This window comes from Ruegeria sp. CDSB117 (assembly GCF_059611005.1).
Genome location: NZ_JBXWOS010000001.1, coordinates 226,481 through 282,234, shown reverse-complemented (window position 1 = coordinate 282,234; position 55,754 = coordinate 226,481). Strand labels below are relative to the sequence as shown.

The following is a 55,754-nucleotide window of genomic DNA, read 5'->3' as shown; positions in this document are numbered from 1 at the left end:
AGCGGTTCTACGACCCGGATGCAGGTCATGTCAGTCTGGACGGCGTTGACCTGCGTGACCTCGACCGATCCGATTTCCGGCAGCACATGGCATTGGTGCCCCAGGACCCGATCATCTTTGCAGCCTCGGCCCGCGAGAATATTCGGTTCGGGCGTCTGAACGCCTCGGATGCCGAGGTTGAGGCCGCCGCGCGTGCAGCTGCGGCACATGAGTTCATCTCGAAACTACCCGAAGGCTATGACAGCTTTGTCGGGGAACGCGGCGTAATGCTGTCGGGCGGTCAGAAACAACGCATAGCGATTGCCCGCGCCATCTTGCGTGATGCTCCGGTTCTGCTGCTGGACGAGGCGACTTCGGCCTTGGATGCCGAAAGCGAACGCGCGGTTCAGGGCGCGGTTGACCAGATGCGCGCCGGGCGCACCACACTGATCGTGGCCCACCGTCTGGCGACGGTCAAAAAGGCGGATCGGATCGTTGTGATGGAAGCCGGTCAGATCGTGGCCCAAGGCACGCACGAGGATCTGGTCGTTCAGGATGGCTTGTATGCTCGCCTGGCGCGCCTGCAATTCACCGACGGAGTTGCGGCAGAATAGCCTGACGTCGGGGAAGTCAGTTTTACGCCGCTGCGTAATTCTACAAATTTGGGCGTGGCCCCTCTAACCCGTCGCTTGCACCTGCGGGGTTTTGCTTCCATCTTGTTTTGGAAAAAACCGCGCAAGACGCGGGAGAAAAACAGGGAGGAGTCACATGGCCTTTGTGGGTTTGGAAGACAAGGCGAGAATGGAGCAGGAAATGTCGTGGGAGGATCGGGATGTTCCGGTCACTTTCCACCAGTTGCTGTCACGCACAGCAGGCAAATTTCCGAACAGTGATGCGGTCAGCTTTCAGCTCATGTCTGGTCCGACAGACAAGGCCGAGACTCTGACGTGGTCGCAACTGTTGGGCAAAGTCAATCAGGCAGCGAACCTGTTCCGGTCTTTGGGCGTCGGTGAGAAAGACGTGGTGGCCTATGTGCTGCCCAACTGTAACGAAACGCTGGTCACCCTGATGGGTGGCGCGGTCGCAGGGATCGTGAACCCGATCAACCCGTTACTTGAGCCCGAGCAGATCGCAGCAATTCTTCGCGAAACCGGCGCCAAAGTGGTTGTGACGTTGAAGTCCTTCCCCAAAACGGATGTGGCGCAAAAGGTCGAAGAGGCGGTGCGCCATGCACCCAACGTCAAAACCATTCTCGAGATTGACCTCAACCGTTATCTGACGCCGCCGAAATCCTGGCTGGTACCCTTCCTGCGCCCCAAAATGGGCGACAAGGAAAAACTGGCGCATGCGGACTATAAGAACTTCAACAAGGAACTGTCCAAGCAACCGACGACACTGACTTTTGAAGACAGCAAGGAAGATCGCGTCGCCTGTTATTTCCACACCGGCGGCACGACCGGTATGCCGAAGGTGGCGCAGCACAAATACTCGGGCCTGATCTATAACGGCTGGCTTGGGAGCACGCTGCTGTTTTCCGAAGAAGACGTGATCATGTGCCCGCTGCCCATGTTCCACGTTTTTGCCGTGCACGTGATCATGATGGCCGCTGTGTCGTCAGGCGCACATGTGGTCTTCCCAACGCCTGCGGGATATCGCGGCGACGGTGTTTTCGACAATTTCTGGAAATTGATTGAGCGCTGGAAAGTAACGTTCATAATCACCGTACCTACAGCGATTGCTGCCAAGATGCAGCGACCCGTGGATGCGGACATCTCAAGCGTGAAGACGGCGTTCTCAGGTTCAGCACCTTTGCCCGTCGAACTGTTCCGCCGGTTCGAAGAAGCGACCGGTGTGACCATCGTCGAAGGCTATGGGCTAACCGAGGCCACCTGTCTGGTGTCATGCAACCCAGTGGATGGGGAAAAGAAGATCGGCTCGATCGGTATTCCGTTCCCCTATACGGATGTGAAAATCCTGCAGGATGGTCCGGATGGGCCAAAGGAATGCGCCGCAGATGAAATCGGTGAGATTTGTATCTCGAACCCAGGGGTCTTCGCGGGCAATACCTATACCGAGGCGGACAAGAACGTAGGTCTGTACCACTTCGACAAATACCTGCGCACAGGCGATCTGGGACGCTTTGACGGGGATGGCTACCTTTGGATCACAGGTCGTGCCAAGGACCTGATCATTCGCGGCGGTCACAACATTGACCCGGCCGAGATCGAAGAAGCCCTGTTGGGGCACGATGCTGTCGCCTTTGCCGGTGCCATCGGGCAGCCTGACGCCTATTCGGGCGAGGTGCCTTGCGCGTTTGTCGAACTGGTTGATGGGGCTTCGGTCACCGAGAAAGAGCTGATGGAGTATTGCAACGTGCATGTCCATGAACGCGCGGCACAACCCAAGCACATGACCATTCTGGACGAACTGCCCAAAACTGCGGTCGGTAAGGTCTTTAAGCCTGAGCTCCGCAAACAGGCGATCACGCGTATCTATAACGGCGCGTTGGAAGAGGCTGGTCTTGAGGCACGGGTCATTTCGGTCATCGACGATAAGAAACGTGGACTCGTTGCGCAGCTTGACGCGAAGGGTTCCGCAGAGGACGATGTCAGCAAAGTGCTGGGATCGTTCACCCGGCCGTGGGAGTGGGCTGCCTGACCGGGAGGAAACATGGATTATGAACGTCTGATTGATGAAGAGACTTGGGCGTTCATAAAACGAACGGCTGAAAGCTATCCGGATGATGCGGTCGACCTTACGATCGAGGATCAGCGCCGGGTCTACGACACGATGTGTCGCGACTTTCGCCAACCCCGCCCACAAGGGGTCGAAACACAGGACAGGCAGGCATTTGGCGTGCCTGTCCGGGTCTACAACGCGGGTCAGCCGACGCGAACTGTCACTTATTTTCATGGTGGCGGATTTGTTGTTGGAGGTCTGGACAGCCACGATGATGTTTGCGCCGAGATCTGCGCGCAGACCGGATATCGGGTTGTGGCCGTGGACTACCGTCTGTGCCCCGAACATGTCCACCCGGCGCAGTTTCAAGACAGCTGGAATGCGACAAACTGGGTGGCGCAGGAATTCGGCGACCCGATTGTCCTTGCGGGTGACAGTGCCGGTGGCAACCTGGCGGCCGCAGTCGCCCAATACGGACGAGGTAAGTTGGACCATGTGCTGGGTCAGGTCCTGATCTACCCCGGTTTGGGTGGTGACAGCACGAAAGGGTCGTATATAGAGCACGCCCACGCGCCGCTTTTGACGCTGGATGAGATTCAGTTCTACGAAAAAGTGCGTTGTGGTGGTGATATCCCGCAAGATGATCCGACCTTCGCGCCGCTTCACGACACAGATTTCTCGGGTCTTCCGCCGACCGTGGTGGTGACTGCAGATTGTGATCCGCTGCGGGATGATGGTGGCGCTTATTGCGACAAGATTTCCGCCGCCGGAGGGCATGCGCATTGGATCAACGAGCCGGGCCTCGTTCACGGTTATCTGCGCGCGCGTACCAGTGTTAAGCGCGCGGCAGACAGTTTTGAGAGGATTTCGGTCGCGATCGAGGCGCTGGGCCAGCAGATCTGGCCCTACGACTGATCTCTCACTTCAGGAACTGTTTCGCCTTCATCGTTTCGGCAATGGGCGCACCCATCCGGTTCAGGATCGTGGGCGCTAGTTGCAGCTGGTCGATCACCGTGTCGACCTCGGGGCCTTCGGCGTCGCCAAAATAATACAGCGCGGTTTCCTGTTGCAGCGGGCTGCGCCCGCCGTGGTGTCCCCGCTCATCCTGTCCGTGATCAGCGGTCACAATCACGTCGTACCCCAGTTGTCGCCAACGCGGGATGAAAGGGGCCAGCATCTCGTCAGCTACGAAGCAAGCGTGGTCCATCTCTTCGCAATCGTGGTAAAAACGGTGCCCCATACTGTCCAATGTGCAGGCATGCAGCAGGCCGTAGTCCAACCCATGACGCAGGCAGAGGTTGGTCAGAGTGGCATAGAGATCCACGTCGGATGGCGTCATCTGATTGGCTTTGCCATAGCCTGTCATGGTATGAAAGCGACCGTGGTTGATCGTTTTGCTCTCAGGCTCATCATATTCAATGTCACGGACGTAATCGAACGGGTGGCGGTTGAAGAACTGCGACCAATAGCTGTGGGTGACAGCGCCGGTTACGCCACCAGCCTCTCGTACCTGGCTGAAAACGTCCTTGTGGCTCAGGCGGAATACATTGCCGTTGCCGGTACAGCCGTGTTCCTGCGGTGTCACACCAGTATGGATCGAGGCATAGCAGCTGGCCGACGTGGACGGCAGAACAGCGCGTAGCTTCCAGACCCGCGCCTCACCGCTGTCGACCCAACCTTCAAGGTTACCGAACAACCGTCGGAAATTGCGCCACGGAACACCGTCCAGGATGATGAGGAGTAGTTTGCGGTCCATGTCATTGGCCTTTTGACTAGATATTTCCGGCGACCCTAGGGGATTCGCGATCATGGGTCTGCCCGTTCGCGCCCCCAATAGCAAAATCCCGACACCTGTCATCGAACAAGGCGCCGGGATTTCAATTTTTCACTTGTCTGTCACGGAAAGGGCAGGGGTCAGTTTCCGGCGCTTTCCATTTTGCGGTGGGCGACAACCTCTTCCAGCCAACCCAGATGCATTTCGGGGACGGAACTGAGCAGCAGATCGGTATAGTCGTCAAACGGCGGGCTCAGCACCTCGCTTTTTGACCCATAGCGAACCACGCGGCCCTGATACATCACCGCGATGCTATCGCTGATCGCGCGCACCGTCGCCAGATCGTGGGTGATGAACAGGTACGCCACATCCTCGATCTTCTGAAGGTCCAACAGCAGTTTCAGGATGCCGTCCGCAACCAGTGGATCGAGCGCCGAGGTGACCTCGTCACAGATGATCATCTTGGGCTTGGCCGCCAGTGACCGCGCGATACAGACACGCTGTTTCTGACCACCTGACAGTTCCGCCGGATAGCGGTCCATGTACTTTTCGCCCAGTTCGATCTCATCCAACAGTTCGACGATCCGCTTGCGTTTTTCGGCACCGCGCATGTTGAAGTAGAACTCCAGCGGGCGCCCAATGATCGTACCAACCGTCTGGCGTGGGTTCATTGCCACGTCAGCCATCTGGTAGATCATCTGCAGCTCGCGCAGGTCTTCACGGCTGCGGCCCTTCAGATCGCCACTAAGCTTGCGGCCAGCAAAGGTGATTTCACCATCGCGCGGCGGCAGCAAGCCTGTGATCACCCGCGCCAGTGTCGACTTGCCCGAGCCGGATTCGCCGACAACCGCCAGTGTCTGCCCCGGATGAAGCTCGACATTGACGTTGTGTAGCACGTCAAAATTCAAACCCTTGTAGCGCGCGGTAATACCTTCGACGCTCAATACCGATTCCGGTGTGGGTTTTTTCTCTTCGTGCTCGATCGAGCGGACCGAAACCAGCGCCTTGGTGTACTCTTCCTGCGGGTTGTTGATGATCTGGTCGGTATTGCCATACTCGACCGTATTGCCCATTCGCAGAACCATGATGTCATCACTGACCTGAGCAACAACGGCGAGGTCATGCGTGATGTAGAGCGCAGCAACGCCAGTATCACGAATGGCCTCCTTGATCGCCATCAGAACGTCGATCTGAGTGGTCACATCCAGTGCCGTGGTCGGTTCATCAAACACCACAAGATCAGGCTCGGGACATAGCGCCAGCGCCGTCATGCAACGCTGTAGCTGACCGCCCGAGACCTGGTGAGGATAACGATCACCGATATTGTCCGGATCGGGCAGCCCTAGCTTGGCGAACAGTTCCCGCGCACGGCCTTCAGCCTCTTTTCGCGAAAACTTCTTATGTTCGACCGCAGCTTCGACAACCTGATCCATGATCTTCTTGGCCGGGTTGAACGATGCGGCGGCGGATTGCGAGACATAGGCAACCTCGCCCCCACGCAGATTGCGGATATCGCTATGCGGGGTTTTTAGAATGTCGCGCCCGTTGACCCAGACTTCTCCGCCGGTCAGTTCGACGCCACCGCGGCCATAAGCCATGGACGCCAGACCGATGGTCGATTTACCGGCACCGGATTCGCCGATCAGCCCCAACACCTTTCCGCGTTCGAGGTCAAAGCTGACCCCGTGCACGATTTCGATGTCATGGGGCTTTTCGCCGGGCGGATAGACGGTCGCGCCGATCTTGAGGTTGCGGACCTTGAGAAGGGTATCACTCATCCCCGGCCTCCTTTCAGCGATGTGGTACGGTTCAGAACCCAGTCAGCCACAAGGTTGACCGAGATGGCGAGCGTCGCAATGGCCACAGCGGGGTACAATGCCGCGCCGATACCATAGACGATCCCGTCCTTGTTTTCCTTCACGATGCCACCCCAGTCCGCCAGCGGCGGCTGGACGCCCAGACCCAGGAACGACAGGGTCGAGATAAACAGAACCATAAAGATAAACCGCAGCCCGAATTCAGCCACCAGAGGTGACAGAGCATTTGGCAGGATTTCCCGGAAGATGATCCAGCGACGACCTTCACCGCGCAGCTTTGCGGCTTCGACATAGTCCATCACGTTGATGTCTACGGCGACCGATCGAGACAGTCGGTAAGGACGTGTGGCGTCCAACAGCCCCATCACAAGGATCAGGATCGGAACGGTCACCGGAACAATCGCCAGGATAACCAGTGCCAGGATCAGCGTTGGGATCGACATGATCAGGTCAACCGTCCGGCTCAGCGCCTGGTCAGCCCAACCACCCAGAACCGCAGCCAAAAGGCCCAGCGAGGTGCCAGTGATAAAGCTGAGGATCGTAGCCATCGCAGCGATAAAGATGGTCGTGCGACCACCATAGATCATACGTGTCAGCAGATCGCGCCCGATATTGTCCGTGCCCAGCAGATGCTCGGCGCTTGACGGTTCCCACACATCACCGACCACTTCGGCCATTCCGTAAGGGGCGATCAGTGGGGCTGCGATCGCTATGAAAAAGTACAGTCCGGTGAAAAACAGACCGACGGCGGCCGAAATAGGAATGTTCTTCATCATTTCGGATGCCTCAGTCTTGGGTTGGCAAGGATAGACACAATATCGGCAACCATGTTGAGCCCGATATAGACCGCGGCAAAGACGACGCCGCAGGCCAGAACGACTGGCACGTCACGCTTGGTCACCGAATCCACCAGATATTGCCCCATGCCGGGATATACGAACACCACTTCGACAACGACGACGCCCACAACCAGATAGGCCAGGTTCAGCATCACAACGTTGACAATAGGGGAAATCGCGTTGGGAAACGCGTGGCGCGCAATGACCTGAAAATTCGAGAGGCCTTTCAGTTCAGCCGTTTCGATATAGGCCGACTGCATCAGGTTCAGGATCGCAGCGCGGGTCATTCGCATCATCTGCGCCAGAACCACCAGTGTCAGAACGAAGGCAGGCAAGGCGATGGCATTGAGCTTTTGCCCGAAGGACATTGTATCGTTGATCATTGCGAGTGAGGAGAACCAGCCCAGTTTCACCGAGACGAAGTAGATCACCACGTAACCGATCAGGAATTCCGGGATCGAAACCGTTGTCAGGGTGATTGCAGAAATCAGTTTGTCAGGCCAGCGGTTGCGGTACCGAACGGCCAGAAGGCCTAGAAAGATAGCAAGCGGCACGGAAACGACGGCTGCAGCACATGCCAGGAACAGGGTGTTCCCTAAGCGCTTTCCGATGCTTTCTGCGATGTCGAGTTTGTTGGTCAAAGACTGACCCAGATCGCCCTGCAGGATGCCGCCCAGCCATTCGAAATATCGGGTTAGAGCGGGACGGTTGAGGCCCATTTCCTCGCGCAGGTTTGCCAGCGCCTCGGGGGTTGCGGATTGGCCAAGGACCGCTTGCGCAGCGTCCCCAGGCAGGGCTTCGGTGAGGCCGAAAATCAGAGCCGATGCACCGAAGAGAAGCAGGAGTCCCAGCGCAAGGCGCTGGGAAACCAGTTTGATGATAGGATGCATTATCCGTGGGCCCTATCAGGCGAACCACATCTTGCGTGACATGTTGCCATTCATCATCTCTTGGGTTGGGTCGCTTTCCCAACCTTCGAGCTGATTGGTGACGCCTTCGACAAAATCGTTAAACATCGGGCAGATCAGACCGCCCTGGTCGCGGACCATCATGCCCATTTTGCTGTAGATGTCCTTGCGTTTGTCGTTGTCCAGTTCGGCCCGTGCTGCAAACAGCATTTCGTCGAACTCTGGCACCTTGAAGCGGGTGTCGTTCCAGTCGGCAGTCGACAGATACGCTGTCGCGTACATCTGATCCTGCACCGGGCGGCCACCCCAATAGGATGCGCAGAACGGCTGAACGTTCCAGACCTCCGACCAGTAGCCATCGTTGGGCTCGCGCTTGATTTCCAGCGGGATACCGGCCTGAGCCGCACTTTGCTGGAACAGGGCCGCTGCGTCAACGGCACCCGGGAAGGCGCCATCTGCAACACGCAGGATGATCGGCGAACCGTCATGGCCCGACTTCGCATAGTGCTCTGCCGCCTTTTCAAGGCTGTAGTCGCGTTGCGGGATAGAGCCGTCAAACAGCGGGTATGCCGCATTGATCGGCATGTCGTTGCCAATTGTGCCGTAGCCGCGCAGAACCTTGTCGACCAAGTCCTGGCGGTTGATTGCGTGTTTTAGCGCCAGCCGCAGTTCGTTGTTGTCGAACGGCGCGGTGTCGCAATGCATGATGAACACATAATGTCCACGGCCGGCGGTCGAGTGCACCGTCAAGTTCGGGGCGCGGCCCAGCAGATCGGCAACCTTTGGTTCAACGCGGTTGATCGCATGAACCTGACCGGACTGCAGAGCAGCCGTACGGGCAGTCGCATCGTTGATGACAATCACTTCGACGCTGTCGAAATTGCCGAAATCGGGGTTCCAGTGGTTGGCAAATTTCTTGAACACGTGGCGTACGCCCGGCTCATCGACTTCCAACTGGTATGGTCCGGTACCAATGCCCGCACCTGGGTTTTCCATTCCGCCATCAGGCTGAATTATCAGGTGATAGTCGGCCATCAGATACGGCAAGTCGGCATTTGGCTCAGTCAGTGTGACCTGGAAATTGTCGCCATCGGCCTTCATTGACTCGATGCCCTTCATGATACCCAGGGCACCGGACTTGGAGTCTTCGTTCGAGTGGCGCTCCATGGTTTTCAGCACGTCTTCGCTGGTCATGGTCTTGCCGTTGTGGAATTCGACGCCCTGACGCAGTTTGAACGTCCAAACTTTGGCGTCCGCGCTGCCTTCGACGGCTTCAGCCAGGCGCGGCTCGATCGACCCGTCGGGCGCAACTTCCACAAGCTGGTCACCGAATTGTTTGCCGTTCTGGAACGGCACCGAGCTGGCATAGGTCGCCGGATCCAGCGAATTGGTGGATTCGCCGCCTTGCAGGCCAAATTTCAGGTCGCCGCCCTTCTTCGGTCCTGCCGCGCGCGCAGCGTCAGCGAACATGGTGCTGGCCATCGCCGCCGACACACCCAGAGCCGCCGCTTTCCCCATGAATTCGCGGCGGGTGAGTTTGCCCGCAGTGACCTGACCGGCCATGTGAGTGAGTTGTTCGTTCATTTAGTGGTCTCCCAGTTGAATGGATTTCAGCCCTTGATGGGCTTTTTATTGACGCATGAGTCAAGTTAGGCGCATTTCGGTCTACCGAGCAAGGACAAATGTCTGCCCTTTGGTCGCCAAAATATCACATCTGGTTGCGTGGAACGGCGTCCTCCGTTTGTTTCGAAAATACCAAAGTTTCGTTTTCAAAGGCACTTATCTGCGCCTTGAGAAAAAAGCTCTCGCGATCCGACCACATTTCGCAGGATGTTTCGGTGCGCAGGTTTATCCCGTCCCGACTGATCTCTTGTGTCCAGCGGCACTGCCCGTGCGCGGATAGGGGGTCATCGGGATGGATAGTCCAGCGTTCATCGGCTGTGCCACCATATGTTAGCCCGTGGTGATTGTCGGTCACACGACCAAAATCATCTTCGATAATCAGGCTGGTTACACCTGAATTAATGTCAGTTTCCACCCGACGAGAATTGCTGCTGTCCCGCAGGGACGTCACGTCAATCGGGGTTTCAGAGTCGGGTTGTTGAAACACATGTTCATCATCACCTGCGGTCGGCCGGATCGGGATCGTAATCGTGCCACCTGTCAGGTGCAGTTCGACGGGTTCGGGTGAGGGCCAGATCAGCGGCCAATACGCGCTGGACACAGCCACCCGCACGCGATGCCCTTTGGGAACGCGATAGGCGATATGATCCAGGTCCAATGAGATTTCGTAGGGTTTTCCAGGTGTCAACGGAGTTGGTTGCGCGTGGCTGTCTCGGTGCGACAGGTTTAGAACGCCATAGGTGATCCGGGTTGAGGCTCCGTCCGGATGGACATGATTTAGCCGCACCGCAATCTGTGCCTGCGGTCGGTCGGCGCTGACATTCAGGCAAATGCGCGGAGCGCCGACAATATCCAGATCTTCCGACAAAGGTGGGCCATCGAAACAGGCGGACACCGCATCATCGGCGCGCTGATCGCCGGGCATGTCCGGGCCCAGCCAAATGGCGCAATACTCACCGCCGTCCATGCCACAGGTTTGGGGTGACCGGACCCGCCAATCCAACTGCTCATGTTGACCGAGTCCACCGTTCGACAGGTTCAAGGTCAGGTTGGACAAATGCGAGGTCGCGCCGGCTTGTTCGCTGATCCAGCGTCCGGGTCTGTTGCTGTACCACCGCTTTGGACGGACCCCGTCCATCAGGTACGCTCGATAGTCGGGGTCGGTTTCAACTCCGCTTTCCAGACCCTTCAACCAATGATCCCACCAGCGCAGCGCCTCTTGCAGAAAACCGATCCTCGGTTCGGGCACTGCGAAATGCGGGTATTTGTGCACCCATGGCCCCACGATTCCCTTGACCGAAGCGCTAAGCTGTTCGACCAGCAGCGGCACGGTATTCTTGTACGCGTCACCCCAGCCTCCAATGGCCAGTGTCGCCGCGCGGATCGCGCTGAAATCTTCGCAGACAGAGCCATGCTGCCAATAGGCGTCGCGCGTCTGGTGGCGCAGCCAGGTCGAGGGCAGGAACGTTTGATTTTCCAAACGCTTAAGCCACAGCTCGCGCCAGTTGGGGCGCAGCGCAGGATCCGGTGCGCGGGATGAGTACGACCACATGGTCGCGCCCCAACCCAGGTTTTCATTTAGCAAACATCCGCCCTTGTAATGGATGTCGTCTGCGTAACGATCTGCGGTTGAACACAGGGAGATAATTGCTTTCAGCGGCGCGGGTTGAAGGGCGGCAACCTGAAGCGCGTTGAACCCGCCCCAGCTGATTCCCATCATCCCAACAGTGCCCGAACACCACGGCTGATCCGCCAGCCATTGGATTGTCGAAACGGCATCATCCAGCTCTTGCTGGGTATACTCGTCTTCCATCAACCCTTCGCTGTCGCCATTGCCGCGGATGTCCACACGAATGCAGGCATAGCCGCGTTTGGCAAACCAAGGATGGGTCAGGGCATCACGCGTCGCCGTACCGTCACGCTTGCGATAGGGAAGATACTCCAAAATGGCCGGAACGGGGTTGCTGTCTGCATCTACCGGACGCCAGACGCGTGCTGACAGGCGACACCCGTCGGGCATCACTATGCCGACATCCGGTAAGTCTTCGATATCGCATAGCGAATTGAGCGAGCGCGTCATTGTGGAAGTGTCACGGTCTTTTGCGTTTTCCGGTGTTTGAAAATCGTCAATTCATCGCCTGATTGCGACAACAAGGTCCATCACGTTTGTTCCGGTCGGACCCGTCACCAGCAATGCGCCGGCGGCGTCCAGAAAACTCCCGCTATCTGCATTCTGCAGGGCATGCTCAGCACCGTCGCCCCAGGTCGTGCCGTCAACCACCGCTCCGGCGGCATTGGTCGGGCCATCGGTTCCATCTGTTCCGCCAACGACCAGCGTCAGACCCGAGGTCCCGGTTATTTCACGGGCCAGCGCCAGAGCCAGCGCCTGATTACGCCCGCCGCGGCCCGGCTGATCTGGTAAAACAACCGTAGGCTCACCGCCGAACACCATGACGCCCGGGGGCATATCCCGCAGGCGTTGTCCCAGTTGGGAAGCGACATGCAAGAAGTCGTCGTGCAGGCATTCTTCATTGTCCAATACTTGCAGGCCTTCACGACGCGCCAAATCTGCTGCCGCAGAACGCGCATGAGCGTTCGACGCAACAATCTGGGTCACGGCGTCAAATTCGTAAGTGTTGGGCAAGGCGCCAATCCCCGATCCGATGACATTCAGATCATCCCCGGGAACGTCCGAGATTGCCAGAACGGTGGCTTTTGCCCCTTTGAAATGGGCCAACAGCCCACCGCCCTTGATCCGGGACAGCTTGCGACGCTCGGCATTCATTGTGGTGATATCCATCCCTTCGGCCAGCAGCCTGCCGTTCAGCTGCTCCAGATCACTCAGAGTGTTCCCCGGCAGCAAATCCTCAGCCAGGGATGAGGCTCCGCCCGAAACCAAAAGCAGCAAATGGGAATTGGGTGCCATAGCCTCGATCGCGGCCCGCAGGGCGCGACCGCCCTCAAGGCTGCGCGCGTCCGGAACGGGGTGTGAGGCCTCGATCAGCTGAACATGTTCCGGCAGACCGCGTCCGTGATCATCCTTGGTGACAACCAGCGTCGGACGCGGGCCGAAATGTTCCAATGCCGCGCTGGCCATTGCTGCGGCTGCCTTGCCGACTGCCAAGATCTGGTCGGGCGTTGGAACCCCATCCAGAACAGCTTTGGTGGCCCTTTTTCCGTCAACCGCATCAACGCCAGCCTGCCAAATGCGAATTGCCTGTTGCCTCTGATCCATCAGCTTTCCATCCAAATCGTGACCGGTCCGTCATTAACCAGCTCTACCGCCATGTCGGCACCGAATTGCCCGGTTTCGACGGCCACACCATGCGCCTGCAACCGCCGCGCAAACTCTTCATACAGGTGCTGCCCCTCATCCGGGGCCGCAGCCTCGGAAAACCCTGGCCTGTTCCCGCGCGACGTGTCGGCGGCCAGCGTAAACTGGCTGATCACCAGAGCCGAGCCACCCACATCAACGACAGAGCGGTTCATCTTGCCGTTTTCATCTTTGAAAATGCGCAACTTTGATACTTTGGCCGCAAGCTGCCCGGCCTTTTGTTCATCATCGCCTTTCATCGCACAGACCAGGATCATCAACCCAGGGCCAGACTGTCCGATCGTTTGTCCATCAACCGAGACCTTGGCCCGGGAAACCCTTTGTAGCAGTGCGCGCAAATCCGTTCTCCGTTTGGTGACGTGGTTATTCAACCCAGCGTGCGATCTCGTCCAGACCGGCACGGCTGGTTCGAAACCCGTTTGCAGGGTGGTCTGTATCGGAATAGCCGAAAGAGATTGCGCACAAGATCAAGCGGTCATCGGGGATGTCGAAATACCGGTGCAGAAACTTGCCATAGCTGGCCACCGCGGCCTGGGGGATTGTAGCCACCCCCAGCGCTTGGGCGGCGAGGGTGAAGGCCATGACAAAACCACCGCAGTCCATCGCTCCGTAAGGACCAATGTCCGCAGGGCTTGAGATGATCGCGCAATGCGGCGCGCCGAAAAGTGCAAAGTTTTCCATCATTTGCTGGGCTGAACCTACACGGTCCCCGCGCTGTACGCCGACGGCTTCGTACAATGCCCAGCCGCATTCACGGCGGCGTTCCTGATATATACCGGTATACGCCGTCGGGAACGGCAGGTCGGGTTCCGGTGCACCGATTGTGACTTCGTTTTGCAGCGCTTCTCGAAAAGCGTCAGTGTCGGCGCCACTGGTGATCACGACGTTCCAGGGTTGCGCATTGCACCAACTGGGGGCGCGTGACGCACAGGTCAGAATCTGTTCGATCTGGTCCTTCGGAACGGGTTCAGGTCGGAACGCCCGGCAAGAGTGCCGCTCGGCCAGTAATTTATCCAGATCGGATAGCGTCACACTGCTCTCCCCTTCGTGCAGACGAGGCGCAGGATGGCGGCAGGATCAGCGATGTTCAAGCGGCTAAACCGCCAAAATTGCACGTGAACGCGACGCGGTTCTATTGCTGACCCGTTGCCACCATGTACCCGACACCCGCCGCGACCAGAAGGCCTAGGACAACAGCGATCGTGATCTTGATGGCTGACCACGGGCGTTCACCCTGAACGCGCCCCGTTCTGCCATTCACAACGAAACGATAGGTCTGCCCCCGGTATTTGTACGCGGCCAGCCAGACGGGCAGTAATATGTGCTTGAAGGTCACATTCCGCACGTCAGTGTCGATTGCGTGAATGCGCTGTCGGTCGCCACCGATATCGAACCGAACATCCCGTTCGATCACGCGGGCCATATGCGCGCGGGCTTCAGTGTAACCATCCTGCAGTTCGACAGTATATGCTTCTGCCCGGAAACCGGCCAGATACTCGGGCTGATAAGGTTCAAGCGCCGGTAGATCCCAAGGCTCAAGCGCGTCAGTATACGCTTTGGGCAAGGACCGGGACGCCAGCACCAGAACATCGTCAAAGAACCGCGCAACCAGACCGGATTTTGGGGACCACCGCACCTTTGCCACCTGCTGTTGCACGCGCTTGCCGTCACGCATGACGGTCCGGGTCTCGTAATACACCGTGCCCCGCTCGCCGCGATAAGCTGACTTGGTATCCGCGTCGAAGGTCCAGTAGGGGACGTAAATCCCCTGCATCTTGCGACCTTTGCGGGCGTAATCCTTCAACCCGTTGGGCGCGAACCACAACTTGCCAAGCCAGCTCGACATCGCCTTATGAGCCGACCGTTCATCCAGAGCAAAGGGCAACACGCCTTTTGGCTTGATATGCCGGTTAACTCCCGTCTCCGTGACTACCGGAGTGGCACAGAACGGGCATTCGGCCGCATGGGTGTTCGGGTCAAACTCGACCTCAGCTGCGCAGTTCGGGCAGGACAGAACCCGCGTTTCTTCGATCTCTGCTTCCGGCAGCTTGTTCGCCAGCGCTGCGTTGAAATTCAGTTCTTTCAGGCTGGCACCGCCCCACGGTCCGGCGCCTATGGATTCCGAATGCCCGCAATGATCGCAGGTCAGGGTCCCGTTGCCCGGATTGAACCGATAGTCCGAGCCGCATTGCTCGCAGGGAAAGCGGTGTTCGTCTGTCATTGCTTTGCCTCGATTGGAGGGGCGATTTTTCCGGGGCCGATAATCAGGCGCACGATTATTGCCGCGACGATGCAGATCAGGATGAAATGGAAGGAGTTCTGAGCAAACCGCCACCAATCGTAATCAGTCAATAGACCGCTTACTTCTAACGTACCAATGCCGTCGCCATAGCCGGACGTGGTCTTTGGATCATGTGCCTGACGCCAGCCCCTGTAACGGCTAAAAGCAACTGAAACAGTCACGAGAACGAACCCGATTCCTGCGCCCCAACAGGCTGCTCGGACATAACCAACCTTGCGCCGCATCATGACGCGCAAAAACGGCTTGACGAACAGCCAGCAAATGAAAAGAGAAATAGGCAACCCAAATAACGCATACCAAAAAACAAGGGACAGCGAGTTCAGGTCAAGGCCGCTTCGATATTCGTTTGAGAAAACTGGTACGCCAATAACGCCGACCCACCCCAAAAGCGCAGACAGCTTGACCGCGCACGCGATATCGCGTTGGGAATATGGAGCCATTTGATCGGCGTTAGCCACAGGGTTAGGCCCCAGGAGGCGGCGGGGGCAGGATGGTAAACAGCTGCGCCAGCTCCTGCACGTCGCCCGCTTTTTTCCAGCCGTCCTGACCGGCAGTCCAGACGTGGGTATCGCGGGTGATTTCACCATCGGTTGCCATGCGGCCCATCTTGGCCTTAGAAAACGGCCCGCTGGTCTGCCCATCCACCGCAATGTGCCAGACATGCTCAACAGGCGGAGGAGGGGGCGGTGCCGCGTGTGTCGCCGACTGCGGGGCAGCGGGGGCGGAACCGCCCCACGGGCCGCTTGGTTGACCCGATGCCATGTTCGACATCTGCTGTGCCATCGCCATGCCCATTCCCATGCCAAGACCGGCACCCATTCCGCCGCCCTGACCGGGGTTGGTAGCTGCTGCGGTCATTGCTTCAGCGGCCGAATACTGGGTGAACTTGCCCAGATCGCCCGCCAATCCCATCGACGTCCGCTTGTCCAACGCAGCCTCGACCGCAGGCGGTAGCGAGATGTTTTCGATGTAGAACTCGGGCATCTCAAGCCCGTACCCTTCCAGCACGGGCGACACCTCGGCGGCGATAAGTTTACCCAGATCGGCGGTGTTGGCGGCCATGTCCAGCACCGGAATGCCCGATCCTGCGATTACGCGGCTGAACTCCTGCACGATAATGTTACGGATCTGAAAGCTGATCTCATCCATGGTGAATTCACCATCGGTGCCGACGATTTCAATCAGGAACTTCGCGGGGTCCTTGACCCGGACCGTGTATGTGCCAAAGGCGCGGATACGGGTCGGTCCGAACTCCGGATCGCGCAGCATGATCGGGTTCTTGGTGCCCCATTTCAGATCATTGAAACGCGTCGTGTTGACGAAATAGATCTCGGATTTGAAGGGCGACTGAAATCCGTGATCCCAATGCTGTAGCGTCGTCAGGATCGGCATGTTGTTGGTCTCAAGCATATAAAGACCGGGCGTAAACACGTCTGCCAGTTGTCCCTCGTGCACGAATACCGCTGCCTGTCCTTCGCGCACCGTCAGTTTGGCGCCGTACTTGATCGCATGCCCTTCACGCTCGAAACGCCAGACCATTGTGTCACGGGTGTCGTCGACCCAGTGAATGACGTCGATAAATTCTCCGGTCAGAAAATCGAAAATACCCATTGGGGTCTCCTTTCCTTGGGCTCAGAGCTGCTGGCCCATCAATTCGCGAGCAATAATCCGGACCACCGGGCGGGCGTCTTCAGCCGTAACACCGGGTTCAAGGCGCGGGTCATAAAGCATTGTCAGAAGTTTCTCGTCATGGCTGGTCAACAGCGCAAACTCGTCATTGTCGTTGAAAATCGAAGGCCGTGCCGCCGGGCTGTCATTGGACAATCCAAGCCCCTGCGCAATTTCCTCGTGGATGCAGCTGCGTCGGGTGAGGTCTGGCAGTTCAGCCCGGATGAGCGTGACAGCCCGCACAAATTTATACGGTGAGGTATTGGTCGGAGACGCAAAAACAAGACAGTCAATATTGGCACGCGGGTTTGCTACCAAATCTAGCGAGGGCGTGCTGATACCGGGAATCAGCTGTTTCAGGCGTTTCACCACATAGGCACTGTCATCTTTGCCTGCAAAGAAGACATGGAAATTGGCCTTGCGATTGACGACCGAGATTGGATGATCCGTCAATCTGCTCAGCCGTTCCGCAAATGCCTCGACGTCGGCGGAGTCTTTTGCGCGTATCTCGGGTGCCACGGACGGGGCGAATTCGGTCTGAATCCGCACAGGTCCTGCCCACCGGCTAAGTTGCCCGTCCGTTCGCCGAATGCGCGTGGTTACAGCGTGATCGGGGTATTCGCTGTAAAAGGCAATAGCCTCGAAATTGCGGGCCAGATCATCGGCATCATACGGTGTGTCGGGACCACCTCCATCCACGCGCAACATGTCGCGGGTGAGCAGGTCACGTTCGACCCGCTGATAGAACCGGGCCAGATCCTGACTTGCCGCAGACGGGGGAACATAAGCATTAGGTGCCGGTGCAGGTGCAACCGGGCGCGGTTGCGGCACGACGGACGACGTCAGCGCCTCATCGCAATTGGCCAGCGCCAACAGCGCCACCATACCCAACAGAGGTTTCAGATATCCAGGCACTTGCACGTCCAGCCTGCCTTTAGCTCGAAACCGCAGTTCCAGCGTTGTCGCCGACGCCGTCTTTGCGCGCCTTCGCAGAGGCAAGGGTGTCGCGCAGCTCGGTTTCCATTTTCTGCAGTTCCTGCTCGGCTGCGGCGCGCTTGGCCTTGCCTTCGTCAGCAATTGCAAGACTTTCGTTGATCGTACCGATCAGGTCAGCATTGGCTTGCTTGACCGCCTCGATATCAAACACACCGCGTTCCATTTCCTCGCGGATCATCTTGTTCGACTCACGCAGGTTCGCCGCGTTCGAGGTCAGCAGCTCATTCGTCAGGTCATTCGCATCGCGCACGGCCGCGGCCGCCTCGGCGCTACGCTGGATGGTGACGGCCTGCGCCAGTTGCGTTTCCCACAGCGGCACGGTGTTGACGAGGGTCGAGTTGATCTTGGTCACCAGCGACTTGTCATTTTCCTGAACCAACCGGATCGAGGGCAGCGATTGCATCGTCACCTGTCGCGTCAGCTTCAGGTCGTGAACACGCCGTTCCAGATCATCCCGCGCTGCGCGCAGGTCACGCAGCTCTTGCGCCTTCATGACTTGTTGGTCTTCGGGCACGGCCTGAACTTCGGCTTCTTTTTCGGGGATGTTCTGGCTGTCCAGCTCGGTCAGTTTTTCTTCGCCTGCTGCGATATACAGCGCAAGCTCGTCATAAAAGCCCAGCGTCTTTTCATACAACAGGTCCAGTGACTTGATGTCTTTCAGCAGCGTATGTTCGTGGCCCAGCAAGTCGTCGGTGATCCTGTCGATCTGCCCCTGAACATCTTCAAACTTGGCGGTAAACTGGGCGAAAGGCGCAGCCTTGCCCAACAGCTTTTCCCACCAGCTGCGTTCGCGCCGGACGTCCAGCTCACTGACTGAAAACCCGCGGATCGTCGTGACGATATTGCGCAGGCTATCCCCGGCGGGCCCGACATCCTTGTTGCGGACATCCGCCAGCATGGCCTGGCTGATTTCCTGCAATTCCGCCTGGGCAGACGACCCGAACGCGACGATGGAATTGGTGTTATCCATGTCGATCTCATCCATGCGCTTGCGGATTTCGGCGCTGACAGGTTCGTCGGCCTCCTCAAGCAAGACGATTTCGGCGGTCGGGTCGGGCAGGGTGACAGCGGTCACTTCCTGCACCAGCGTTTCAGCCTCGACCGCCTTGTTCTTGATGTCATCGGACATGGGGTAATCCTCTCTCAAATTGTGGCCGGTCAGTCCAACCGGACGCCTTCGCGTTGCAGCCTTTCGCGCAACACATCAATTTCAACCGTCAGATCACTGCGGTCGTCCAAAAGCAACTTGCGGGTACGCGCCGCGAAATTTTGTTCAAGATCATCCAGGAGGGACGAATAATCCTCCAGCGCCTGCGCATCGCGGGTGCGGGCATAAACGTCAGCAAATTTGACCGTCGCGTCACGCGCGCCCTTTAAGTAAACGGTCAGGTATTTTCGCGCACCGGCCAGATCGCGAGGGTCTTCCTCGACCGTGCGGAACAGGTCGCGGGCGGTATCCTGAAAACGTTCAACCCGGGCTTCGATCCTGCGGTCGCCTGCGCGTTTGATGGCGTCGGTCATCTCGGACAGATGTGTTTCAGCACCTTCCACGACGCGGGCAACGCGGTCTTGCTGGAAAGTGTCGATGCCTTCCATCCCTTTGTCAGTCATCGGATCAATTCCGAAAGAGACAGAGTGTAGGACGCTGGCCATCAAACCGAACAGAATCGGGGCGATCAGGCTGGCCTCAGACGCTGCGGCTGCATCCAGATATTCGGTGCGATAAGCAGCCAATCCGACGCCAAGTCCGGTCAGCAGGCTGGAGAATACCTTTCTGGGAAACGCCGGGCGACGGGCTGTGCGGCGAGCGTTGTAGGCGGATTCGGCCCGCAACCCTTCGCGCAGCAGAAATGCTGCAGCTGTCAAAAGACCCGCTGCGATCAGGCCGATCGTCAATCCGACGGCCCCATCGTTCAGCGACAGAAAAACCAAGGGAACAGCCGGAAGAAACAACAGGTTAGCGCGCGCCCCGGCCGGTTCGACCCGAGCGACGTCAAACTGTCCGCGCCGAGGTTGATTCGGAGACGAGGAGTCGTCCTGTGGGCTGAATTTCCCGCCATACCGTTTGGCCATGTGCTTACAAGCCTCCCAACACGCCGGTGCAGACGCCGAACATCAGCATCAACAACACGACATAGGCCAGTTTTTGCACTCCGGTCCCGGACATGGCGCCCCCCAAAAATGTCCCTTGGGGAAATCTAGGCCATGAGAGACCGTGGCGCTAGGGGGAAGGTTGCCTAACCTGCGTCACTTGCGAGGTTTCTTGCCGATCGGGGGCCGATTTCGCTGTGGGCGAGCGGGTCGTTTGGCCGGTGCTTCGGGCTCGGCTTCCAACCCCAGTTGATCGCGCATGACCCGTCGGCGGATCTCTTCGACTTCGCCGGGTTTCAGGCTTCCCAGCTGGAAGGGGCCGTAGGACACTCGCAGCAGCCGGTTCACCGCAAAACCGATATCTTCTATCGCACGCCGAATTTCACGGTTCTTGCCTTCGCGCAGACCGATTGTCAGCCAGGCATTCGCGCCTTGTTGACGGTCCAGCGTGACGTCCATCGGCAAAAAGCGTTCCCCGTCGATCACAAGCCCCTTACGAAGCGGTGCAAAATCCTCGTCCTTGGGGCGGCCATTCACCCGCACGCGGTATTTGCGTAGCCATCCGGTCGAGGGCAGTTCCAGCTTGCGCTTGATGCCGCCATCATTGGTCAACAGCAGCAACCCTTCCGAGTTCAGGTCCAACCGCCCGACACTCATGACCCGGGGCATATCCTCGGGCAGTTTGTCAAAAATGGTCGCGCGTCCTTTTTCGTCACGTGTCGTTGTCACCAGACCCGAAGGTTTGTGGTACAGCCACAGGCGCGAAGGTTCCGGTTCCGACACCGGTTTGCCATCGACGTTGATCTTGTCTTTGGCTGTGACGTTCAGCGCGGGGCTGTCGATTGTCTTGCCGTTTACACTCACACGACCCGCTTCGATCATGCGTTCGGCTTCACGGCGCGAGGCAACGCCTGCGCGGGCAAGGACTTTGGCGATCCGGTCGCCTGGAGGAGGGGTTTTGGTCATCTGCAGCCCATAGCGCATCCCGGCCGCTTGCGAAAGACAGGTTTCTGTTGCAGTCAGAGGCATGGTGTTCAGATCGCACATGGATAAGGCGCTGGTTGAAGCGCGCGCTGCGGCGGATCGCGGCGAGGTGCCCGTGGGCGCTGTTATTGCCGGCCCCGATGGCGTGATCGTGGCCTCTGCGGGCAACCGAACACGAGAGCTGAACGATCCCACCGCCCATGCCGAGATACTGGCCCTGCGTGCTGCATGCGCCGCAGCCGGATCCGAACGTCTGCCCGATCACGATCTCTATGTGACGCTAGAGCCTTGCGCGATGTGTGCGGCTGCATTGGCCGCGGCGCGTATCCGGCGCATCTATTACGGGGCCGCCGATCCGAAATCAGGCGGCGTTGCTCATGGCGCGCGGGTTTTCACCCATACACAAGCACACCACGTGCCAGAGGTTTACGACGGCATCCGAGGGCAGGAGGCCGCCGAGCTTTTGAAAGAGTTCTTCGCCGCGCGGCGTTAACCTCAAAGAGTAATGGCCTTCATCACCTCGGGTTCGATGACATCGACCCCTGCCAACCCATCGACCAGCGCCTGAGCTGATTGCTCGAGGATCGGGAAGGTCTTGTAATGGCAGGGAATCACGGTCTTAAAATTGAAATACCGCTTGGCCGCATACGCCGCGCCCTTCATGTCCATCGTAAAATGACCACCCGCCGAAAGGATGCCTATATCGGGTTTGTAGTAATCCCCCATCCAATCCATATCGGCCATGATATCTGTATCGCCAGAGACATACAGCATGCGCCCTTCCGAGGCGATCATGAACCCAACCTCGCTGCCGCCGGTACGCAGCCCGTCAGGCGTGGAAAAGGTCGAGCTGTGCGAGGCTGGCACCATCGACACTTTGACGCCGTTCAGGTTCACGGTGCCGCCCTTGTTGTAGCCAATAGTTTCCAGCCCCTCAGACTCGTTCCAATACCCCATCAGGTCGTATTGTCCGACCACGGGGACGTTCAGGTGCTTGGCCAGCGATACGACATCGGCGACGTGATCGAAATGTGTATGCGTCAGAAGGATATGAGTCGCCCCGTTTAGAGCGTCATCATGCTGTTCCTCGGACAAGACCGGGTTGCCAGTCAGCCAGGGGTCGATCAGCAGAACCTGCCCGCCGGTTTCGAAGCGGAAACTGCCGTGTCCCAGCCAAATGATGTTCATGAATTCATCCTCCCAAAACAAACTGTTGGCATTAACTTAGCATCGGCTATGTAAAAGTTCATGGACTGGTTTCAGGTAATTGATGGCTATTGCGAGCGCTTGTCGCCCACCTATTGGGCCGAGCCGATAAACGCGGTGACAAACGCGGCGTTTCTGATTGCGGCTTTTGTCATGTGGCGGCGCGTGCGCGGGCAAGGGATGCCGCTGGCGATGCTGTTGGTGGCCATTCTGACTGCCATCGGGCTTGGCAGCTACCTGTTCCATACGCACGCGCAGGTCTGGGCCGCCATGGCGGATGTTCTGCCGATCCTGCTATACATCCTGGTCTACATCTTTGCGATCAACCGGGACGTCTGGCACATGCGGCCGCTTACGGCCGGGATCGTGACGGCGCTGTTCTTTCCCTATGCCGCAGCGACGGTGCCGTTGTTCCAGCTTGTGCCGGGACTGGGTGGGTCAGCAGCCTATGCCCCGGTGCCGCTGCTGATCTTGATCTATGCGTTTCTTTTGCGCCACCGGGTGCCGTACACCGCCCGTGGTCTGGCCATTGGGGCGATGATCCTGATCGCCTCGATCACCTTTCGTGCGCTGGACGAACCCATATGTGGGCAGATCCCGTTTGGCACGCATTTCATGTGGCACATCCTAAATGCCCTCATGCTGGGCTGGATGATCGAGGTGTATCGTAGGCACCTGACCCGCGCGGCTCAGGCCTGAAACGCTGCGGCCAGCTCCGCGGGTAAGTCAAATTCGGACAGCACGCGTGCACGGCCTTGATCCGACATCTTGCGCGCGGTTTTCTTGACAATGCTTTGGATTTTCTCGGCTGAGTGCTTTTTGGCGAATGGAGCGAAGTACCACTTGAGGAAGACAAAGCAGATGACATCCTCCAGCGCCTGCACCTCGTCGTCACGCTTGATACCCTGTTTGCGCAGCATCCGGCCAGCAGATTCGATATCCTCGGCAGAGTAGCCGTTCTGTTCCATAAGCCCCATCACGACCTCGGCGTGGTGGACGCCCTGCGCCTTGCGCCAAGCCAGATATCCGGCACGACCTTCGGGGTATTCACTGCGCGCGAGCTTCCACCGTTCCACATGCTGACCCCGCGCTGCAATCTGCAGCGAGTCAGAGGCGTCGGGGAACAACCTGTCCAACTCGGCGCTCATGCGCTGACCATAAAGCAGTTCAGCGGGCTGGCCGTCTTCGAGGTTGGGGTCGTGTGAGTTGGCCGCATCAATTGCGTCCAGAACAGCTTGCTTTCGCGCGTTCATCTTCCGCTCCGTTGGCTTGCCGGGTCTGCAGGGCAGGCCGGCGGGTTACTTGTGGACCACCGTAGCGATACGCCGCGCGGTACGCAGCAGGCAATTGCCGGGCCGGGGCATTTGGACCCGACCCGGTTTTGCGGGCTAAATTACTTGCCCGGTTTGTTCTGATCCTGGGTGACAGGTTCCGACACCTGATCGGGGAAAATCAGGCTGCGGGTCAGGGTGTCCATGCTTGGGCCAAAAGCGCCCGCCTGAGCTTGCGCAGCAAGAACCGTAGTGGCCAGAACAAAGGCAGTCATGAACGTTTTCATCGTTTTTCTCCATATAAGGCTGTGCCGTGCTATATGAAATGAACAGTTCAGTTCAGTATTTCAAGATGTGAAGTGAACTAATCGGTTCATTTTTTACTTCGGGGTATTCAGAAATGAATGATCGGACAGGATTTATGGACCTTTGCCATGCGCTCAAGGATGGATCAGCGCCTTGCCGGTCTTGCGACCCGGCGACCAGACAGGTAAATGCCCCCTAACGCATATGAGGATATCCGATGTCGATTGACCAAAGCAACGCCGCCAAGGTGGCCAAACTGGCCCGGATCAAGGTCGAGGATGACGCGCTGCCTGCGCTGGCATCCGAATTCAACACCATCCTTGGCTTCATCGAACAACTCAATGAAGTGGATGTTGAAGGTGTCGAGCCGATGGTTTCGGTCGAGCCGATGCGCCTGAAACGTCGCGAGGACGTGGTCACCGACGGGAACCAGCAGGACAAGGTTCTGGCCAATGCCCCCGATGCGCGCGAAGGGTTCTTCGCTGTTCCCAAAGTTGTGGAGTAAGACATGAGCGATCTGAACAAACTGGGCCTGGCCGAAGCTCGTGACGCATTGCGTGCCGGTGACGTAACCTCGGTTGAGTTGACCGAGTCCTGCCTGAAAGCGATCGATGACGCCGACGCGCTGAACGCTTTTGTCCACAAGACGCCTGAGATCGCGCTGGAGCGCGCCAAGGCTGCGGATGAGCGGATCAAAGCCGGCGACGCACCCTCAATGTGCGGCCTGCCAATTGGCATCAAGGATCTGTTCTGCACCAAAGGCGTGCCCTCGCAGGCGGCATCTAAAATCCTCGAAGGCTTCAAGCCTGAATACGAATCCACAGTATCGCAGCAGTTGGCTGATTCCGGTGCAGTCATGCTGGGCAAACTGAACATGGACGAATTCGCCATGGGCTCGTCCAACGAAACCTCCGTTTACGGCAATGCGGTCAGCCCGTGGCGCCGCGGCAATGACGATGCGCAACTGACACCCGGTGGATCGTCCGGTGGGTCGGCCTCGGCCGTCGCGGCAGATCTTTGTCTGGCCGCCACTGGAACCGATACTGGTGGTTCGATCCGCCAGCCTGCTGCATTTGTTGGCATCACTGGCATCAAGCCGACCTATGGTCGTTGCTCACGCTGGGGTATTGTGGCGTTTGCTTCGTCGTTGGATCAGGCCGGGCCGATGACCAAGAACGTGCGTGACGCCGCGATTATGCTCGAGACCATGTGTGGTCATGACCCCAAGGATTCGACCAGCACTGAACTGGCCGTGCCGAATTTTGAGGCGATGCTGACCGGCGACATCAAAGGTAAGAAAATCGGTATCCCCAAGGAATACCGCATGGACGGCATGCCCGCCGAGATCGAAAAGCTGTGGGCCGAAGGCGCTGAAATGCTGAAAGCTGCGGGTGCCGAGATCGTCGACATTTCGTTACCGCACACCAAATACGCGCTGCCGGCGTACTACGTGATTGCACCGGCCGAGGCGTCCTCGAACCTCGCGCGTTATGACGGTGTCCGTTATGGTCGCCGCGCGCAGCTGGCACAGGGCGACGGTATCACCGAGATGTACGAAAAGACCCGCGCCGAAGGCTTTGGCCACGAAGTGCAGCGTCGAGTGATGATCGGGACCTATGTGCTGTCGGCAGGGTTCTACGACGCTTACTATAATCGTGCCCGCAAGGTGCGAACCCTGATCAAGAAAGACTTCGAGGATGTGTTTGCCGCGGGGATCGATGCGATCCTTACACCGGCAACCCCTTCGGCGTCGTTTGGATTGGGCGAGATGACCGAGGCGGACCCGGTACAGATGTACCTCAACGACGTCTTTACCGTGACGGTGAACCTAGCTGGCTTGCCCGGGATCTCGGTTCCCGCAGGTCTGGACCAGCAGGGCCTGCCATTGGGTCTGCAGCTAATCGGCCGCCCGTGGGACGAAGGCGATTTGCTAAACACAGCCTACGCGCTGGAAAGTGCCGCCGGGTTTGTGGCCAAGCCGAGCAAATGGTGGTAATCCTCGGATCAGGCAAGACCAGCTAAGACGGAGCAGCTGAATGCGCTTTACGCTTCTGATCCCCGCAATCGGGCTTGTGGCCGCCTGTAACACGGTGGCCCCGGTCCAGGGTACAGGATTCAACACGCCTCAATATCAGGCGCAGCGCGAGGCGGCGCTAGCCGGACAGGGCTATACCGGCAACCCATTGACTGGCCCTGCTGAGGTTTCAGAACAACAATTGGGCGCACCCGGCAGCACTCCGACAGGGGATAACGCTGATATCGCGTCGGCAACGGCGGCTGCATTGGCCAACACTTCGGGGCAAAGCACGTTGACGCAAGCCCCGCTGTCCGCCGCCAGTAACAATGCGATCTCCGACGAACAGGATTTCGCGGCTGTATCAGGCCGTCGCACGATCGAAAACGACGCGGCCCTGATTCAACAGAACCGCCAGACCTACGAAGTCGTCACACCAACTGCTGTTCCGCAGCGCGGATCGGACGGCCAGCCCAATATCGTGCAGTATGCTCTAAGCACTTCGAATCCAGTTGGTACACAGCTTTACAGCCGCGCTGGTTTCAACCTTGAGGCCAAGGCGCAGCGGAATTGCGCCAAGTTCCCGTCGCCTGACCAAGCTCAGATCGAGTTTCTGGCCAACGGCGGCCCTCAGCGTGATCGCAACGGTCTGGACCCGGATGGGGATGGGTATGCCTGTGGCTGGGATCCAAGTGCATTCCGCAGTGCCGTCAACAACTAATCCACAAGCGCCAATCTGGCACGCTTCGCCTAACTACGGACCACGCAGGAACGGGCTAAAGCCGTCCCTGATCGTTTTGCACTATACGGCGATGAACAGCGCGCAAGAGGCGCTGGACAGGTTATGCGACCCTGTCCACGAAGTTTCGGCGCATTACCTGATTGGGGGCGACGGGACGCTCTGGCAGATGGTGCGAGAAGAGGATCGCGCGTGGCATGCCGGGGCCGGAGAATGGTGCGGACAGAAGGATATCAACTCCCGTTCGATTGGTATCGAATTGGATAACACCGGCAAACGCCCGTTTTCAGACTTGCAAATGCGCGGGCTGGAACAGTTGTTGCCTCAGATCATGCATCGCTGGGGCATTCGACCACACGGTGTGATCGGTCATTCCGACATGGCACCCGGACGCAAATTTGATCCCGGACCGCGATTTGACTGGCTGCGGCTCGAGCGCAACAAACTGGCCGCACCGCGCGGACAAAACGATGGCCCGCTAGATGCGCCGATGGATCGGTTTCGAATTCTGGCACAATCCGCCGGCTTCAGCGCTGACGTAGACGACGAAACTTTGCTGTCCGCCGTTCGTCTGCGATTTCGTCCTTGGGCTACGGGCCCCTTGCAGGGTGCTGATCTCGCACCTCTGACCGCCCGATCCTGATCCGCTCTCCACTCTTGACGCGGCTTGGCACAAGGCATACCCACCGCTTGCGCGGAGGGCCGGATGGCCGCTGGGGTCGCAAGGCCCGAGAGGAAAGTCCGGACTCCACAAGACAACGGTGCCGGGTAACGCCCGGGCGGGGCAACCCGACGGAAAGCGCCACAGAAATCAAACCGCCCCGGACTTAGGTCCGAGGTAAGGGTGAAACGGTGGGGTAAGAGCCCACCGCGCCGCTGGCAACAGTGGCGGCACGGCAAGCCCCACCGGGAGCAATGCCAAATAGGGTCCCCGCGCGGGCAGGTCGGCGTCAGTCGATACCGCCGCTAGGCACGTCCTGGCCAAGAGGGACCGGGTTGGCAGCTTGAGCCGCGCAGCAATGCGCGGCCTAGAGGAATGGTCATCGAAGGGGGCAACCCCGGAACAAGATCCGGCTTACAGGCCCTCCGCGCATAACTCTGTTCACTTACCGGGCGGCGTGTAAGCCCCGGTCAGCTTGGCAGCCTTCTTGGTAATGGCGGCAAAATCCTTCGCCTTCCAAGCGCGTACTGTTTCAACGTTTGATACTGCACCCGAGGCCGCAACGGCCATTCCAATGGCTACTGCGTCAGTGCCATCCGGAACTTCACTTACGACCACCACGTCATTTTCGCCGGTCGTCATGTAAAAAGCCAAAAGCTTGCCGCCGACTTTTTTCAGCAACGCCCGGACGGCCGCCGTGCGGTCTGCAGGCTTCTTCAGCATTCCTTTGACGCCATCCTGCGAGTAGGTCGCGTAAGTTATGAAAATAGGCATAAGTCTTCTCCTTGTTTCAATGGTTTGGAACGCTGAAATTGGCCGGTTCCGCGGCCTGAAAACGGGACTTAAAAAATGTTCATAAGGGCGTCCAGAACGATCCAGAAACCCACTGCGATCAGCCCAAGACCGATCAGGGTGGGCAACCATCGTGCACCCGGCAGCAGCTTTTCCAATGCGACGTAGACCGCAATTCCGGCAATCCAGTACAGGTTCATGATCCCGCCGACGAACAGCAGCGCCATCAAGGCCCAGCAACAGCCCAGACAGTACAGCCCATGCAAAGCACCAATTCGGAACGCACCATATGCGCCGGGTTTGTGATGATCGGCGATGAATCGGGCAGGGCTTTGACAATGCCGCAGACAGGCGGACTTGAGGTCCGACAACTGATACGCGCCTGCCGTAATCAGGACGCAGCCAGCAAATGTTTTGGACCGGATTGTCATCATTGGACCATCGGACAGCCCGATGCTTTCCAGCCCCCATTGCAACCCCGTCGCGGCAAGGCTGAATATAGCCCAGGCGATCAGGTAGCCTGCGAGAAAGCAAAAGCTGAACTGCGCGGCCTTGTCACGTTCGGGTCCCGCACGCTTTATCGCCGAATACAGCAAGACTGCAGGTGCAGCGCTGGGGGTCATCATCGCGATCATCATGACCCACCACATCAGAAAAATCAGGATTACGTATTGCACGCCCCAACTGGGCGCTTCGCCCATGTGCATGGGTTCTCCGATCGGACCCGCCATATTGGTCATTTCGCTGGCCGTCATGTTCATGCCAATCCCGGCGATGGTGTACCAGGCTGTAAACAGAACAATCAGCGACACACCGAACAGCACGATGACCCGCTCACGCCGCATAAGCCGCTCTACCGCCCCAGTGCGGGGCGGTGTGGGATGGGATGTCATGATGACCCCCGGATCAGGCGCCCAGGACACCGTGGCCCGAAATGTTCAGGTGGGCCAGATGAGCGTGCGTCGCGTCAAAGGTCAGGCTAATTTCGCCGCCATGAGTCTTGGCAGAGCCCGAGGCAGCTTCGGCGTGTCGGTATTCAAACCCGTTTGGCAGCTGAATTGACGCCCGGTGCGCCGCACCCGAAACGATATGCGGAATCGGGCTGACTTCGACATCGAAGACGCCGTTCACCTTTGCAAACCCGGTGCGCTCGTCGCGGTCCCAGTTCAGCTCGATCGGAACGAAGAGCGTTTCATGTTTGGTCGGAGCCATGGCGCTGTAGACATACCAGAAGGTTGCCATTTCATCGGTATCTTCACCGGTCATTATGGCTTGCAGGGCCGCACGCTGATCAGCGCTGGCGCTGGCATCTATGATCAGTTGCATCTGACCGTTGCCCTCATGGATCGGGCCAGGCCAATAGTACACCCCAGCCGCCCTTACGCCCGCCAGATCTGTGTCCCCGTAGTGACCGCTTTCGATGTCGAATACGACGACGGCCTCGCAATTGCCATGTGTCGGAAGTACGCTGAACTGGCAAGGACAACCGAAGTTGCAGTTACAGTTGGCCAGCTCTTCGCCCTTAATGGTCCATTCAGTCATGATGCCCCCTAAACAAAATCAATCGTGCAAACCCTGCTTGCACGGTTGCTTGCCTGTTCATGGAGCCTCGAAGATCGAGCCGAAAATTGGCTTCTTTGGATTGTTGATGGCGCGGTAAGTATCACATATTCGAATTTCTGACAAATTAGACATGCGCTTGTGCGGGAATACGCCTGTTACATGTTTACTTGATGAAACGAAGCCACCATTGGTCAGCTTTGCGCTAGCGTTAGGGCATCTGCTTAATCCGCGGATTTTGAGTCGCAGTTATCTGCTATATTGCAAAAACGCATTTTGAATATTGGGAGGATTGTTATGAGTTTCATGAAGGCACTTGCTTCGGTCGCAGTTGGATTTGCTGCAGCAAAAGGCATGGAAAAGTACAAGCAAATGGGCGGGATGGCCGGTCTGCAAGATATGATGCAGGGCGCCGGGGGCGGCTTTGGCATGGATCAACTGGGCAAGATGGCAGAACAGTTCGGGATGCCGGGGGGTGCCGGTGGGCTGCAAGAGATGATTGGAAAGCTTGGCATGGCCAATCCGGCAGGGGCCGTTGGTCTTGGTGGGTTGATGAATGCCATGCAGGGGGCAGCAAAGTCAGGCAGCCAGCAGACCGCCGACATGATGGATACGGTATTCAAAGGCACACCCGGGGGCGCGGCGATGGAGGAGCAGGCCAAGCTGATGCTGCGCGCGATGATCCAGGCAGCCAAGGCGGACGGAGAGCTGGATGAGCAAGAGAAGGAAACCATTCTGGGCGAATTGGGTGATGACATCAGCGATGAAGAACGCGCCTTTGTCCAGGATCAGTTGAATGGCCCGATTGATGTTATCGGCCTGGCTGCTGATTCCGGTGCGCCATTAAAAGCGCAGGTCTATGCCACGTCTCTGGCGGCGATTCGTCTGGATAACCAGCGCGAGGCATCTTACCTTGTTCAACTGGCCACCGCGTTGGGTCTATCTGATGCCGAACGCGACCAGATTCACACGTATATGGGCGCGCCGACCCTTTCCACCTAGGCCTGATCCCTGATCAGCCGATCATGTGCCCAATTGCCCTTGACACGAGCCGTGCAAGGCGTAAAAGCGCACGCTCATAGGAATTCAACCGAAAGGCCCCTGCCTTTTCGGACGCAGGAGATAACCATGGCGAAGCCGACGACAATCAAGATCCGTCTGAACTCGACCGCGGGCACGGGCCACTTCTACGTGACCAAAAAGAACGCTCGCACCATGACCGAGAAAATGACCGTTCGTAAATACGACCCGGTTGTTCGGAAACATGTCGAGTACAAGGAAGGCAAGATTAAGTAATCTGCCGTCCAACTTGGACAGAATGGAAAAGGGTTTCGCTGATGCGGAACCCTTTTTCTTTGTGCATGCGGCTGGGTGAAATGTCCTGGATCGGGAATTGGCCGTTGCAGTGACGCATCAGCGTAACGGCCATTCGGTTGGGCGCCGGGTTGCTTTTTGGAACCCCTTGGCCATACGCTTCAGCAAATCGTTCCAAAATGTTGGTCGCCATGAAAAAAATCTTGTTATCCACAATTGCCGTATTCGCCCTTGCGGCTTGTGAAGACCCCTATAACCGCTCGGGTGTTGGCTTCACGGGCATCGATGGTGAGCCGCGGACCCTCTCGGATGTTCCGGGTGCGGTCTCGTTCCTTCCCGACGCCACGAATATTCCGGCGGAATTGGCTTTGTTGCCATCCATCCCGGTCGTAACGGATCAGACCGAGGCGGAAAAAGTAGCCCGCGTCGCGATCGACAATGGCGGACGCAGCGACTCAAACTCAGTTGTTCTGACCGGTTCGGACATGAACATGTACTTAAGCACAGTCAGCGTGAACGGCACTTTGTTCGGAGTGCTTCGGACCGCAAACAACAGCACCCGCGTGGACAACAACGTCGGCGCAGCCTTTGGCCAAAATGCCGAACAGTTTACCGGGTGCCTGCCTGCGGGTGACGTGTTCCGCAAGGGGTCGTCGTCGCGCAGCTCGGGTTTTGCGGTTGCTCTGAACTGCAGCTGATCCAGTTCGAACTTTTTTCACGAGGCCCCGCCGATCAGGCGGGGCCTTTTCTGTTGCGGCCATTGGTTTCGCTATGGCGCGAGCGGGTGGCGTTAAACAAAATAAAAAGGGCGGGTCAGACAATGACCCGCCCTTCTTTTGTTTGCCTTGTTGGCTTAGCTTATTCTTGCTGACCCATGAACATCAGCAGGAACTGGAACATGTTCAGGAACGAGATGTACAGGCTCAGCGCGCCGTCGATGGCCGCTTTGTCCAGCCATTCCTGATCACCGTGCATGGCGTGTGCAACATAGGTGTTCTTGATGTCCTGAGTGTAGAAGGCGGTCAGACCGGCAAAGATCAGAACACCGATCGCCGAGATCGCCATCATCATCGGACCCGACTGCAGGAACAGATTGATCACCATCGCCACCAGCAGACCGATTACACCCATCATCAGGAAGGTGCCCATGCCGCTTAGATCACGCTTGGTGGTGTAGCCATAAAGGCTCAGACCGGCAAAGGCGATCGCGGTGACAATGAATGTCTGGGTGATCGAATAGGGGGTGTAGATCATGAAGATCGAGCTCATCGACAAGCCCATGGCCGCCGCGAAGACGAAAAAGCCCAGCTGAACCGCAGAGGCAGAACCACGACGCATCAGTGCACCCCAGCCAAATAGCAGGAAGCCAAGCGGGGCGAACATTACAACCCACTTCAGAGGTGACAGGAACAGCGTTCCACCCAAGCTGGTCAGATAGCGGTCTGCACCGATCTGAGCCACCGCGTTGGTTGGATCAGAGGTTACAGCAAGACCGGCAATCGCCCAGGCAGCCAGCGCCGTGATCAGCATGCCCACGGACATTGTGCCGTAGACTTTGTTCATATGGGCGCGCAGGCCCTCGTCAATCTGGGCAGCGCGCGCACCGGTCGCCGTCCGGATCGTGTCAAATTGTGCCATTAAGGGTCTCCCTTTGCATATTTCTTGTCGGACCAATGGAATTGGCCCCGTTCCCCGCAAATATCGGCAAGTGCGGGCTGTGTTTCAAGGGTTTAACGCCCGAAACTGGCTAAAACACGCAACAAAAATGGCAGCCCGACGGTTCGCGCTGCCATTCACCGAGAAAAGGTGCAGTGTCGAATCACTTTTGCCAGAACTCCGGTGCATCCCAAATGGATCGTGACGCCTCGGCTTCGGCCTGTTGGCGGGTGATGCCGATGTCTTCCAGAGCGCGATCATCAAGTCTGGCAAGCGTTTGGCGCTGGCGCAGAAGAGACAGCGAGTCCAGAAGCGAGGACAACAAAGAGCGACGCTGCGGTTTGCAGTGCTGTTTAATTGCAATTTGGGTCATATTTATTGTCCTTTCTCTATTTCACGATGGTTTATCGTCTTTCCATCAACTTCCTTGATTTATATGGCGCAACATGTCACATTTTGAAAATGAATATTTATGAAGAGATACATAAGGATTTGTGAACATGCGAAATCTGGATATCACCACGCTTCGTTCCTTCGTTGCCGTTGCAGACCAGGGTGGCGTCACACGGGCAGCCGGATTTCTGCATCTGACGCAATCCGCTGTGTCTATGCAGTTGAAGCGGTTGGAAGAGCTGCTGGGCCTTGAATTGTTGGACCGTAGTGGGCGCACAATTGCGTTGACTGCATCCGGTGAACAGCTGCTTGCCTACGCCCGGCGCATGATCGCGCTGAATGACGAAGTAATCTCAAAGCTCACGGATCAGGCCTACGAAGGCGAGGTCGTTCTGGGCGTTCCACATGACATCGTCTACCCGGCCATCCCGCGGGTCTTGCAGCGTTTTAACGCTGACTTCCCGCGGGTTCGGGTGCAGCTGATTTCGTCATATTCCCTTCAGCTGAAAGAAATGTTCAAACGCGGCGAATGCGATCTGATCCTGACAACTGAAGCATCAGCCAGTGATGGATCTGAGACCGTCGCTGAGTTGCCCTTGCGGTGGATTGGGGCGCCGGGCGGGTCAGCATGGCGTAAGAATCCGATTCCATTGGCCGTTGGGCGGCGGTGCGCGTTCCGGCCCCAGATGATCTCGGCCCTCGATGCGGAAGGTATCCCGTGGGAACTGTCAGTCGAAACAGAAAACGACCGCACGATCGAGGCGACAGTCAGCGCGGATCTGGCTGTTCACGCGATGCTGGACGGGACCGAACCCGCACATCTTGAACAGATCGATACCGGAGGGGCTTTGCCGGAACTGCCGGCCCACATGATCAATCTGTATGGGGGCGAGACCGGGCGCGGCGCTGTCGTCGAATCGCTGGCCGCGCTGGTGCGTCAGAATTTTCGTATGTTGGGCAGTGCCCCGCTCAAAGCTGTCGTGGGGTAAGCGCCCGTCAGGGGGTTATGACCACTTTGCCGGTGGCCACGCGGTCGCGCAGCAGTTGCATGCCTTTGTCGGCCTCGGCCAGTGGAAGAACGTGGCTGATATGCGGCTTGATCCGCCCTTCGGCGAGCCAGCCGAACAGCGTGTCAAAGCTGTCCTGTACAATCTTCGGTCGGAATCTCAGATAGCCGCCGATGTAAAACCCAATCACTGTCAGGTTTTTTACCAACAGATGGTTGGCCGGAATTTGGGGAACGTCGCCGCCCGCAAACCCGATGGGCAACAGACGGCCTTCGGGGTTGGTTGCCCGGAACGCGGCTTTGAAGACATCCCCTCCGACAGCGTCATAGACGACATCCGCGCCGCCCAGATCCTTGACGCGTGCACGCAGGTCTTCCGAGGCGTCGATCAGGTGATCCGCACCAGCCGCGCGGGCCACATCCAGTTTTTCCTGCCCACGCGCATGGGCAATTACCGTCGCGCCCATAAGCTTACCGATTTCGACGGCGGTAAGTCCAACCCCACCTGCGGCCCCGGTCACCAAAAGGGTCTCGCCCGGCCGGAGATGCGCCCGATGATCAAGGGCGATGTGGCTGGTGCCGTAAGCGATCTGAATGGCCGCGGCACTTTCAAAGCTGATTGCATCGGGCAGGGGAATCGCGCGACTCGCATCAAAAACGCCATATTCCGCCAGTCCGCCCTGACCGGAATAAACGGCCACACGGTCCCCGACATTCAAGCGCGTAACACCGTTACCCAGCTTGTCGACAACACCCGCAACTTCCATACCCAGCGTGAACGGAGCCTCGGGCGTGTCCTGATACGTACCCTTCTGCATCAGCAAGTCGGCAAAATTCAATCCGCAGGCCTTGATCGCGATGCGTACTTGCCCGGTGCCGGGTTCGGGAAGGTCAATATCAGCCAATTGGGCGGCGCTTCCCTGGGATTGTATCGTGAATGCCTGCATGATCGCGCTCCGTAATTTTGGGGCATAGATTCTTTTCAGCCAGGGTTTGTCAATCTATTCCCCGGCCAATTCGGTTCCTTTCAGGTGCACGTGGTGGGCGTGGGGACTATCCCAGCATTAAAAACACACAACCCTAAATCTTTGTGACCCGAAACAGATTCAACCTTCTTGAAAAATTACCCAAATGCGGCAATATTGCGCTATGGTGCTGTTTTGGGGGTATGTTCCAAATTAGGGAGTGGTTAAGTGCGACTCGCTAGTGTTGCGATAAAAAGCAACGCGCGCCCCAGGTAGTTGTGTGTAAAAGAGGAGAATACCAATGACCCATCACGTCGATGTCCATGTGGGCAAGCGCGTCCGGCATCGCCGCTGGCTGATTGGCATGACCCAGCAGCAGCTGGCGGAACAAGTTGGTATTAAGTTTCAACAAATTCAAAAGTATGAAACTGGGGCCAACCGGATCAGCGCGTCTCGCCTGTGGGACATTGCCGAGGCATTGGACGTTCCCGTCAGCTTTTTCTTTGAAGGTCTGGAAGAGGCCGAAAAAGAGACCTCTGGCAAAAAGTCGGTTCCTGCCGATCTGATGGGGGACAAGGAAGCGCTGGACCTCGTGCGGTCCTATTACGCGATTCCCGAAAACCAGCGCCGCCGCCTGTTCGAGCTTGCTCGGGTTCTCAGCGACGTCGCATAAATTAGCGGGTTGACTCCAAACCGTGCGCACCTCACGGGTTACGCATGCAAGAGACCTCTCTAAGCGATCTGGAAGTTGCCGAAGAAATGGCCGACGCGGCGCGTGCGGCCATTCTTCCGTATTTTCGGCAAACCAATCTGGACACCACGAACAAACTGGAAAATGGGTTTGACCCCGTAACCATTGCTGACCGCAACGCCGAAACGGCGATGCGCGCGGTTCTGGCGCGTCATCGGCCCGAAGATGGCATTTTTGGCGAAGAGTTTGGTCGCGAAGAAGGCTCAAGCGGCCGGACCTGGGTTCTGGACCCCATTGACGGTACCCGCGGGTTCATCAGCGGTACGCCGACTTGGGGGGTTCTGATTGCTCTCAGCACATCTGAAGGCCCGATCATGGGGGTGATCGACCAGCCCTATATCAGCGAACGGTTTGTGGGTTCGGCGGATGTCGCGCAGGTCACCGGCCCATCCGGAACGACACCGTTGAAGACACGCTCGACATCCGCTTTGGATCAGGCGGTTGTTTTTACGACCTTCCCAGAGGTTGGCACACCTGAGGACCGCGCAGGGTTCGAAGCGGTGGCCCGGCAAGCAAAGCTGACCCGTTATGGCATGGATTGTTATGCCTATGCGCTGGTGGCGGCGGGGCAGGTTGATCTGGTGATCGAATCCAGCCTGAACGCCTATGACATTCAGGCCCCCATCGCAGTGATCGAGGCTGCTGGTGGGGTTGTGACTGACTGGCGGGGCGGTCCGGCCCATAATGGCGGGCGGGCTCTGGCGGCGGCGAATCCAGAACTGCACGCGGTCGCACTGGAAATCCTGCGCAACTACTGAAATTGGTTGCCGCAATTTGACCGGTCGGGTAGGTTCTACGCGGCTGGTTCTTATGCCCGTTTTCCGCCAGCCTTTGCACTTCTTGCATGAGACGGGCTGTTGCAGGAGGGCGAATTGACCAAAATCCTTATCAAAAACGCTGATACCATTCTGACGATGGATGACGCGCGGCAAGAGTTGTCGGGCGCGGACATTCTGATCGTGGGGGGGCAGATCGCGCAGATCGGCCACAACTTGCAAACCGACGGTGAGATCCACGATGCTGCGGGTTGTGTTGTGACGCCCGGGCTGGTGAATACCCATCACCATTTGTACCAAACCCTGACTCGGGCTGTACCGGGCGGGCAGGATGCGTTGCTGTTCGGATGGTTGCAGACACTCTATCCGATCTGGTCTAGATTCGGTCCTGAAGAGATGTTTGTGTCGGCTCAGATCGGTCTGGCTGAATTGGCTTTGTGGGGCTGTACGCTCAGTTCAGATCACCTTTACTTGTATCCCAACGGCGCGCGCCTGGACGACACGATCGCTGCCGCCGCCGAAATTGGCTTGCGGTTTCATCCGACCCGTGGAGCGATGAGTATCGGGGAAAGCGACGGCGGGTTGCCGCCAGATGCTTTGGTTGAGGTCGAATCCGATATCCTCGACGACATGATCCGCGTGGTTGACGCGTTTCATGACCCATCCGAAGGGGCGATGTGCCGGGTTGGGTTGGCGCCTTGTTCCCCATTTTCCGTCAGCAGGGACCTGATGCGCGACACAGCGATCCTTGCGCGCGATAAAGGTGTGATGCTGCACACTCATCTGGCAGAAAATGATGAGGATATCGCGTATTCGCAGGCTCAGTTCGGGTGTCGCCCCGGTCAATATGCCGAAGATCTGGGTTGGACCGGATCAGACGTCTGGCACGCGCATTGCGTGAAACTGGACGGGGCCGAGATTGATCTGTTCGCCAGAACCCAAACGGGCGTGGCGCATTGCCCGTGCTCAAACTGCCGCTTGGGGTCTGGTATCGCACCGGTTCGAACCATGCGTGATCACGGGGTTCCGGTGGGTCTGGGCGCCGACGGTTCGGCCAGCAACGATAACGGCAGTCTGATCCTCGAGGCCCGACAGGCCATGCTGCTGCAGCGCGTTGCCAATGGCGCGGATGCGATGTCGTCACGCGAAGCGTTGGAAATCGCGACACGCGGCGGGGCAGACGTGCTGAACCGCCCTGATTGTGGTCGGCTAGAGCCCGGTAAGCGCGCCGACATTGCCATATGGGACACGCGCGGGATCGAAAGCGCGGGCAGTTGGGACCCGGCCGCACTGCTGCTGGCCGGACCAATGAAGGTGAAACACCTGTTTGTCGAAGGCCGCCAGATCGTGCGCGACGGGCATGTCACGACGTTGGACCTGCCGCGCGTGATCGAACGGCAGACCCAATTGGCCCGCGCTTTGCAGGCTTAGGAAGACACGCGGCGACCGGCGATCCAAACCTCGGCAATCGCCCGGTCGTCGCCCATCATGATCGTAGGAAAGATCGCCTCCCACAGATCATCGGCGCAGGCTTCACGCTGGGCAATTGCAGGGGTTGAGGCAAGGTCAAGAACGACCAGATCAGCCTCCATCCCCGGTGCGACATTGCCGATGCAATCATCCATCCGCAGCGTACGCGCCGAGCCAACCGTTCCCAGCCACAGCAGTTGCGCCGCGTGCAGGGGCGAGCCGCGCAGTTGCCCGATTTCATAGGCCGAAGCCATCGTGTGCAGCATTGAAAAGCTCGACCCACCGCCGGTATCTGTTGCCAGACCAACCCGGTGCCCTTCGCGCATCAGCCCGTCCATGTCGAACAAGCCGGATCCGATAAAGGTGTTCGAAGTCGGGCAATGGATCAGCGAAGCATCAACCTCACGCAGCCGGTCACGTTCGCGCGATTCCAGGTGGATAACGTGGCCGTAAACGCCATGCGAGCCCAGCAGCCCGAACTTTTCGTAAGTATCCAAATAGTCCCGCGCATCAGGGAAAAGCTCGCGAACCCATGAGATTTCGTCTGTCTGCTCGCTCAGGTGCGTTTGCATCAGGCAATGCGGGTGTTCGGCCCACAGCGCGCCCATCGCCTCAAGCTGCTCGGGCGTGGATGTGGGGGAGAACCGCGGTGTGATGGCGTAGGATATCCGGTCGACACCGTGCCACTTCTCAAGCAGCGCCTGCGATTGGTCATAGGCCGTCTGCGGAGTATCCCGCAGCCCTTCGGGCGCATTGCGGTCCATGCAGGTTTTCCCCGCCACAACACGTTGCCCGCGTTGTTGGGCAGCCGTGAAGAACGCATCGACACTTTCGGGGTGGATGGTGCAGAAACTGCACATCGTTGTGGTGCCGTGCGAGGCCGTCAGGTCGAGATAACGATTGGCGATCTCGGCTGCATAGTCGGGATTCCCGAACTTCATTTCCTCGGGGAAGGTATATGTGTTCAGCCAGTCGATCAGGCGCTTGCCCCAGCTGGCGATCATCGCGGTCTGTGGGTAATGGACATGCGCATCCACAAAGCCAGCCATGATCACGTGCTGACCGTGGTTTACAACTTCGGCATCGGGGTTCGCGGATATCAAGCTGTCGGCATCGCCGACTGCAGATATGCGGCCGTCTTCGATCAAGACCGCTTCGCTGATTGACACAGCCTCTGTCGGCTCACCTTCATATGGTGATCCGTTGAAGCTCAGGACACGCCCTTTCAGCAGCGTTTTTTGCGCCATTTCCGTTCATCTCCGCCTGTATGGGACTGCGAAACAGCATAGTGGGGCGAAACTTGTCGGTAAATCGGCGCATTGTCATTGTTTTCCGGTAGCTGCTTCTTCTAATTAGGGGTCAATGCGCGAACCAACCGGGGGCAGACATGACGACAGGCTATGATGAACCCGTAATCGTTTCCGCCAGCGAGGAAGACGTCTATGCGCTGGATCGCCGGACAGTTGCCGCGATCCTGTATGCTGTTGATGTGGAAGATCGCGACAAGCTGATCGAGCTGATGGAGCCGCTGCACCCTGCGGACATTGCTGACCTTCTTGAACAGATTAATCCCTATGACCGTGGGCGTTTGATCCGTCTTTACGACAAGGAATTTGACGGCGATATCTTATCCGAACTGGATGAGTCCGTCCGCGAAGAGGTTATCGGTGTCCTGCGCCCCGATGTTCTGGCCGATGCCGTGCGGGACATGGAAAGCGATGACGTCGTCGACCTGCTGGAAGACCTTGAAGAGCCGCAGCAAGAAGCCATCCTGGACGCGCTGGAAGATTCCGAGCGGCTCGCCGCAGAACAGGCGCTGTCCTATCCGGAAAACTCGGCCGGTCGCCTCATGCAGCGCGAGGTGGTCATGTCGCCCGAGCATTGGACCGTGGGGCAGACCATCGATTTCATGCGCGCCAATGATGACTTGCCGGAACAGTTCTATCACGTTGTTCTGGTTGATCCGCGGCTCAAACCGGTGGCACAGGTCACGCTTGGCAAGCTGATGGCAACCCGGCGCGAAGTGCCGTTGCACGACATCGCCGAAGAGGAATTTCACACCATCCCTGTCGATCAGGACGAAGAGGATGTGGCCTACGCCTTTAACCAGTACCACCTGATTTCCGCCCCGGTGGTCGATGCCGATGGGCGTTTGGTCGGCGTGATTACCATTGATGACGCCATGGTTGTTCTGGACGAAGAATACGAAGAGGACATGTTACGCCTTGCCGGTGTCAGCGACGAAAGTTCACTGTCCGACAGTGTCGCCGCAACCAGTAGGCGGCGCTTGCCGTGGCTGGCCGTCAACCTGTGTACCGCAATATGCGCGTCACTGGTCATCTCGCAGTTCGAAGCGGCGATCAATCAGTTGGTGGCACTGGCAATCCTGATGCCGATCGTTGCCTCGATGGGAGGGAATGCCGGGACGCAGTCACTGACGGTTGCGGTGCGGGCGCTTGCAACGCGCGACCTGACCGGATCGAACGTGGCGCGCGTTATCCGGCGAGAATTGCTTGTGGGTGTGCTCAATGGTCTGTGCTTCGCGACCGTTTTGGGGACTGTAGGCATGATGTGGTTCGATTCACCCTTGCTGGGTGTCGTGATCGGCTCGGCCTTGGTCGTGAATATGGCGATCGCAGGCTTTGCAGGTACGGTAGTACCGGTTGTGCTGGACCGTCTGGGCGTTGACCCGGCGCTGGCGTCAGGGACTTTCGTGACCACCACAACGGATGTCATGGGGTTCTTCATCTTTCTTGGGCTTGCCAGCGTGGTGCTTCTGTGACCGATCTGACTGAAATCAAGGCCGTCGCCCGTAAGGCGGCATTTGCGCGCCGGAAGGTTGCATTCGATACGCGTTTGCCGGGGGCGGCCGGGCGGTTGTCCGAAGTGCTTGCGGGGCATCGCGGCGTCCCGATGTCGGGGTACATGCCGATCCGCACCGAAATTGATCCTTTGCCCGCCATGTCCGAGGCAGCGGCTTACGGCCCGGTCGGTGTGCCGGTCATTCAGGCTGCGGGGCAGGCGCTGCGGTTCTCGCGCTGGACGCCCGAGGGTGTGTTAAAGGATGGCCCGTTCGGCGCCAAGGTTCCCGAGATTGACGATTATTTTGACCCCGAAATTCTTGTTGTGCCGCTCGTTGCTTTTGACGCGCAAGGCGGAAGACTGGGATATGGCGGCGGCTTTTATGACCGGACGCTGGAGGGATTGCGCGCCAAGCGCCCCACACTGGCCATCGGCTTTGCCTTTGACGCGCAAGAGGCCGAGGGGCTGCCGTTGGAACCCACGGATCAGCCGTTGGATATGGTCATCACTGAAAGCCGAGTACTGACGTTCTCGGCCTGACCGCCTTAGGTCGGGCTGTTTTCGCGAAAATACTCCCACGCGTCCACTTCGGTGCCGTCGGGCAGGATGCAGATGCCAGTCTGGCCGCCTTCGCCATCGCGGATCTCGTAACGATTGCCACTTTCAACGCAAAAGGTTGCTGCCGGGTTCGCCAGCTGGGTGGATGAGCCGTTTGAAGCAGGCTGGTCGCAGGCCGAAAGTGTGATCAGGCTGGCGGCGGTCAGAAGGGCAAGGCGCATGGAAAATCTCCGGCATAATGTGCTTTGGCGGTTTATTCTGCCAGCTTAACCACTTGTGCTTGAGAGATACCACACTTAGGACAGTTCGAATGAGGATACTTTTTCTGGGTGACGTGATGGGCCGCGCCGGACGCGCGGCCATTCAGCAACATTTGCCGCGTCTGCGCGACGAATGGCGATTGGATTTTGTCGTGGTCAATGGCGAGAACGCCTCGAACGGGATGGGTCTGACCGGGGATCACGCAAAACTGTTGCTGGATGCCGGGGCCGATTGCCTAACGCTGGGCGATCACGCATTCGACCAGAAAGACATGTTGCAATTCATCGAAAGTGAACCCCGTATCGTGCGCCCGGTGAACTTTGCCAAGGGCGCGCCGGGCAGGGGCCACCGGTTGTACACCGCGCCGGGCGGGCGCAAGGTTCTGGTTGTTCAGGTGTTGGGGCAAGTCTTCATGAAACGCCCCTTTGATGATCCGTTCTCTGCTGTTGAACCAATCCTGAAGTCGCACCCGCGTGGCGGGCAAGCGCAGGCGATCATCGTCGATATGCATTGTGAAGCGACTTCCGAAAAGATGGCCATGGGCCACTATTGCGACAAACGCGCCAGCCTTGTTGTGGGCACGCATACGCATGTGCCAACCGCGGACGCGCAAATCCTGCCGGGTGGCACGGCATATCTGACGGATGCGGGCATGTGCGGCGATTATGACTCGGTCATCGGCATGGACAAGCTGGAACCGATGCGCCGGTTTATCACTGGCATGCCCAAGGCCCGGTTCACGCCGGCTAATGGCGAGGCCACGCTAAGTGGCGTGTTCGTTGAAACCGACGACCGGGACGGTCAGGCGAAATCTGTTCAAATGGTGCGCGTTGGCGGGCGGCTACAGCAAGCTGGCCCACAGTAAGGGCACGTCAGGCTTGCTCTGTCGCGCGCAATGCGTGAAACTGCCTGACGGGCGCGTAAACCAGGCCAGGGTTCGGACAGAAAACCAAGAATGCAATTCCTTCAACTGACAGAAATGGGAAGCGCGATACTGGCGCTGTTGGTCGTTGCAGGCATGTTCATCATGTTCCTGCGCGAATCCTATCCGACTGAAGTGGTCGCAATTGGTGGCGTGGCCGTGATGCTGGTGACGGGCATTCTGCCCTATCAAAGCGCACTTGCCGTTCTGTCAAATCCGGCCCCTTGGACGATTGCCGCGATGTTCATCATCATGGGAGCATTGGTGCGTACCGGAGCACTGGACGCATTCACATCGACCGCACAGAAACAGGCACAGGTAAGTCCCAAGGTCGCAATCGCGACGCTGATGGCCTTTGTTGTCTTTGCCTCGGCGGTGGTTTCAAACACGCCCGTAGTGGTCGTTATGATCCCCGTATTCGTTCAGATCGCGCGGACGCTGAACGTGTCGGCCTCGAAACTGCTGATCCCGCTAAGTTATGCGGCCATTCTGGGTGGCACGCTGACCTTGATCGGCACCTCGACCAACCTGTTGGTTGATGGTGTCGCGCGGTCCCAGGGGATGGCCCCGTTTACGATATTCGAGGTCACGCCGCTGGGCATTGCGCTGGTCATTTACGGTATGTTCTACTTGCGGTTTGTCGCGCCGCGCCTGCTGCCGGAACGGGACAGCATGGCGACAATGCTTAGCGATCGGTCGAAGATGAAGTTCTTTACCGAGGCTGTCATTCCCCCCGACAGCAACCTGATCGGGCGTGAGGTGACGGGCGTGCAGCTGTTCAAACGTCCTGGCGTGCGCCTGATCGACGTCGTGCGCGGCGACGAGTCGTTGCGGCGCAACCTCAAGGGCGTCGCTTTGAAAGTTGGCGACCGTGTCGTTCTTCGGACTGAGATGACAGAGTTGCTGAGCCTGCAAACCAACAAGGAACTCAAGCGTGTCGATCAGGTCTCGGCGGTTGAGACGAAAACGGTCGAGGTGCTGATCACTCCGGGTTGCCGCATGGTCGGGCGGACGTTGGGCGCGATGCGTTTACGCCGCCGTTATGGCGTTTATGTGTTGGCGGTACATCGGAGAAACCAGAATATCGGGCGGCAATTGGATGATCTGGTTGTGCGGGTCGGTGACACGCTGCTGCTGGAGGGCTCACCAGCGGATATCCGGAAGCTGGCTGCTGATATGGATATGGTCGATGTGACCCAACCTTCGGCCCGCGCATTCCGCCGCAGCCACGCGCCGATTGCCATCGGGGCGCTGACCGGGATCGTTGTGCTGGCCGCGCTGGGCGTTGCGCCCATCCTGCTGTTGTCGGTCCTGGCTGTTGCGGTTGTTCTGATTACGCGCTGCATCGACGCGGATGAGGCGTTTTCCTTTGTCGAAGGAAGGTTGCTGGCCCTGATCTTCTCTATGCTGGCCATAGGTGCGGCATTGGATAAATCCGGTGCAGTTTCCTTAATTGTCGAAGCCGTGGCGCCGGGTCTTGGTGCCCTGCCACCATTCCTGATCATCTGGGCGGTCTATTTGCTGACCTCTGTGCTGACAGAGCTGGTGTCGAATAACGCCGTGGCAGTTGTGGTGACGCCGATTGCCATTGGTTTGGCGCAGGCAGTGGGCGTTGATCCGCGCCCGCTGGTCGTGGCAGTCATGGTGGCGGCCTCGGCTTCATTTGCGACGCCGATCGGATATCAGACCAACATGATGGTTTACGGCCCCGGTGGGTACAGGTTCACAGATTTTCTGAAAGTTGGCGTGCCGCTGAATCTGACTGTGGGTTTGCTGGCTTCGCTGTTGATCCCTCTGATCTGGCCGCTTTGAGTTCGGCACGGAACCGCTGGTTTTCCGGCGAAGTCCTTGTAAAATCAAAACCTCATACAATGTTTTGAATAAGTGATTTTGCGAAAAGGAGCACGCCAATGCTCAAGACCGGATATACTGCGCTTACGGTTGCGGCCACATCAGCCATGCTGAGCAGCGCGGCCATCGGCGGAACGATCGAAGGCACTGCAGCATATCGCGAGCGTATCGCCGTACCACCGGATGCGACGCTTTACGTGCAATTGCAGGACGTCTCGCGCGCGGACGCACCGTCGGTGACCCTGTCGGCAAAGCGCTATGCGCTGACCGGAGTGCCAGCACAATTCGAGCTGAGCTATGACGACGCCCTTATTCAAGAGGGGATGCGCTACGTGGTGCGTGGTTCGATCTTTCAGGGCGACAAGCTGTTGTTCACAACCGATACTGCCTACCCTGTTCTGACGAATGGGGCCGGGAACACGACCGATCTGATGCTGGTCAAAGTACAACCGCCCGGGGCAGCCGTGCTGGAGAACACCAACTGGACCGCAACCGGCCTGAATGGCGCAGCACTTGAGACCGAAAGGCGCCCCGCGCTTTCATTCGCCAATGATGGCGCGTTCTCAGGCAGCGGTGGATGTAACCGGTTTTCCGGCCAAGCCGAGATTGCGGGCAACAATATTGAATTCCCCGACAACATGGCCGCCACCCTGATGGCCTGCCCGCCGCCACTGGATGAAGTTGAGCGGCAGTTCTTCAAAGCCCTTCAGGAGGTGACAGCATATGCCTTTAAAGGCGATACGCTGGTGTTGCTGGACAACGCCGGGCAATCCGTCGTGCAGTTTGCCCGGGAACAGTAGGGTTTAAGGGGCTGTCACGCGACGGCCCTTGACCGTCCTGCATTGCGGCCGGAGAAAATGCAGCCGCCCAGGAATGAACCTTCGAGCGCGTTGTAGCCGTGATAGCCACCGCCACCGAAACCCGCGACCTCTCCGGCTGCGAACAGGCCAGGAACGACCTGACCGTCTGCGCCCACCATCTGACTGTCCAGATTGGTCTGAAGCCCACCCAGCGTTTTGCGCGTCAGCACGTGCAGTTTCACCGCGATCAGCGGGCCATTGGCCGGATCAAGGAACTTGTGCGGCTTGGCGGTTCGGATCAGTTTGTCACCACGGTAGTTGCGCGCGGCCAGAATGGCGGCCATCTGCGCATCCTTGGTGAACGGGTTGTCGATCTGGGAATCGCGCGCCTCGATCTGGGCACGCAGGTGCGCCTCGTCGATCAGGCCTCCGCCCAGATGGTTCATCCCGTTAACAAGCTCGGTCAAGGTATTGGCGACGATGAAGTCTTCGCCGTGCTCCTTGAACGCCTCGACCGGAGCGGTGGCCTTGGACCCGGTCAGAATGCGTTGGAACAGAACCTCTTTCCAACCACCGTCCGTCATGTCGGGATTTTGTTCAGACCCGGACAGGGCGAACTCTTTTTTGATCACCTTCTGGGTCAGAACGAACCAGCTGTATTCATGGCCGGTTTTCAGGATTTCTTTTAGCGTCCCCAGTGTGTCAAATCCCGGCAGGCACGGCGGTTTCAACCGGTTGCCTTCGGCGTCGAACCACATCGAGCTTGGGCCGGGCAGAATGCGAATGCCGTGCGATGGCCAGATCGGATTCCAGTTACGAACGCCCTCGGTATAATGCCACATCCGGTCGCCGTTGATGACATGACCGCCAGCCTTTTCGCTGATACCGATCATGCGTCCATCGACGTGGAATGGCACGCCAGCGACCATGTCCTTCGGCGGCTCGCCCAGACGGTCGCGTGGCCAGCTTTTGCGCACCATTTCAAAGTTGCCTCCGATGCCGCCGGACGTGACGATAACGGCTGGGGCGTAAAACTCGAACTCGCCGACCTCATCACGGTTGGTCTTGGCGCCGTGGGGTGCGGTGTCGTCGGCCAGAACCTCGCCCGACACTCCCTTGGCCGCGCCGTTCTGCATGATGATGTGGCTGACTTGATGGCGGAATTTAAGCTCGATCAACCCATTGCTGACATGGTCACGCACTCGGCGTTTGAAATGTTCCAGAACACCTGGGCCGGTGCCCCAGGTGATATGAAAGCGGGGCACAGAATTGCCGTGACCATCCGCATATGATCCACCGCGTTCGGCCCAGCCGACAATCGGAAACCAGCGCAGGCCCATGTCATGCAGCCAAGGGCGCATTTCGCCGGCGGCAAATTCAACATAGGCCTCGGCCCATTTCCTGGGCCATGCGTCCTCGTCACGATCGAACTGCGCGCTGCCCATCCAGTCGCGCAGTGCCAGATCATAGCTGTCTTTGATCCCCATGCGCCGCTGTTCCGGCGTGTCGACCATAAAGAGCCCACCAAGGCTCCAGAACGCCTGACCGCCCAGGAAATGCGCGGGTTCCTGATCGACCACGATCACCTTTTTACCCCGGTCGCCCAGTTCGGCAGCTGCGGCCAACCCGGCAAGCCCAGCCCCCACGACGATGGCATCGGCAGAGTTATTCGTCATGTCTTTTCCTTTCAGCGGCTGCGGAACCAAAGGATGAAGGGCAAGGCCACAACATACATCGTTATTCCGTACACAGCCGAGGGCAGGGCCAACGGGCTAAACCAGCTTTCCGTCGCCGTGATCAATGCAGCCAGTGTAATCCCAAGTGTCGAGTTTTGTATGCCGGTTTCGATGGAAACAGTCTTGCTTTCGTTCCATGACAGGTTTGCGGCACGCGCCAGCCCCAGCCCGATCAGCAAAAGCGCGATGTTCAACGAGATCAACCCAGCGCCCATGACGCCGAGGTTGTCGACAAACAGCTGCCAGTTTCCAGCCAGAGCAGCCACAACGATCAGCACGAACAAAACGGTCGCAAGCTTGGACAACGTGGGCTCGATCCGCCTTGCAAAATCTGTTGCAACGCTGCGAAGTGTGACGCCAAGCGCCACGGGTAGCGTGGTGATCAGGAACATGGCGATTGCAAGCCCTGAGATTGACACCTCGGGTGCCGCATCGCCCATGAAATAGTTCACTGACCAGGCGGCAAGAAACGGCACGGTGACCATCGAAAGCAGGCTGATGACGGCCGTCAAACTAACCGAAAGGGCGACATCACCTTTGGCCAGTTTCGACAGGATGTTGCTGGTCACACCGCCGGGGCAAAAACTGAGGATCATGAAGCCGACAGCGATCTCGGGTGGCAACGCAAAAAGTGTGACCGTGACAAAAGCCGCGACCGGCAGCAACACAACCTGGCACAACGCACCGACGGCGAAAGGATAGCGCCGGCTGAGTACGCGGCGGAAATCAGCTACCTCAAGCCCAACGCCCAGAGACAGCATGATAATGGCCAGCGACAGCGGCAGGCCGACATTAATTAGAAGATCCAAGAACAACTCCTCCCAAAGCCGTTCGGGTCACCCTAAGCGAGCGGTCGTGGATCAGGCAATAACGCCGTTGGGTCACCCATAGCGTTGGGCAAATCTGCGGAGGATTTCGGCCGGTTGCGTGACGTCCGCTGCGTGACAAATGTCGATCAGGCGCTGGGCGTCTTCGGGCGGAAAATAGCCGTGGTTCTTGTAGATATTGATGCGCTGTTCGAAATCACGCGCGTCCGCCTCGGGGTGGAATTGCGTGGCATAAACATTCTGCCCCCAGCGGATCATCTGGAACGGGCAAGGGTCCGAGGCCAGCAGGTGGATGCACCCGCTCGGCAGCGCCTGCACGGCCTCTTTGTGGCCGACGAAGGCGTCGAATGTTCCGGTCAGCCCTGCCGTTAGCGGGTCTTGCGCTCCGTCTGCAGTCAGGTGGCAGGTCGAAGGTCCGACAGGTTCACCGTATTTCTCTTTGCTGACGTCACCGCCAAGATGGGCAGCCAGAATGCCCAGCCCATAGCAACAGCCCATAAAGGGATGATCTTGTGCGATGATCTGCGGCATCAATCCCATGATGGCGCCTTCAATGCGCGCGTCGGCTTCGGATTTGGTTGCGGGGTCGTCACTGACGCATCCCGGTCCACCACCAACAATCACCCCAGCATAATCCGTGACATCCAGATCGTCGGGCAAAGCTTCGCAATCCAATCGGATACGATGGGTCTGGTTGGGGGTCAGGCCCGTTTTGTCCAGGATCGAGGCATATTCGGCATCCGAGGCATCGGTTTCCGGGCGCAGTTGCAGGATCAGAAAACGTTTCATGAAAGGCCTTTATCCGTCACAAGGGCCAGAACACAAGGATAGCGGGGATGGAAACCGCAATGATCAGGATTTCCAGTGGCAGGCCCATGCGCCAATAGTCGCCAAACTGATACCCTCCGGGTCCTAGGACAAGCGTATTGTTCTTATGCCCAATCGGCGTCAGGAACGCGGCCGAGGCTGCGACGGCGACGGTCATCAGGAAAGGGTCGGGTGAAACCTCAAGCGTGCGGGCCATCTGGATACCGACCGGAGCCGCAACAATGGCGGTGGCTGTGTTGTTCAGCACGTCTGACAGGGTCATTGTGACCACCATCAACACGGTCAGAATGGCCCAGGCCGGCAGCCCGTCGGTCAATTGAATTAAAGCATTCGCAATCAGTTCTGTACCGCCTGACGTCTCCAACGCGCTGCCTAGCGGGATCATCGAGCCCAGCAGAACGACAACGGGCCACTCGATATGATTGTAGATATCGGCAATCGGCATGATCTTGGTCAGAACATAGGCGACAACGACCAGCCCCAAAGCGATGGGCAGGTAGATCAGCCCGACACTGGCCGCCAGAACAGCTGCACCAAACAAGCCAATGGCAAGCCACGCTTTTTCGTTGGCGGTGACGTTCAGACCGCGTTCAGCAAGTGGCAAACACCCCAGCCATTCGGTCACATCGGCACTGCGGTCACGTGGGCATAGCAGCAACAGAATGTCGCCTGCCTCAATCTGAGTTTTACGGACCTGTTCGGTAATGCGACGCCCTTGACGTGAAATCCCCATCAAAACGGTGCTTTGACGCCAGGCCAATCCCAGGCCCTGCGCGGTGCGACCGGTGACGCGTGCGTTTAGCGGCACAACTACCTCAATCACTTCAAGACCGTCCCCTTCGGCGGTCAGCAACTCCTGACGGCGGGTATCCGAGAAATCGAGGTTCAGCGCGGTGCGAAATTCATCTAGCGCCTCGGGGCGGGCCTCCAGCACCAAAGCGTCGCCCGGTTTGATTGTAGCATGGGCCGACCGGCCATAGCGCCGTTTGCCATCTCGAATAAGGCCGATGATGGCCACGTCGGATTTCTCAGCGGCCTCATAAAGCTCGCTGACACGTTTTCCGATTTGCGGCGACTCTGGCGGGACCGTCAGTTCCGCGATGTATTCGGCAAGGGTTTCCGAGGCCTCTTCCTGTGTTCCGCGATTGGGAATCAACCGCCATCCGACCAGCGCGACAAATGCCAGCCCGGCAATCGCTGCCAATCCACCAACGGGGGCGAAATCGAACATTCGGAACGGTTCACCCAATGTTTCAGCCCGGATCGATGCGATGATGATGTTAGGGGGCGTTCCAATCAACGTGGCCATGCCGCCCAGAATGGTGGCAAAGCTCAGCGGCATCAGGGTCAGACCGACCGGCCGCCCCGCCTTGCGCGCGGTTTGGATATCGACCGGCATCAGCAGCGCCAGCGCGGCCACGTTGTTCATAAAAGCCGACAGAACAGCGCCAATCCCGCCCATCAGCGCGATATGTGCGCCAAGCCCGCGCGAGGCATCGACCAGCGTGCGGGTGATCAGGAAAACAGCGCCGGAGCGCACCAACCCGGCCGAGACAACCAATACCAAAGCGACGATTATCGTGGCGGGGTGTCCGAACCCGGCAAAGGCGTCATCGACCGGCACAACACCCAGCGTAACTCCGATCAATAGCGCGGTGAAGGCCACAAGGTCGTATCGAAACTTCCCCCAAAGCAGCATTCCAAACACAGTGGCGAAAAGGGAAAAAAGAATAATCTGGTCTGTCGTCATGCGGCCACCATACCCTTCGCGGCGACTGTCGCAAGCCGCTCTCTTGATCCTTGGCCCCGCAAACGTCTATATGAGCGCCGAATACGCAATCACGATGACGAGGACGCAACATGGCAGGCCATTCCAAATGGGCCAACATCCAGCACCGCAAGGGGCGTCAGGACGCCGCGCGGTCCAAACTGTTTTCCAAACTGTCGAAAGAGATCACCGTCGCTGCCAAGATGGGCGACCCCGATCCTGAAAAAAACCCACGGCTGCGTTTGGCCGTGAAAGAAGCCAAGTCACAGTCGGTTCCAAAAGATGTCATCGACCGCGCGATCAAGAAATCGACGGCGGGCGAAGGCGATGAATACGAAGAAATCCGGTATGAGGGCTATGGCCCGAACGGTGTGGCGGTGATCGTCGAGACGATGACAGACAACCGCAATCGCACAGCTTCGACCGTGCGTTCGACTTTTTCCAAGAACGGCGGCAACCTGGGCGAAACCGGTTCAGTTGGCTTCATGTTCGAACGCAAGGGCGAAGTGGTTTATCCGGGTTCCGTCGGCGACGCGGACACCGTGTTCGAAGCCGCAATCGAAGCCGGCGCTGAAGATGTCGAAAGCTCGGAAGAAGGGCATATCATCTGGTGTGCCGATACCGACCTGAACGAAGTGTCGAGCGCCCTTGAAGCTGCGCTGGGGGAAACCGATTCCACCAAGCTGATCTGGAAGCCTACGACGACAACCGAGTTGGGTCTGGAAGACATGCAAAAGCTGATGAAGCTGGTCGATGCGCTGGAGGACGACGATGACGTTCAACGCGTGACGACGAATTTCGAAGCCACGGACGAAGTCATGGCTCAGCTCTGATCCGCATTGCAAGAAAAGCACGAAAAACCCGGTCTTTGGCCGGGTTTTCATTTTTGACACAGGGGGTTCTTGGCCGGTTGCGTGGAACTGAGTACCATGGATTGATCAAACCCAAGTGGCGCGCCCTTTTGCGAGCCGAGGAACCCAAGCGCGCATATGACTGACAAGTCACTGGACACATCGAAAAGAAACGTTCCGGTCCTGGCTGGGCAAAGCATTCTGTCTCAGGTGGCGTGGACCCTAGGCAGCCCATCCGTGGTCTTGCCATTTCTGGCCGTGTCGCTTGAGCTTCCGATGTACATAGCCGGCGCGCTGGTGTCGGTGCGGATGGTTGGCAGCATGATCTCGGATGTTTTCCTCGCGTATCCCATCGCAGCGCGTGACCGCAAGAAACGTGCAATCGCGATGACTGAGGTCGCAATCGGTGCCTGCCTGATTTTGGCTTTGTTGGTGGCCTCAACAGGTGTCGTTCCGGTCATAGGTGTGGCTTTTGTCGCGGCATTTTTCATGATCGGTTTGATCGAAGAAATTCAGTCGCTGATGTATACCGATCTGCTGGGCGATCAGGTGCGCTCCAAATCGCGGATGATCATGCATTATCTGCAGCTGGGGGTGGGTGGATTGGGCGCAATCGGATTGGCGTTGCTGGTTCACGAGATCACCAAAGAAAACCCACCGTTTTCGCGCCATTCCGCAGTCATCGCCGTTTCGGTAACATTCTTTGTCCTATCCGGCCTGTCGATTCTAATGATGTCCGAAACCGCCGGTCCCACCCAGGAACAGGGCGCGCAACGGGTCAAGAAGCGAAAGTTCCTGGATAACTTCACCGATATCGCTGCAATGTTCGATCAGCACTGGTTCCGCCGTTACATGATCATGCGCATGCCGCTTGTTGTCGTATCCCTGTCCGTACCGTTCTTTGCGCTGATCGCAGCCGAAGCGCACCACGATTCGGCCAGAGGGCTGACGGCGATGATTGTGTCGTCGGCGTCGGGGTATCTTGTATCTGCCCCACTGTGGCAATTGGTGAACATGAAATCGCATCGCGCCGTGATGGTCACCGGGAACCTGATGGTGGCACTGACGGGCGGTGCGCTTTTGTCCGTGCACTTTCTGGGCATGGACCATGACGTTCACTTACACGCCATTGCCTTGTTCGTTGTCACTGTTGCGGTGACAGGGATCAGCAGTGCCCGCAAGCTGTACTTCCTGGACGTTGCCCCAAAAGATCAGAGGGTCAAAGGTGCCGCAGCGATCAAGAGCATTTGCCGGATCTCTGGCGTATTGCTCTCGGCCGCGTTGGCAGGCGTTGCGCATTTGCACGAGGTCGCCTGGGCTATCGTCTTCATTGTCGCCACAAGCGTTTTCGCGGCGGTTGCCTGTTACCGTGTGGTTGTACCCAGCGAGAAAAAAGCGGTTCAATCCTAGTCTGCAGTTTCAGCTGGAAGCAGGGCACCATCGGCGGCGCGTTTGACCGCGTCAGTCAAGGGGGCCAACGCCGTGGATAGCACACGACCCACCTGCCAGGTCAGCCCTACGTCAAGATGCGCGCCCGGTACCAAAGGGCATAACCGGCCGTCTTCCAGCGCTGGGCGCGCAAGGTTTTCCGGATTCATTCCCCAACCAATCCCCGCAATGGCCGCTTCCACAAATCCCTGAGAGGAGGGCAGGAAATGCGAAGGGGGTGATAGCCGTTGACCTGTCTGCCGGGTAATCCAGGCTTTTTGCAGCCCATCCTTGCGGTTGAATGTCAAACAGGTGGCGCGGGACAACGTCTCGACATTTACACCGTCCGCGAACCATTTGCGCATGAAATCGGGGCTGGCCGTGGGGATGTACCGCAGGGCGCCAAGGGCTACGGCGTCGCTGCCTGGGACCGTATCACCTCCGACCGTTATGGCGGCGCTGACCTCTCCGCGCCTCAGCCATTCCGCCGAATGATCCTGATCGTCAACGACCAGATCGAACAGCAGGCCGTCGACCTGAGACATGACATTTATGAACCACGTCGCCAGAACGTCGGCTGGCACGGCGACGCGCACGCGCGCGGGGCCGTTGGTTTGATCAAGCGTCAGTTCGCGGGCCAGATGCGTCTCAAGTAACCCGATATCCTCGGCGTGTTGAGCGATACGCAAACCCATCGGAGTGCCCGTGCAGGGCGTTCCCCGATTGATCAGGGTTGCGCCGACAAGGTCTTCCAGCGCCTTAATCCGCTGTGAAACCGCGGAAGGCGTAACCGCAAGTTCTGAGGCGGCCGCGTCAAAACTGCCATGACGCAGGATGGCAGACAGCGCAGTCAGGTGGTTTGGATCCAGTAACATTAGCCAGACTTAATTCAGGTCAGTTTCTTTAATTTGATAGATGCTTGGTAAGCGAGTAGTCAACGCCTCAGACTATCGGAGGTTTCATGTCCACATCCTTGATTGCAGGCTTTGTGCTTGGCTTCAGCCTGATCCTCGCCATTGGCGCGCAAAACGCCTTTGTTCTGCGCCAGGGGTTGCGACGCGAGCATGTATTCCCACTGTGCCTGACTTGCGCGGTGTCTGATGCCATTCTCATAGCCGCGGGCGTTGCGGGTTTCGGAACATTGGCGCACGCGTTGCCCTGGTTCGAGACCGTCATGCGGTATGGCGGGGCGATTTTTCTGATATGGTACGGTTTGCGCAGCCTGAGTTCGGCCTGGCGCGGCGGAGCGGTGATGGAGATCGGCGAGGGTAAGCGCGTCAGCCTGAAATCTGTTCTGCTGACCGTTCTTGCGTTCACATGGCTGAACCCGCATGTCTATCTGGATACAGTTGTGCTGATTGGGTCAATCTCGGCGCAGTATGAGGATCGGATGGCCTTTGCGCTTGGTGCAATGACGTCCAGTTTCGTATTCTTCTTTTCATTGGGCTACGGGGCAGGGATGCTGTCCCCGATATTCACAAGACCACGGGCGTGGCAGGTGCTGGATTTAATAATCGGCGTGGTCATGCTGGCAATTGCCGCAAAGCTTGTATTGATGTGACGGGTTGCCTCTGCCAAGTATTCGGTGTTCAACCGTTAACATGTCAACTTTAACCGCCCAACACCGCCCCGTGGCTGGCATGCTCTGGATGTTTTCGGCAGGCTTGTCGTTTGTGGTCATGACCGCATTGGTAAAGTCGCTGGGCCCCACGATGGACCCTACGCAGGCTGCGTTCCTGCGCTTTGCCTTCGGCTTGATCTTTCTGTTGCCGGCGTTGCGCTTGGTGTTGAAGACGCACCTTACACGCAGCCACATCGTATTGCTGGGGACGCGCGGTGTCGTCCATGCATTTGCAGTGATGCTGTGGTTCTTCTCGATGACACAGATCCCGCTGGCTGAGGTCACGGCGATGAACTACATGACGCCGGTCTATGTAACGCTGGGGGCCGCGTTGTTTCTGTACGAAAAGCTGGCCATCCGTCGGATCGCCGCGATTGGCGTGGCACTGATTGGCGTTCTGATCATCCTAAGGCCGGGTTTTCGTGAGATTTCACTGGGCCATATCACCATGCTGGGCACGGCCCTGACCTTAGGCGGGTCTTATCTGATTGCCAAAGTGCTTGTGCGTGATCTGCCGCCGTCAGTTGTTGTGGCGCATATGTCGATCTGGGTGACCATAGCTTTGATCCCTTTTGCAGTTGCGGTTTGGACCACGCCCAGCTTGCGCGACCTCGGCGTGCTGTTTCTGGTGGCCAGTTTTGCCACGGCGGGCCACTATTTCATGACGATCGCACTTAAGGCGGCCCCGGTCGCGGTAACACAGCCGGTTACGTTCCTGCAGTTGATCTGGGCCACCTTGTTGGGCGCGCTGGTTTTCAATGAAAGCATCGACATCTGGGTAGTCGCGGGTGGAACGGTGATTCTGCTAGCGGTCAGTTTCATTGCCTGGCGCGAAGCGGTTTTGAACCGCAGCAGCTTGACGACCCCCAGCATCGCACCCAAACTCTGATCATTGGCGGTCGGGTGAAACGTTATTGATTGACGAGTCAATAAAAAGCCCTTAGCGTTTTCTCACTATACTTAGTGAGGGATAGTGATGCCGAAACTCGGAATGGAGCCAATCCGCCGTGACGCGATCGTCAAGGCAACAATTGCCGAACTCGGGTCGAAGAAATCCCTTGATGTAACGGTCAGCCAGATTGCCAAACGGGCAGGCATGTCCAGCGCGCTGGCGCATCATTATTTCGGTGGCAAAGATCAGATATTTCTGGCCGCCATGCGCCGTATCCTGTCGGACTTTGCCGACGAGGCTAGGCAGGAGCTGAAGAATGCTGTCCCGCAGGAACGCGCGCAGGCCATTATCCGGGCCTGTTTTGCACCATCATGTTTCACACCGGATGTCATCGCTGCGTGGATGACATTTTACGTGTTGGCCCAAACAAATGATGACGCCTTGCGCCTGTGGCAAATCTATCAGGCGCGTATCCGGTCGAACCTGACCCACGCCCTGCGCCCATTGCTGGGCGATCCGGCCGAGGCGGCCGAAAACATGATCGCCCTGATCGATGGGCTGTATATCCGCGCCGCACTAAGCGCGCCGGAAGAACCGCAGCTGGCGGTCAATCACGCAATGCGTGTCCTCAACACTCTGCTCGAGGCTGAAAAATGACAAAACCGAACATTCTGATCCTGATGGTGGATCAGCTGAATGGGACCCTCTTTCCAGACGGTCCCGCTGACTGGCTTC

The 55,754-nt window shown here is 58.1% G+C and carries 59 protein-coding genes and 1 other RNA gene (2 of these 60 running past the window's edge); 28 read left to right on the top strand and 32 right to left on the bottom strand.

The annotated features are described in order from the left end of the window. From AC2FJC_RS01410 to AC2FJC_RS01400, 3 genes are all read left to right on the top strand, one after another. Positions 1-593: the 3' end of an ABC transporter transmembrane domain-containing protein gene (locus tag AC2FJC_RS01410; protein ID WP_496738128.1), read on the top strand. Its footprint begins 1,228 nt before the window's first position; the window shows 593 of its 1,821 coding nt (coding positions 1,229-1,821); the start codon falls outside the window, past its left edge; the stop codon is at positions 591-593. Between the two features lie 154 nt (positions 594-747). After that, positions 748-2,637: an acyl-CoA synthetase gene (locus AC2FJC_RS01405; protein ID WP_496738127.1), complete on the top strand. Its 1,890-nt coding sequence runs from the start codon at positions 748-750 to the stop codon at positions 2,635-2,637. Between the two features lie 12 nt (positions 2,638-2,649). Continuing rightward, positions 2,650-3,573, top strand: a complete 924-nt coding sequence (locus tag AC2FJC_RS01400; RefSeq protein WP_496738126.1) for an alpha/beta hydrolase — start codon at positions 2,650-2,652, stop codon at positions 3,571-3,573. Positions 3,574-3,577: 4 nt separating this feature from the next. Here AC2FJC_RS01400 and AC2FJC_RS01395 read toward each other — a convergent pair whose 3' ends face one another. The 16 genes from AC2FJC_RS01395 to AC2FJC_RS01320 form a co-directional block, all read right to left on the bottom strand. After that, the gene (locus tag AC2FJC_RS01395; protein WP_496738125.1) at positions 3,578-4,414 is read right to left on the bottom strand and encodes an alkaline phosphatase family protein; all 837 of its coding nucleotides are present in this window, start codon (positions 4,412-4,414) and stop codon (positions 3,578-3,580) included. Between the two features lie 158 nt (positions 4,415-4,572). Then, positions 4,573-6,210 (bottom strand): ABC transporter ATP-binding protein, encoded by a 1,638-nt coding sequence (locus AC2FJC_RS01390; protein WP_109313204.1) that lies wholly within the window; start codon positions 6,208-6,210, stop codon positions 4,573-4,575. Then, positions 6,207-7,022, bottom strand: coding sequence for an ABC transporter permease (locus AC2FJC_RS01385; protein WP_108859503.1), 816 nt, complete (start codon positions 7,020-7,022; stop codon positions 6,207-6,209). The genes AC2FJC_RS01390 and AC2FJC_RS01385 overlap by 4 nt, the downstream gene beginning before the upstream one ends. Continuing rightward, positions 7,022-7,978: an ABC transporter permease gene (locus AC2FJC_RS01380; protein WP_058276793.1), complete on the bottom strand. Its 957-nt coding sequence runs from the start codon at positions 7,976-7,978 to the stop codon at positions 7,022-7,024. The genes AC2FJC_RS01385 and AC2FJC_RS01380 overlap by 1 nt, the downstream gene beginning before the upstream one ends. Positions 7,979-7,993: 15 nt before the next feature. Then, positions 7,994-9,580 (bottom strand): ABC transporter substrate-binding protein, encoded by a 1,587-nt coding sequence (locus AC2FJC_RS01375; protein ID WP_058275605.1) that lies wholly within the window; start codon positions 9,578-9,580, stop codon positions 7,994-7,996. Between the two features lie 124 nt (positions 9,581-9,704). Continuing rightward, the gene (locus tag AC2FJC_RS01370) at positions 9,705-11,699 is read right to left on the bottom strand and encodes a CocE/NonD family hydrolase (protein WP_496738124.1); all 1,995 of its coding nucleotides are present in this window, start codon (positions 11,697-11,699) and stop codon (positions 9,705-9,707) included. A gap of 51 nt (positions 11,700-11,750) precedes the next feature. Further along, on the bottom strand, positions 11,751-12,854 hold the full coding sequence (locus AC2FJC_RS01365; protein ID WP_496738123.1) for a glycerate kinase type-2 family protein: 1,104 nt from the start codon (positions 12,852-12,854) through the stop codon (positions 11,751-11,753). Continuing rightward, a complete protein-coding gene (dtd, locus tag AC2FJC_RS01360; protein WP_496738122.1) occupies positions 12,854-13,291 on the bottom strand; it encodes a D-aminoacyl-tRNA deacylase in 438 nt (145 codons plus the stop codon). Before dtd ends, AC2FJC_RS01365 begins: the two co-directional genes overlap by 1 nt. Positions 13,292-13,316: 25 nt before the next feature. Beyond that, positions 13,317-13,985, bottom strand: coding sequence for a nitroreductase (locus AC2FJC_RS01355; protein ID WP_496738121.1), 669 nt, complete (start codon positions 13,983-13,985; stop codon positions 13,317-13,319). Between the two features lie 100 nt (positions 13,986-14,085). Beyond that, complete coding sequence (locus AC2FJC_RS01350; protein WP_496738120.1) at positions 14,086-15,174, bottom strand: TFIIB-type zinc finger domain-containing protein; 1,089 nt, start codon at positions 15,172-15,174, stop codon at positions 14,086-14,088. Then, complete coding sequence (locus AC2FJC_RS01345) at positions 15,171-15,713, bottom strand: hypothetical protein (protein WP_496738119.1); 543 nt, start codon at positions 15,711-15,713, stop codon at positions 15,171-15,173. Before AC2FJC_RS01345 ends, AC2FJC_RS01350 begins: the two co-directional genes overlap by 4 nt. Before the next feature lie 4 nt (positions 15,714-15,717). Beyond that, positions 15,718-16,866, bottom strand: coding sequence for an SPFH domain-containing protein (locus AC2FJC_RS01340; RefSeq protein ID WP_496738118.1), 1,149 nt, complete (start codon positions 16,864-16,866; stop codon positions 15,718-15,720). Between the two features lie 21 nt (positions 16,867-16,887). After that, positions 16,888-17,808 carry a DUF2927 domain-containing protein gene (locus AC2FJC_RS01335; protein ID WP_496738329.1) on the bottom strand — a complete coding sequence of 307 codons (921 nt, stop codon included), beginning with the start codon at positions 17,806-17,808 and terminating at the stop codon, positions 16,888-16,890. A 49-nt stretch (positions 17,809-17,857) separates the two neighbouring features. After that, positions 17,858-19,048: a toxic anion resistance protein gene (locus AC2FJC_RS01330; protein WP_282151701.1), complete on the bottom strand. Its 1,191-nt coding sequence runs from the start codon at positions 19,046-19,048 to the stop codon at positions 17,858-17,860. Positions 19,049-19,077: 29 nt separating this feature from the next. Next, positions 19,078-19,992, bottom strand: coding sequence for a 5-bromo-4-chloroindolyl phosphate hydrolysis family protein (locus AC2FJC_RS01325; protein ID WP_282151700.1), 915 nt, complete (start codon positions 19,990-19,992; stop codon positions 19,078-19,080). Positions 19,993-20,166: 174 nt separating this feature from the next. After that, a complete protein-coding gene (locus tag AC2FJC_RS01320) occupies positions 20,167-21,057 on the bottom strand; it encodes a pseudouridine synthase (protein WP_496738117.1) in 891 nt (296 codons plus the stop codon). On the opposite strand from AC2FJC_RS01320, the gene AC2FJC_RS01315 reads away from it, so the two are divergent. Continuing rightward, positions 21,038-21,487, top strand: coding sequence for a nucleoside deaminase (locus AC2FJC_RS01315; RefSeq protein WP_058276802.1), 450 nt, complete (start codon positions 21,038-21,040; stop codon positions 21,485-21,487). The two genes, AC2FJC_RS01320 and AC2FJC_RS01315, sit on opposite strands and share 20 nt — an antisense overlap. 2 nt (positions 21,488-21,489) lie before the next feature. Here the strand turns inward: AC2FJC_RS01315 and AC2FJC_RS01310 are convergent, their stop codons facing one another. Next, a complete protein-coding gene (locus tag AC2FJC_RS01310; RefSeq protein WP_496738116.1) occupies positions 21,490-22,182 on the bottom strand; it encodes a metal-dependent hydrolase in 693 nt (230 codons plus the stop codon). Positions 22,183-22,242: 60 nt separating this feature from the next. Between AC2FJC_RS01310 and AC2FJC_RS01305 the strand changes: the two genes are divergently transcribed. Further along, positions 22,243-22,899, top strand: coding sequence for a ceramidase domain-containing protein (locus AC2FJC_RS01305; RefSeq protein WP_496738115.1), 657 nt, complete (start codon positions 22,243-22,245; stop codon positions 22,897-22,899). On the opposite strand, the gene AC2FJC_RS01300 is transcribed toward AC2FJC_RS01305, so the two are convergent. Together AC2FJC_RS01300 and AC2FJC_RS01295 are read right to left on the bottom strand one after the other, a co-directional pair. Beyond that, the gene (locus AC2FJC_RS01300) at positions 22,890-23,453 is read right to left on the bottom strand and encodes a DUF4202 domain-containing protein (RefSeq protein WP_496738114.1); all 564 of its coding nucleotides are present in this window, start codon (positions 23,451-23,453) and stop codon (positions 22,890-22,892) included. The two genes, AC2FJC_RS01305 and AC2FJC_RS01300, sit on opposite strands and share 10 nt — an antisense overlap. A gap of 140 nt (positions 23,454-23,593) precedes the next feature. Further along, positions 23,594-23,758: a hypothetical protein gene (locus AC2FJC_RS01295; RefSeq protein WP_186437502.1), complete on the bottom strand. Its 165-nt coding sequence runs from the start codon at positions 23,756-23,758 to the stop codon at positions 23,594-23,596. A gap of 236 nt (positions 23,759-23,994) precedes the next feature. On the opposite strand from AC2FJC_RS01295, the gene gatC reads away from it, so the two are divergent. From gatC to rnpB, 5 genes are all read left to right on the top strand, one after another. After that, a complete protein-coding gene (gene gatC / locus AC2FJC_RS01290) occupies positions 23,995-24,282 on the top strand; it encodes an Asp-tRNA(Asn)/Glu-tRNA(Gln) amidotransferase subunit GatC (protein ID WP_058275619.1) in 288 nt (95 codons plus the stop codon). 3 nt (positions 24,283-24,285) lie between these two features. After that, a complete protein-coding gene (gatA, locus tag AC2FJC_RS01285; RefSeq protein ID WP_496738113.1) occupies positions 24,286-25,773 on the top strand; it encodes an Asp-tRNA(Asn)/Glu-tRNA(Gln) amidotransferase subunit GatA in 1,488 nt (495 codons plus the stop codon). 40 nt (positions 25,774-25,813) lie between these two features. Next, a complete protein-coding gene (locus AC2FJC_RS01280) occupies positions 25,814-26,512 on the top strand; it encodes a hypothetical protein (protein WP_170558781.1) in 699 nt (232 codons plus the stop codon). Continuing rightward, entirely contained in the window at positions 26,463-27,173 is a 711-nt protein-coding gene (locus AC2FJC_RS01275) for an N-acetylmuramoyl-L-alanine amidase (RefSeq protein WP_496738112.1), read from the top strand. Before AC2FJC_RS01280 ends, AC2FJC_RS01275 begins: the two co-directional genes overlap by 50 nt. A 51-nt stretch (positions 27,174-27,224) precedes the next feature. Then, positions 27,225-27,624, top strand: an RNA gene (gene rnpB / locus AC2FJC_RS01270) — RNase P RNA component class A. 8 nt (positions 27,625-27,632) lie between these two features. On the opposite strand, the gene AC2FJC_RS01265 is transcribed toward rnpB, so the two are convergent. The 3 genes from AC2FJC_RS01265 to AC2FJC_RS01255 all read right to left on the bottom strand — a co-directional run bounded on the left by AC2FJC_RS01265 (position 27,633) and on the right by AC2FJC_RS01255 (position 29,525). Continuing rightward, entirely contained in the window at positions 27,633-27,965 is a 333-nt protein-coding gene (locus AC2FJC_RS01265; protein ID WP_058275623.1) for a GYD domain-containing protein, read from the bottom strand. A gap of 68 nt (positions 27,966-28,033) precedes the next feature. After that, on the bottom strand, positions 28,034-28,876 hold the full coding sequence (locus tag AC2FJC_RS01260; RefSeq protein ID WP_496738111.1) for a DUF2182 domain-containing protein: 843 nt from the start codon (positions 28,874-28,876) through the stop codon (positions 28,034-28,036). A gap of 13 nt (positions 28,877-28,889) precedes the next feature. Then, complete coding sequence (locus AC2FJC_RS01255; RefSeq protein WP_108859367.1) at positions 28,890-29,525, bottom strand: DUF1326 domain-containing protein; 636 nt, start codon at positions 29,523-29,525, stop codon at positions 28,890-28,892. Between the two features lie 315 nt (positions 29,526-29,840). On the opposite strand from AC2FJC_RS01255, the gene AC2FJC_RS01250 reads away from it, so the two are divergent. The 3 genes from AC2FJC_RS01250 to AC2FJC_RS01240 all read left to right on the top strand — a co-directional run bounded on the left by AC2FJC_RS01250 (position 29,841) and on the right by AC2FJC_RS01240 (position 31,555). Further along, a complete protein-coding gene (locus tag AC2FJC_RS01250; RefSeq protein ID WP_496738110.1) occupies positions 29,841-30,545 on the top strand; it encodes a DUF533 domain-containing protein in 705 nt (234 codons plus the stop codon). 126 nt (positions 30,546-30,671) lie between these two features. Then, complete coding sequence (gene rpmG / locus AC2FJC_RS01245; RefSeq protein WP_007799108.1) at positions 30,672-30,839, top strand: 50S ribosomal protein L33; 168 nt, start codon at positions 30,672-30,674, stop codon at positions 30,837-30,839. Positions 30,840-31,048: 209 nt separating this feature from the next. Beyond that, positions 31,049-31,555, top strand: coding sequence for a hypothetical protein (locus AC2FJC_RS01240; protein ID WP_496738109.1), 507 nt, complete (start codon positions 31,049-31,051; stop codon positions 31,553-31,555). Between the two features lie 160 nt (positions 31,556-31,715). Here the strand turns inward: AC2FJC_RS01240 and AC2FJC_RS01235 are convergent, their stop codons facing one another. Continuing rightward, entirely contained in the window at positions 31,716-32,495 is a 780-nt protein-coding gene (locus tag AC2FJC_RS01235; RefSeq protein ID WP_496738108.1) for a Bax inhibitor-1/YccA family protein, read from the bottom strand. Positions 32,496-32,676: 181 nt separating this feature from the next. Beyond that, positions 32,677-32,886, bottom strand: coding sequence for a DUF1127 domain-containing protein (locus AC2FJC_RS01230; protein WP_058275628.1), 210 nt, complete (start codon positions 32,884-32,886; stop codon positions 32,677-32,679). Positions 32,887-33,013: 127 nt separating this feature from the next. On the opposite strand from AC2FJC_RS01230, the gene AC2FJC_RS01225 reads away from it, so the two are divergent. Continuing rightward, on the top strand, positions 33,014-33,895 hold the full coding sequence (locus tag AC2FJC_RS01225) for a LysR family transcriptional regulator (protein ID WP_496738107.1): 882 nt from the start codon (positions 33,014-33,016) through the stop codon (positions 33,893-33,895). Between the two features lie 7 nt (positions 33,896-33,902). Here the strand turns inward: AC2FJC_RS01225 and AC2FJC_RS01220 are convergent, their stop codons facing one another. Then, the gene (locus AC2FJC_RS01220) at positions 33,903-34,859 is read right to left on the bottom strand and encodes an NADPH:quinone oxidoreductase family protein (RefSeq protein WP_496738106.1); all 957 of its coding nucleotides are present in this window, start codon (positions 34,857-34,859) and stop codon (positions 33,903-33,905) included. Between the two features lie 319 nt (positions 34,860-35,178). Between AC2FJC_RS01220 and AC2FJC_RS01215 the strand changes: the two genes are divergently transcribed. From AC2FJC_RS01215 to AC2FJC_RS01205, 3 genes are all read left to right on the top strand, one after another. Then, positions 35,179-35,550, top strand: a complete 372-nt coding sequence (locus tag AC2FJC_RS01215; RefSeq protein WP_109313179.1) for a helix-turn-helix domain-containing protein — start codon at positions 35,179-35,181, stop codon at positions 35,548-35,550. Between the two features lie 44 nt (positions 35,551-35,594). Then, a complete protein-coding gene (gene hisN, locus AC2FJC_RS01210; protein WP_496738105.1) occupies positions 35,595-36,386 on the top strand; it encodes a histidinol-phosphatase in 792 nt (263 codons plus the stop codon). A gap of 114 nt (positions 36,387-36,500) precedes the next feature. Then, positions 36,501-37,835 (top strand): 8-oxoguanine deaminase, encoded by a 1,335-nt coding sequence (locus AC2FJC_RS01205; protein WP_496738104.1) that lies wholly within the window; start codon positions 36,501-36,503, stop codon positions 37,833-37,835. Here AC2FJC_RS01205 and guaD read toward each other — a convergent pair. Beyond that, positions 37,832-39,121, bottom strand: coding sequence for a guanine deaminase (guaD, locus tag AC2FJC_RS01200; protein WP_496738103.1), 1,290 nt, complete (start codon positions 39,119-39,121; stop codon positions 37,832-37,834). The genes AC2FJC_RS01205 and guaD overlap by 4 nt on opposite strands. Before the next feature lie 140 nt (positions 39,122-39,261). Between guaD and mgtE the strand changes: the two genes are divergently transcribed. Continuing rightward, positions 39,262-40,656 (top strand): magnesium transporter, encoded by a 1,395-nt coding sequence (gene mgtE / locus AC2FJC_RS01195; protein WP_496738102.1) that lies wholly within the window; start codon positions 39,262-39,264, stop codon positions 40,654-40,656. Continuing rightward, positions 40,653-41,216, top strand: coding sequence for a 5-formyltetrahydrofolate cyclo-ligase (locus AC2FJC_RS01190; RefSeq protein ID WP_496738101.1), 564 nt, complete (start codon positions 40,653-40,655; stop codon positions 41,214-41,216). Before mgtE ends, AC2FJC_RS01190 begins: the two co-directional genes overlap by 4 nt. 5 nt (positions 41,217-41,221) lie before the next feature. Here the strand turns inward: AC2FJC_RS01190 and AC2FJC_RS01185 are convergent, their stop codons facing one another. Next, entirely contained in the window at positions 41,222-41,455 is a 234-nt protein-coding gene (locus AC2FJC_RS01185) for a putative hemolysin (protein WP_496738100.1), read from the bottom strand. Positions 41,456-41,544: 89 nt separating this feature from the next. Between AC2FJC_RS01185 and AC2FJC_RS01180 the strand changes: the two genes are divergently transcribed. The 3 genes from AC2FJC_RS01180 (at position 41,545) to AC2FJC_RS01170 (ending at position 45,068) form a co-directional block, all read left to right on the top strand. After that, positions 41,545-42,360 (top strand): TIGR00282 family metallophosphoesterase, encoded by an 816-nt coding sequence (locus tag AC2FJC_RS01180; protein WP_496738099.1) that lies wholly within the window; start codon positions 41,545-41,547, stop codon positions 42,358-42,360. Positions 42,361-42,450: 90 nt separating this feature from the next. After that, a complete protein-coding gene (locus AC2FJC_RS01175; RefSeq protein ID WP_496738098.1) occupies positions 42,451-44,229 on the top strand; it encodes an SLC13 family permease in 1,779 nt (592 codons plus the stop codon). 98 nt (positions 44,230-44,327) lie between these two features. After that, positions 44,328-45,068, top strand: a complete 741-nt coding sequence (locus AC2FJC_RS01170) for a YbaY family lipoprotein (protein WP_496738097.1) — start codon at positions 44,328-44,330, stop codon at positions 45,066-45,068. Between the two features lie 14 nt (positions 45,069-45,082). On the opposite strand, the gene AC2FJC_RS01165 is transcribed toward AC2FJC_RS01170, so the two are convergent. The 4 genes from AC2FJC_RS01165 to AC2FJC_RS01150 form a co-directional block, all read right to left on the bottom strand. Next, positions 45,083-46,744, bottom strand: coding sequence for an FAD-binding dehydrogenase (locus tag AC2FJC_RS01165; RefSeq protein WP_496734051.1), 1,662 nt, complete (start codon positions 46,742-46,744; stop codon positions 45,083-45,085). Between the two features lie 11 nt (positions 46,745-46,755). Further along, the gene (locus tag AC2FJC_RS01160) at positions 46,756-47,613 is read right to left on the bottom strand and encodes a bile acid:sodium symporter family protein (RefSeq protein WP_496738096.1); all 858 of its coding nucleotides are present in this window, start codon (positions 47,611-47,613) and stop codon (positions 46,756-46,758) included. A gap of 72 nt (positions 47,614-47,685) precedes the next feature. Further along, positions 47,686-48,420 carry a glutamine amidotransferase gene (locus AC2FJC_RS01155; protein WP_496738095.1) on the bottom strand — a complete coding sequence of 245 codons (735 nt, stop codon included), beginning with the start codon at positions 48,418-48,420 and terminating at the stop codon, positions 47,686-47,688. A gap of 16 nt (positions 48,421-48,436) precedes the next feature. Beyond that, complete coding sequence (locus AC2FJC_RS01150) at positions 48,437-50,209, bottom strand: SLC13 family permease (RefSeq protein ID WP_496696013.1); 1,773 nt, start codon at positions 50,207-50,209, stop codon at positions 48,437-48,439. 110 nt (positions 50,210-50,319) lie between these two features. Between AC2FJC_RS01150 and AC2FJC_RS01145 the strand changes: the two genes are divergently transcribed. Both AC2FJC_RS01145 and AC2FJC_RS01140 read left to right on the top strand, forming a co-directional pair. Next, on the top strand, positions 50,320-51,060 hold the full coding sequence (locus AC2FJC_RS01145) for a YebC/PmpR family DNA-binding transcriptional regulator (protein WP_058275643.1): 741 nt from the start codon (positions 50,320-50,322) through the stop codon (positions 51,058-51,060). Between the two features lie 156 nt (positions 51,061-51,216). Next, positions 51,217-52,488, top strand: a complete 1,272-nt coding sequence (locus AC2FJC_RS01140) for an MFS transporter (RefSeq protein ID WP_496738094.1) — start codon at positions 51,217-51,219, stop codon at positions 52,486-52,488. Here the strand turns inward: AC2FJC_RS01140 and AC2FJC_RS01135 are convergent. Then, positions 52,485-53,381: a LysR family transcriptional regulator ArgP gene (locus AC2FJC_RS01135; protein WP_496738093.1), complete on the bottom strand. Its 897-nt coding sequence runs from the start codon at positions 53,379-53,381 to the stop codon at positions 52,485-52,487. The genes AC2FJC_RS01140 and AC2FJC_RS01135 overlap by 4 nt on opposite strands. Before the next feature lie 86 nt (positions 53,382-53,467). Between AC2FJC_RS01135 and AC2FJC_RS01130 the strand changes: the two genes are divergently transcribed. The 4 genes from AC2FJC_RS01130 to betC form a co-directional block, all read left to right on the top strand. Continuing rightward, positions 53,468-54,067 carry a LysE/ArgO family amino acid transporter gene (locus AC2FJC_RS01130; protein ID WP_496738092.1) on the top strand — a complete coding sequence of 200 codons (600 nt, stop codon included), beginning with the start codon at positions 53,468-53,470 and terminating at the stop codon, positions 54,065-54,067. A gap of 40 nt (positions 54,068-54,107) precedes the next feature. Then, complete coding sequence (locus tag AC2FJC_RS01125) at positions 54,108-55,016, top strand: DMT family transporter (RefSeq protein ID WP_496738091.1); 909 nt, start codon at positions 54,108-54,110, stop codon at positions 55,014-55,016. A gap of 87 nt (positions 55,017-55,103) precedes the next feature. Then, on the top strand, positions 55,104-55,676 hold the full coding sequence (gene betI / locus AC2FJC_RS01120) for a choline-binding transcriptional repressor BetI (RefSeq protein WP_108859390.1): 573 nt from the start codon (positions 55,104-55,106) through the stop codon (positions 55,674-55,676). Next, positions 55,673-55,754, top strand: the beginning of a protein-coding gene (gene betC, locus AC2FJC_RS01115; protein ID WP_496738090.1) for a choline-sulfatase. Its footprint extends 1,427 nt past the window's final position; the window shows 82 of its 1,509 coding nt (coding positions 1-82); it begins with the start codon at positions 55,673-55,675; its stop codon lies off the right edge, out of view. Before betI ends, betC begins: the two co-directional genes overlap by 4 nt.

Bases quoted from the DNA above. Each gene is read 5' to 3' on its own strand.
- AC2FJC_RS01405 (WP_496738127.1), top strand. From the start codon at position 748: ATGGCCTTTGTGGGTTTGGAAGACAAGGCGAGAATGGAGCAGGAAATG.
- AC2FJC_RS01400 (WP_496738126.1), top strand. From the start codon at position 2,650: ATGGATTATGAACGTCTGATTGATGAAGAGACTTGGGCGTTCATAAAA.
- AC2FJC_RS01395 (WP_496738125.1), bottom strand. From the start codon at position 4,414: ATGGACCGCAAACTACTCCTCATCATCCTGGACGGTGTTCCGTGGCGC.
- AC2FJC_RS01390 (WP_109313204.1), bottom strand. From the start codon at position 6,210: ATGAGTGATACCCTTCTCAAGGTCCGCAACCTCAAGATCGGCGCGACC.
- AC2FJC_RS01385 (WP_108859503.1), bottom strand. From the start codon at position 7,022: ATGAAGAACATTCCTATTTCGGCCGCCGTCGGTCTGTTTTTCACCGGA.
- AC2FJC_RS01380 (WP_058276793.1), bottom strand. From the start codon at position 7,978: ATGCATCCTATCATCAAACTGGTTTCCCAGCGCCTTGCGCTGGGACTC.
- AC2FJC_RS01375 (WP_058275605.1), bottom strand. From the start codon at position 9,580: ATGAACGAACAACTCACTCACATGGCCGGTCAGGTCACTGCGGGCAAA.
- AC2FJC_RS01370 (WP_496738124.1), bottom strand. From the start codon at position 11,699: ATGACGCGCTCGCTCAATTCGCTATGCGATATCGAAGACTTACCGGAT.
- AC2FJC_RS01365 (WP_496738123.1), bottom strand. From the start codon at position 12,854: ATGGATCAGAGGCAACAGGCAATTCGCATTTGGCAGGCTGGCGTTGAT.
- AC2FJC_RS01350 (WP_496738120.1), bottom strand. From the start codon at position 15,174: ATGACAGACGAACACCGCTTTCCCTGCGAGCAATGCGGCTCGGACTAT.
- AC2FJC_RS01340 (WP_496738118.1), bottom strand. From the start codon at position 16,866: ATGGGTATTTTCGATTTTCTGACCGGAGAATTTATCGACGTCATTCAC.
- AC2FJC_RS01335 (WP_496738329.1), bottom strand. From the start codon at position 17,808: ATGGTGGCGCTGTTGGCGCTGGCCAATTGCGATGAGGCGCTGACGTCG.
- AC2FJC_RS01330 (WP_282151701.1), bottom strand. From the start codon at position 19,048: ATGTCCGATGACATCAAGAACAAGGCGGTCGAGGCTGAAACGCTGGTG.
- AC2FJC_RS01325 (WP_282151700.1), bottom strand. From the start codon at position 19,992: ATGGCCAAACGGTATGGCGGGAAATTCAGCCCACAGGACGACTCCTCG.
- AC2FJC_RS01315 (WP_058276802.1), top strand. From the start codon at position 21,038: ATGGTGTTCAGATCGCACATGGATAAGGCGCTGGTTGAAGCGCGCGCT.
- AC2FJC_RS01320 (WP_496738117.1), bottom strand. From the start codon at position 21,057: ATGTGCGATCTGAACACCATGCCTCTGACTGCAACAGAAACCTGTCTT.
- AC2FJC_RS01310 (WP_496738116.1), bottom strand. From the start codon at position 22,182: ATGAACATCATTTGGCTGGGACACGGCAGTTTCCGCTTCGAAACCGGC.
- AC2FJC_RS01305 (WP_496738115.1), top strand. From the start codon at position 22,243: ATGGACTGGTTTCAGGTAATTGATGGCTATTGCGAGCGCTTGTCGCCC.
- AC2FJC_RS01300 (WP_496738114.1), bottom strand. From the start codon at position 23,453: ATGAACGCGCGAAAGCAAGCTGTTCTGGACGCAATTGATGCGGCCAAC.
- AC2FJC_RS01295 (WP_186437502.1), bottom strand. From the start codon at position 23,758: ATGAAAACGTTCATGACTGCCTTTGTTCTGGCCACTACGGTTCTTGCT.
- gatC (WP_058275619.1), top strand. From the start codon at position 23,995: ATGTCGATTGACCAAAGCAACGCCGCCAAGGTGGCCAAACTGGCCCGG.
- gatA (WP_496738113.1), top strand. From the start codon at position 24,286: ATGAGCGATCTGAACAAACTGGGCCTGGCCGAAGCTCGTGACGCATTG.
- AC2FJC_RS01280 (WP_170558781.1), top strand. From the start codon at position 25,814: ATGCGCTTTACGCTTCTGATCCCCGCAATCGGGCTTGTGGCCGCCTGT.
- AC2FJC_RS01275 (WP_496738112.1), top strand. From the start codon at position 26,463: ATGCCTGTGGCTGGGATCCAAGTGCATTCCGCAGTGCCGTCAACAACT.
- AC2FJC_RS01265 (WP_058275623.1), bottom strand. From the start codon at position 27,965: ATGCCTATTTTCATAACTTACGCGACCTACTCGCAGGATGGCGTCAAA.
- AC2FJC_RS01260 (WP_496738111.1), bottom strand. From the start codon at position 28,876: ATGACATCCCATCCCACACCGCCCCGCACTGGGGCGGTAGAGCGGCTT.
- AC2FJC_RS01255 (WP_108859367.1), bottom strand. From the start codon at position 29,525: ATGACTGAATGGACCATTAAGGGCGAAGAGCTGGCCAACTGTAACTGC.
- AC2FJC_RS01250 (WP_496738110.1), top strand. From the start codon at position 29,841: ATGAGTTTCATGAAGGCACTTGCTTCGGTCGCAGTTGGATTTGCTGCA.
- rpmG (WP_007799108.1), top strand. From the start codon at position 30,672: ATGGCGAAGCCGACGACAATCAAGATCCGTCTGAACTCGACCGCGGGC.
- AC2FJC_RS01240 (WP_496738109.1), top strand. From the start codon at position 31,049: ATGAAAAAAATCTTGTTATCCACAATTGCCGTATTCGCCCTTGCGGCT.
- AC2FJC_RS01235 (WP_496738108.1), bottom strand. From the start codon at position 32,495: ATGGCACAATTTGACACGATCCGGACGGCGACCGGTGCGCGCGCTGCC.
- AC2FJC_RS01230 (WP_058275628.1), bottom strand. From the start codon at position 32,886: ATGACCCAAATTGCAATTAAACAGCACTGCAAACCGCAGCGTCGCTCT.
- AC2FJC_RS01225 (WP_496738107.1), top strand. From the start codon at position 33,014: ATGCGAAATCTGGATATCACCACGCTTCGTTCCTTCGTTGCCGTTGCA.
- AC2FJC_RS01220 (WP_496738106.1), bottom strand. From the start codon at position 34,859: ATGCAGGCATTCACGATACAATCCCAGGGAAGCGCCGCCCAATTGGCT.
- AC2FJC_RS01215 (WP_109313179.1), top strand. From the start codon at position 35,179: ATGACCCATCACGTCGATGTCCATGTGGGCAAGCGCGTCCGGCATCGC.
- hisN (WP_496738105.1), top strand. From the start codon at position 35,595: ATGCAAGAGACCTCTCTAAGCGATCTGGAAGTTGCCGAAGAAATGGCC.
- guaD (WP_496738103.1), bottom strand. From the start codon at position 39,121: ATGGCGCAAAAAACGCTGCTGAAAGGGCGTGTCCTGAGCTTCAACGGA.
- mgtE (WP_496738102.1), top strand. From the start codon at position 39,262: ATGACGACAGGCTATGATGAACCCGTAATCGTTTCCGCCAGCGAGGAA.
- AC2FJC_RS01185 (WP_496738100.1), bottom strand. From the start codon at position 41,455: ATGCGCCTTGCCCTTCTGACCGCCGCCAGCCTGATCACACTTTCGGCC.
- AC2FJC_RS01180 (WP_496738099.1), top strand. From the start codon at position 41,545: ATGAGGATACTTTTTCTGGGTGACGTGATGGGCCGCGCCGGACGCGCG.
- AC2FJC_RS01175 (WP_496738098.1), top strand. From the start codon at position 42,451: ATGCAATTCCTTCAACTGACAGAAATGGGAAGCGCGATACTGGCGCTG.
- AC2FJC_RS01170 (WP_496738097.1), top strand. From the start codon at position 44,328: ATGCTCAAGACCGGATATACTGCGCTTACGGTTGCGGCCACATCAGCC.
- AC2FJC_RS01165 (WP_496734051.1), bottom strand. From the start codon at position 46,744: ATGACGAATAACTCTGCCGATGCCATCGTCGTGGGGGCTGGGCTTGCC.
- AC2FJC_RS01155 (WP_496738095.1), bottom strand. From the start codon at position 48,420: ATGAAACGTTTTCTGATCCTGCAACTGCGCCCGGAAACCGATGCCTCG.
- AC2FJC_RS01150 (WP_496696013.1), bottom strand. From the start codon at position 50,209: ATGACGACAGACCAGATTATTCTTTTTTCCCTTTTCGCCACTGTGTTT.
- AC2FJC_RS01145 (WP_058275643.1), top strand. From the start codon at position 50,320: ATGGCAGGCCATTCCAAATGGGCCAACATCCAGCACCGCAAGGGGCGT.
- AC2FJC_RS01140 (WP_496738094.1), top strand. From the start codon at position 51,217: ATGACTGACAAGTCACTGGACACATCGAAAAGAAACGTTCCGGTCCTG.
- AC2FJC_RS01135 (WP_496738093.1), bottom strand. From the start codon at position 53,381: ATGTTACTGGATCCAAACCACCTGACTGCGCTGTCTGCCATCCTGCGT.
- AC2FJC_RS01130 (WP_496738092.1), top strand. From the start codon at position 53,468: ATGTCCACATCCTTGATTGCAGGCTTTGTGCTTGGCTTCAGCCTGATC.
- AC2FJC_RS01125 (WP_496738091.1), top strand. From the start codon at position 54,108: ATGTCAACTTTAACCGCCCAACACCGCCCCGTGGCTGGCATGCTCTGG.
- betI (WP_108859390.1), top strand. From the start codon at position 55,104: ATGCCGAAACTCGGAATGGAGCCAATCCGCCGTGACGCGATCGTCAAG.